The organism is Pseudomonas sp., from assembly GCF_030150285.1.
GTDB lineage: Bacteria > Pseudomonadota > Gammaproteobacteria > Pseudomonadales > Pseudomonadaceae > Aquipseudomonas.
Map to the genome: position 1 here is coordinate 57,672 of NZ_JASLGE010000041.1, position 41,354 is coordinate 99,025.

General features: G+C 55.0%; 43 protein-coding genes (1 of these 43 only partly in view). 35 read left to right on the forward strand and 8 right to left on the reverse strand.

Going from position 1 to position 41,354, the window contains the following annotated elements; all coding sequences use genetic code 11:
* Window positions 1-777: the 5' portion of a LysR family transcriptional regulator gene (locus tag Q1W15_RS09505; RefSeq protein ID WP_300726870.1), read on the reverse strand. It extends 123 nt beyond the left edge of the window; 777 of the gene's 900 nt are visible here — the first part of the coding sequence; it begins with the start codon at window positions 775-777; its stop codon lies off the left edge, out of view.
* A gap of 108 nt (window positions 778-885) precedes the next feature.
* On the opposite strand from Q1W15_RS09505, the gene Q1W15_RS09510 reads away from it, so the two are divergent.
* Genes Q1W15_RS09510 through Q1W15_RS09525 form a run of 4 tightly spaced genes read left to right on the forward strand, consistent with a single transcriptional unit; the run spans window position 886 to window position 4,046 of the window.
* Window positions 886-1,548, forward strand: coding sequence for an RraA family protein (locus tag Q1W15_RS09510; RefSeq protein ID WP_300726873.1), 663 nt, complete (start codon window positions 886-888; stop codon window positions 1,546-1,548).
* Between the two features lies 1 nt (window position 1,549).
* A complete protein-coding gene (locus tag Q1W15_RS09515; protein ID WP_300726875.1) occupies window positions 1,550-2,215 on the forward strand; it encodes an RraA family protein in 666 nt (221 codons plus the stop codon).
* Window positions 2,212-2,841 carry a dimethylmenaquinone methyltransferase gene (locus Q1W15_RS09520; protein WP_300726878.1) on the forward strand — a complete coding sequence of 210 codons (630 nt, stop codon included), beginning with the start codon at window positions 2,212-2,214 and terminating at the stop codon, window positions 2,839-2,841. Before Q1W15_RS09515 ends, Q1W15_RS09520 begins: the two co-directional genes overlap by 4 nt.
* On the forward strand, window positions 2,838-4,046 hold the full coding sequence (locus tag Q1W15_RS09525) for a pyridoxal phosphate-dependent aminotransferase (RefSeq protein ID WP_300726881.1): 1,209 nt from the start codon (window positions 2,838-2,840) through the stop codon (window positions 4,044-4,046). The genes Q1W15_RS09520 and Q1W15_RS09525 overlap by 4 nt, the downstream gene beginning before the upstream one ends.
* A gap of 80 nt (window positions 4,047-4,126) precedes the next feature.
* Here Q1W15_RS09525 and Q1W15_RS09530 read toward each other — a convergent pair whose 3' ends face one another.
* Complete coding sequence (locus tag Q1W15_RS09530; RefSeq protein ID WP_300726884.1) at window positions 4,127-5,350, reverse strand: anthrax toxin-like adenylyl cyclase domain-containing protein; 1,224 nt, start codon at window positions 5,348-5,350, stop codon at window positions 4,127-4,129.
* A 595-nt stretch (window positions 5,351-5,945) separates the two neighbouring features.
* On the opposite strand from Q1W15_RS09530, the gene Q1W15_RS09535 reads away from it, so the two are divergent.
* Window positions 5,946-6,983, forward strand: coding sequence for an ABC transporter substrate-binding protein (locus Q1W15_RS09535; protein WP_300726887.1), 1,038 nt, complete (start codon window positions 5,946-5,948; stop codon window positions 6,981-6,983).
* Window positions 6,984-7,159: 176 nt separating this feature from the next.
* A complete protein-coding gene (locus Q1W15_RS09540) occupies window positions 7,160-11,275 on the forward strand; it encodes a membrane-targeted effector domain-containing toxin (protein ID WP_300726890.1) in 4,116 nt (1,371 codons plus the stop codon).
* Between the two features lie 215 nt (window positions 11,276-11,490).
* Here the strand turns inward: Q1W15_RS09540 and Q1W15_RS09545 are convergent, their stop codons facing one another.
* The 6 genes from Q1W15_RS09545 to Q1W15_RS09570 all read right to left on the reverse strand — a co-directional run bounded on the left by Q1W15_RS09545 (window position 11,491) and on the right by Q1W15_RS09570 (window position 18,353).
* Window positions 11,491-12,105, reverse strand: a complete 615-nt coding sequence (locus Q1W15_RS09545; RefSeq protein ID WP_300726893.1) for a GntR family transcriptional regulator — start codon at window positions 12,103-12,105, stop codon at window positions 11,491-11,493.
* A gap of 275 nt (window positions 12,106-12,380) precedes the next feature.
* Entirely contained in the window at window positions 12,381-13,718 is a 1,338-nt protein-coding gene (locus Q1W15_RS09550; RefSeq protein ID WP_300726895.1) for an allantoin permease, read from the reverse strand.
* A gap of 100 nt (window positions 13,719-13,818) precedes the next feature.
* Window positions 13,819-14,376, reverse strand: coding sequence for an HD domain-containing protein (locus Q1W15_RS09555; protein ID WP_300726898.1), 558 nt, complete (start codon window positions 14,374-14,376; stop codon window positions 13,819-13,821).
* 52 nt (window positions 14,377-14,428) lie between these two features.
* A complete protein-coding gene (locus Q1W15_RS09560; protein ID WP_300726901.1) occupies window positions 14,429-14,605 on the reverse strand; it encodes a hypothetical protein in 177 nt (58 codons plus the stop codon).
* A gap of 2 nt (window positions 14,606-14,607) precedes the next feature.
* The gene (locus Q1W15_RS09565) at window positions 14,608-16,305 is read right to left on the reverse strand and encodes a hydantoinase B/oxoprolinase family protein (protein ID WP_300726904.1); all 1,698 of its coding nucleotides are present in this window, start codon (window positions 16,303-16,305) and stop codon (window positions 14,608-14,610) included.
* Entirely contained in the window at window positions 16,305-18,353 is a 2,049-nt protein-coding gene (locus Q1W15_RS09570; RefSeq protein WP_300726907.1) for a hydantoinase/oxoprolinase family protein, read from the reverse strand. The genes Q1W15_RS09565 and Q1W15_RS09570 overlap by 1 nt, the downstream gene beginning before the upstream one ends.
* 930 nt (window positions 18,354-19,283) lie before the next feature.
* Here Q1W15_RS09570 and Q1W15_RS09575 point away from each other — a divergent pair.
* The 29 genes from Q1W15_RS09575 (at window position 19,284) to Q1W15_RS09715 (ending at window position 41,067) form a co-directional block, all read left to right on the forward strand.
* Window positions 19,284-19,454, forward strand: a complete 171-nt coding sequence (locus Q1W15_RS09575; protein WP_300726910.1) for a hypothetical protein — start codon at window positions 19,284-19,286, stop codon at window positions 19,452-19,454.
* Window positions 19,455-19,478: 24 nt separating this feature from the next.
* Entirely contained in the window at window positions 19,479-19,685 is a 207-nt protein-coding gene (locus Q1W15_RS09580; RefSeq protein ID WP_300726913.1) for a CrpP family ICE-associated protein, read from the forward strand.
* A gap of 79 nt (window positions 19,686-19,764) precedes the next feature.
* Complete coding sequence (locus Q1W15_RS09585; RefSeq protein WP_300726916.1) at window positions 19,765-19,965, forward strand: stability determinant; 201 nt, start codon at window positions 19,765-19,767, stop codon at window positions 19,963-19,965.
* Window positions 19,892-20,218 carry a type II toxin-antitoxin system RelE/ParE family toxin gene (locus tag Q1W15_RS09590; RefSeq protein WP_367280633.1) on the forward strand — a complete coding sequence of 109 codons (327 nt, stop codon included), beginning with the start codon at window positions 19,892-19,894 and terminating at the stop codon, window positions 20,216-20,218. Before Q1W15_RS09585 ends, Q1W15_RS09590 begins: the two co-directional genes overlap by 74 nt.
* Before the next feature lie 161 nt (window positions 20,219-20,379).
* Complete coding sequence (locus Q1W15_RS09595) at window positions 20,380-20,529, forward strand: hypothetical protein (protein WP_300726921.1); 150 nt, start codon at window positions 20,380-20,382, stop codon at window positions 20,527-20,529.
* A 313-nt stretch (window positions 20,530-20,842) separates the two neighbouring features.
* A complete protein-coding gene (locus Q1W15_RS09600) occupies window positions 20,843-21,703 on the forward strand; it encodes a ParA family protein (RefSeq protein ID WP_300726924.1) in 861 nt (286 codons plus the stop codon).
* A gap of 1 nt (window position 21,704) precedes the next feature.
* A complete protein-coding gene (locus tag Q1W15_RS09605; protein WP_300726926.1) occupies window positions 21,705-22,445 on the forward strand; it encodes a hypothetical protein in 741 nt (246 codons plus the stop codon).
* Window positions 22,445-23,146, forward strand: coding sequence for a DUF2786 domain-containing protein (locus Q1W15_RS09610; RefSeq protein WP_300726929.1), 702 nt, complete (start codon window positions 22,445-22,447; stop codon window positions 23,144-23,146). Before Q1W15_RS09605 ends, Q1W15_RS09610 begins: the two co-directional genes overlap by 1 nt.
* A complete protein-coding gene (gene dnaB / locus Q1W15_RS09615) occupies window positions 23,143-24,492 on the forward strand; it encodes a replicative DNA helicase (protein ID WP_300726932.1) in 1,350 nt (449 codons plus the stop codon). Before Q1W15_RS09610 ends, dnaB begins: the two co-directional genes overlap by 4 nt.
* A complete protein-coding gene (locus Q1W15_RS09620) occupies window positions 24,489-24,968 on the forward strand; it encodes a hypothetical protein (protein ID WP_300726935.1) in 480 nt (159 codons plus the stop codon). Before dnaB ends, Q1W15_RS09620 begins: the two co-directional genes overlap by 4 nt.
* Window positions 24,965-25,141, forward strand: a complete 177-nt coding sequence (locus Q1W15_RS09625) for a hypothetical protein (RefSeq protein ID WP_300726938.1) — start codon at window positions 24,965-24,967, stop codon at window positions 25,139-25,141. Before Q1W15_RS09620 ends, Q1W15_RS09625 begins: the two co-directional genes overlap by 4 nt.
* Window positions 25,131-25,694, forward strand: a complete 564-nt coding sequence (locus Q1W15_RS09630; protein ID WP_300726941.1) for a hypothetical protein — start codon at window positions 25,131-25,133, stop codon at window positions 25,692-25,694. Before Q1W15_RS09625 ends, Q1W15_RS09630 begins: the two co-directional genes overlap by 11 nt.
* 14 nt (window positions 25,695-25,708) lie before the next feature.
* The gene (locus Q1W15_RS09635; protein WP_300726944.1) at window positions 25,709-25,945 is read left to right on the forward strand and encodes an Arc family DNA-binding protein; all 237 of its coding nucleotides are present in this window, start codon (window positions 25,709-25,711) and stop codon (window positions 25,943-25,945) included.
* A complete protein-coding gene (locus Q1W15_RS09640; RefSeq protein ID WP_300726946.1) occupies window positions 25,942-27,663 on the forward strand; it encodes a ParB family protein in 1,722 nt (573 codons plus the stop codon). The genes Q1W15_RS09635 and Q1W15_RS09640 overlap by 4 nt, the downstream gene beginning before the upstream one ends.
* A gap of 29 nt (window positions 27,664-27,692) precedes the next feature.
* Window positions 27,693-28,394 (forward strand): DUF2857 domain-containing protein, encoded by a 702-nt coding sequence (locus tag Q1W15_RS09645; RefSeq protein WP_300726949.1) that lies wholly within the window; start codon window positions 27,693-27,695, stop codon window positions 28,392-28,394.
* A complete protein-coding gene (locus Q1W15_RS09650; RefSeq protein WP_300726951.1) occupies window positions 28,391-29,713 on the forward strand; it encodes an STY4528 family pathogenicity island replication protein in 1,323 nt (440 codons plus the stop codon). Before Q1W15_RS09645 ends, Q1W15_RS09650 begins: the two co-directional genes overlap by 4 nt.
* A gap of 27 nt (window positions 29,714-29,740) precedes the next feature.
* Window positions 29,741-30,109 carry a hypothetical protein gene (locus Q1W15_RS09655; protein ID WP_300726953.1) on the forward strand — a complete coding sequence of 123 codons (369 nt, stop codon included), beginning with the start codon at window positions 29,741-29,743 and terminating at the stop codon, window positions 30,107-30,109.
* Entirely contained in the window at window positions 30,066-30,791 is a 726-nt protein-coding gene (locus Q1W15_RS09660; protein WP_300726956.1) for a PFL_4669 family integrating conjugative element protein, read from the forward strand. The genes Q1W15_RS09655 and Q1W15_RS09660 overlap by 44 nt, the downstream gene beginning before the upstream one ends.
* 5 nt (window positions 30,792-30,796) lie before the next feature.
* A complete protein-coding gene (locus Q1W15_RS09665) occupies window positions 30,797-31,351 on the forward strand; it encodes a DUF3158 family protein (protein ID WP_300726960.1) in 555 nt (184 codons plus the stop codon).
* Window positions 31,348-32,166, forward strand: a complete 819-nt coding sequence (locus Q1W15_RS09670) for a Rha family transcriptional regulator (RefSeq protein WP_300726963.1) — start codon at window positions 31,348-31,350, stop codon at window positions 32,164-32,166. The genes Q1W15_RS09665 and Q1W15_RS09670 overlap by 4 nt, the downstream gene beginning before the upstream one ends.
* Window positions 32,167-32,176: 10 nt before the next feature.
* Complete coding sequence (locus Q1W15_RS09675; protein ID WP_300726966.1) at window positions 32,177-32,638, forward strand: single-stranded DNA-binding protein; 462 nt, start codon at window positions 32,177-32,179, stop codon at window positions 32,636-32,638.
* Window positions 32,639-32,745: 107 nt separating this feature from the next.
* Window positions 32,746-33,216 (forward strand): hypothetical protein, encoded by a 471-nt coding sequence (locus Q1W15_RS09680; RefSeq protein ID WP_300726969.1) that lies wholly within the window; start codon window positions 32,746-32,748, stop codon window positions 33,214-33,216.
* 130 nt (window positions 33,217-33,346) lie between these two features.
* Window positions 33,347-33,544, forward strand: coding sequence for a CrpP family ICE-associated protein (locus Q1W15_RS09685; RefSeq protein ID WP_300726972.1), 198 nt, complete (start codon window positions 33,347-33,349; stop codon window positions 33,542-33,544).
* Window positions 33,545-33,939: 395 nt separating this feature from the next.
* A complete protein-coding gene (gene topA, locus Q1W15_RS09690; RefSeq protein WP_300726975.1) occupies window positions 33,940-35,844 on the forward strand; it encodes a type I DNA topoisomerase in 1,905 nt (634 codons plus the stop codon).
* Window positions 35,845-35,943: 99 nt separating this feature from the next.
* A complete protein-coding gene (locus Q1W15_RS09695) occupies window positions 35,944-36,348 on the forward strand; it encodes an antitoxin Xre-like helix-turn-helix domain-containing protein (RefSeq protein WP_300726978.1) in 405 nt (134 codons plus the stop codon).
* The gene (locus Q1W15_RS09700) at window positions 36,342-37,034 is read left to right on the forward strand and encodes an RES family NAD+ phosphorylase (RefSeq protein WP_300726981.1); all 693 of its coding nucleotides are present in this window, start codon (window positions 36,342-36,344) and stop codon (window positions 37,032-37,034) included. The genes Q1W15_RS09695 and Q1W15_RS09700 overlap by 7 nt, the downstream gene beginning before the upstream one ends.
* Before the next feature lie 895 nt (window positions 37,035-37,929).
* Window positions 37,930-39,054 (forward strand): hypothetical protein, encoded by a 1,125-nt coding sequence (locus Q1W15_RS09705; RefSeq protein WP_300726984.1) that lies wholly within the window; start codon window positions 37,930-37,932, stop codon window positions 39,052-39,054.
* Window positions 39,055-39,261: 207 nt separating this feature from the next.
* Complete coding sequence (locus tag Q1W15_RS09710) at window positions 39,262-39,999, forward strand: DUF2971 domain-containing protein (RefSeq protein WP_300726987.1); 738 nt, start codon at window positions 39,262-39,264, stop codon at window positions 39,997-39,999.
* 303 nt (window positions 40,000-40,302) lie between these two features.
* Window positions 40,303-41,067 (forward strand): hypothetical protein, encoded by a 765-nt coding sequence (locus tag Q1W15_RS09715; protein ID WP_300726990.1) that lies wholly within the window; start codon window positions 40,303-40,305, stop codon window positions 41,065-41,067.
* Window positions 41,068-41,354: the final 287 nt, after the last annotated feature.

A 41,354-nucleotide genomic window follows, 5' to 3' on the forward strand; every position in this document is an offset into this window, starting at 1 on the left:
CACGTTTTCCGGGGCCAGTTTTTCCATCGACTGGGGCACCAGCGCAATGCCTTGGCCGCAACTGACAAACGCGATTTGCGACGACACCGAACGCACCTGATGCAACACGCGGGGCGAGAACCCGCTGGCCTTGCACAGCCCGACCACGTAATCGAAGTAGACCGGGCTGACATCCCGCGACGCCATGACCAGGGTTTCATCAGCCAATGACGCCAGTGCCAGGGTCGGTTGGCACGCCTGAGGGTGGTCGCTGGGCAGCGCCACGGCCAGGTGATCCTCGGCAAGGGGCACCGACGCAACGCTACGCCCCAGGTTGCCCTCCAGACGCGCAAACGCCAGGTCGATATCGCCACTTTCCAGCAGAGGAATGGCCTGAGCGCTGTCGATTTCCCTGACCGAAACGGTGATCAGCGGATGATCCTGCTTGAAGCGCTCAATCAGCGGTGGCAGCACATCGATCATCGATGAAGTGATCGCCCCGACCGTCAATACACCGGCATGGCCGGCGACCGCTTCATGCACGGCCAGTTCCAGCCGTTCTAGTTGCTCGGCAAACTTGCGCACCGCCGGAAGGATGGCGGCCCCGGCGGGCGTGAGCTGTGCCCCCCGCCTGGAGCGAATGAACAATTGCATCCGCAAGGAGTGCTCCAGTGCCTGGATCTGTTCGGTCAAGGGCGGTTGCGACATGCCCAGACGCCGAGCGGCGCGGCTGAAACTCTGGTCTTCAGCCACGGCCAGGAACAGCCAGAGGTGGCGTATCAAGCGGAAGTTGATCATGACGGCTATCCATAGGTTTGGCGTATAGATAGCTTAGCTTCTTCGTAATATACCTATCAAATGACCTTGCACATACTCAAGCCTCACCTACACGAGGCCTGCCCCCACATGCGCTTGAAAACACCGCTTGACCGTCTTGCGGCTCTGGACACCAACACGGTCTCCGACGCCCTGGATTTCCTCAATCTGCCAGGGGCCACCCGCGGCCTGATGCCGTTGTGGAACGGCCCGAAAGTAGTCGGCCGGGCAAGCACGGTGCAACTGGGCCCGAGACAGGACGCCGCCTCGACCGCCCACCTCATCACCCCCGTGGTCGAGCGCATCACCACCGATGACCGGGTGCTGGTGATTGCTGGCGGCGTCGATGGCATCTCCAGTTGGGGTGACATTCTGGCCAACGCCGCCCGGCAAAAAGGCATTCGCGGCTCGGTGATCGACGGCTTCAGCCGCGACATTCGCGGCAGTGCCGATATCGGCTACCCGGTGTTTGGCCGGGGCGTGACGATGATCAGCGCACGCAACCGGCTCACTCAGCTAGCGAGCGCCGTGAAGGTGCGCATGGCCGGTGTCGAGGTGGATGAAGGCGACTATGTGATCGCTGACGAATGCGGATCGGTCTTCGTCGCGGCGGCGGTGATCGAGCCGGTGCTCGACCTGGCCGAGCGTATCGCCCACCGCCAAGGCGAGATGGTCGATGCCGTGCGGGCCGGGCGTTCCGTAGAAGACGTGATGCATGACCGCCATTTCGACGCCCTCCATGAGGAACACTGAGATGAACCTGTCCGACAACGATCTGGTAAACCTGTTCGAAGGCCTGGATACCCCGGGCGTGTCTGATGCCCTGGATAAACTGGGCCTGCCCGGGCAGGCCTTCGGGATCATGCCGCTGGCCGACTACGGCTCGGTAGTCGTGGGCCCGGCCTTTACCGTGCAGTACGTCAGCGCCAGCACCCCGCCGGGAACCGTGGGCGATTTTATGGACGACGTGGCTCCCGGTGATGTGGTCGTGATTGCCAATAACGGGCGCACCGACTGCACCGTCTGGGGTGACATCATGACCCAGTACGCCCTGGCCCAAGGCATCGCCGGCACAGTGATTGACGGCGTTTGCCGGGACGTGAGCAAGGCCTTGAACGAGGGTTACCCGCTGTTCAGCCAGGGGCGATTTATGCGCACCGGCAAAGACCGCGTTGAGGTCGTCGCCGTCAACCAACCAGTCTCGGTGGGCAACGCCCGGGTGTGCGCTCGCGACATTGTGGTGGCCGATGCCAACGGCGTGGTCATCGTGCCCCGTGAGCGGGCGCGGGAAGTGGCGCAAACCGCACGGCGCATCGAACACGCCGAAACGCACATCCGCGAACTGATCGCCGCGGGCAAAAGCCTCAAGGAGGCCCGCGCCGCCTTGGGTTATCACACCCTGCAGAGTCAGCAACCATGAGCCTCAGCCACGATTATCAACACCTCGCCAAAGCACTGGGCAGTTCCACCCTGTACGAAGCCTGCGGCTTGCCCTGCGCGGTCGACCGCCAGATCCGCGCCGTGTGGAAAGGCGCGTTCATCGCCGCACCGGCTTATCCGGTGCAATGCTCGCCCGGTGACAATCTGGGGTTGCACCTGGCCGTTGCCCGCGCGCCGCGTGGCAGCGTTTTAGTGTGCGACACCGCCGACTTTATCGCAGGTTACTGGGGCGAAGTGCTGACGGTGGCTGCCAAAGTAGCCGGCATCGCGGGTCTGGTCATCAACGGCGGTGTGCGCGATATCGCCGCACTTGAAGCCCATGGCTTTGCCGTTTTCGCCCGGGGTATCTCGGTGCAGGGGACTGTCAAAGCAACCGCCCCTTCGGTTGGCGAACCGTTCACGTTCAGCGGAGCGCCTGTCAGTGCCGGCGACCTGGTGGTGGCTGATGACGATGGCGTCATTATCATTCCCGCCCAGGCCGTGGACCGTACGCTGCGCGAAGGGCAACAACGCGCGGACAAAGAAGCCGTGTTTATGGCCCGGTTACGCGACGGGCAAACCACATTGGCGCTGATGGGCCTGGCCGTACCGGAAGAGCACGCATGAACCCTCAAACCCTGAACCATCGCCTGGAGGCCGCCAGGCCCTCAGCCACCTATACGATCATCGACCGTGTTACTGCACGCCGGGCCGAGGGTGCGACGATCATTTCACTGTGTGCCGGCGAGCCGGACTTCGACACCCCCGAGCACATTCGGGCGGCTGCCATCAACGCGATCCATCAAGGCCACACCCGCTATACCCAAGTAGCGGGGCTGCGCGCATTACGCGAAGCGATTGCGCGCAAGTACCAGCGCGAAAACGGTCTGGCGGTCGGCTGGCAGGACACACTGGTGTGCAGTGGCGGTAAACAGGTGATTTACAACGCCCTCGCGGCCACCCTGAACGAAGGTGATGAGGTCATCATTCCCGCCCCGTACTGGGTGAGCTACCCCGAAATGGTCCAGTTGTGCGGAGGTGAATCACGCATTGTCACCTGCGGTGCCGCGTCGGGCTTCAAGCTGACACCTTCGCAATTGGCCGAGGCCATTGGCCCGAAGGCCCGCTGGGTGATTCTCAACTCGCCGTCCAACCCGACGGGCGCGGTGTACACCCGTCAAGAACTCAAGGCGTTGGCCGACGTGCTGCTACTCCATCCGCACGTGATGATCCTGGCCGATGATATTTACGAGCACTTGATCTTCGATGGCCTCGCCTTCGTCACCCTCGCCCAGGTTGAGCCGCGCCTGGGCGCACGTACGCTGACCATGAACGGTGTGTCCAAGGCCTATGCCATGACGGGCTGGCGCATCGGTTTTGCCACGGGCCCGCGCTGGTTGCTCAACGCAATGGAAAAGCTGCAAGGCCAACAAACCTCCGGTGCCTGCTCAATTTCCCAACATGCCGCTATCGCCGCGCTGGACGGCCCGAAGGGCTTTATCACGAAGAGCCGGGCCGTGTTCGAGCGCCGCCGCGACTTTGTGGTTGAACAACTGAACAAGGCACCCGGCTTGCGTTGCGAGCGCCCGCAGGGGGCTTTTTACGCCTTCGTCGATTGCAGCGCTCTGCTCGGTAAACATTCGCCCGGCGGGCTTTCACTGGCCGACGACACGGCCGTGGCGCGGGCCTTGCTGGAGGAAGCCAACAGTGCCGTAGTACCTGGCAGCGCTTTCGGCCTGCCTGGCTACCTGCGCATGGCCTATGCGCTGGATGATCACTCGCTGCTCACTGCATGTGAGGCGATCCGCCAGTTCTGTGAAAACACCCGTTAGCGTGCAGATCATCACGCATCACTCAGCGAACGGACCGAACCTTACCGTTTGTTCGCTCAGTAGAGCGTCCTGATCTGTTCTCAGTGAAGATCCAGCAACCGCTGGGAGTTTGTGAAATCTGAGCGTCTGACATGGGTCACTTCAGACTCCCACAACGGGTTTAACGGCATGTGATATCCGCTGTTTTTCGCCTGTTGAAACAGCTCGGCCATTTGATGACGATTTTCGACGATACAAATCTCATCAAACGCTCCCAGCTTGGCAGGCAGGAAGAAGGTGGCGGGATAATTGGCCGCGGCTTCGCTGGCCGGGCTGCCGGAGTCTGCATTGTGATGAACCAACCGCTCTCCTTCACCCACCAAAGCTTTATTGATCACAGGAATCATCGAGGCAATACGGTCTGTAGCATTACCGATATCTGGATTTTCCTTCTGGTAAAAACTGTTGACACTCGCGTAATCCTGGCGCAACTCCAGAGCCAGATTTTTGGGGCCCGTATCGGTTGCCCGTTCGCAGTACCCATTGATACGTGCCTTGAACACACCGTGCGCGACATCCGGAACCGGAAGGTTGTCTTGCGGCCCCAGATCGCTGATATGAGGGCCGATCAAATGCAAATCATAGTCCGCCGTCAATGCCTTGCCCTCGGGTGTCTTCGCCAGCACCTGCAGAGGTTGCCCTTGCTGGCTGATCCGATACTCGCTATCCACAGCACTGGGGGTGGCCTCGAATGTGTAGAGCGCCCCGCTGGGAGCTTTCGCGCTGAACGTGATAACCCCTTCGGCGTTGGCAAGGTGCACGTTAGTGATGAGGTCGCTGGCCAACAGCGTCCCAAGGCGCGCATGAGTGATTTCCAGCGCAATAGCAACCGCATGGCCATCTTGGATGCATTGAAGCGTCTGCCCGTTGAATTTCTCGATTCGCGATGGATCTGATTTCCGGCAACCTTCGAGTTTGCTGAAGGCTTGATCGACACAAATCATCCCGGCCTGAGGTCCCCAGTTGGCGCTTTTACCTTTGATGTGAAAGTCCTTGGTGGGATGACCATCTTCAATCAGCCCGGTAGCCACGGCTTCAACCGGGCGCATACCAATAATGCAGTTGTATTCTTTCGCTACATTCAACAAGGGTATTAAGTGACTGGCCGCTATCCCTGTGCGCCCCCTAACACTTTCCATGAGCCGCGCTACGTCTGGTACGGCAGGCTTAGTGGCATCAGGAACCACTTTGCCCTGTACTGCATTGCTCTGCGCTTGGAGGCTCTCGGCACAGGGTTGAATACTGCGCAGTGAGAAAATATTCATTAATGACTCCTGAAATGAAATACGTCCCTGCATACGTGTTATTTGAGAACACATCGGTTCAGAAAAAAAAAGGACCCGTCTCGGGAACTGAACGTGCTTTCGTTGGTTGAGCATGGCCCTTGCGCGTCTGATCCTCAGGATTACGCACGGGGCGCGCCCAGGACCTCGCTCTACCAGCCCCAAAGGACCGAGTTAATACCCCTGGCCTTCGCAAGAGAGGTAGCGGTAGCGGCTTCAAACAGGAAACAACCACGCTTGGCTTGGAGTCGTTACCTGCGGTGTTGCGTCAGGCTTTAAACTGACATCCTCGGGCCTACCGTTACGCCCATTGTTTAGTACAAACCAATCCAAGAATCAGAAAAGTCATCTTTTACCGTCTTTACCCTCATGCCACCTTACACGGCGGCAAAAAGGACCATAGGAGCACACACCCCTTCACTGCGAGCACTGCACAGGGCACGTGCAGCGGCTCAGCGGCTCAGCGGCTCAGCGGCGAAGGGAGCGGGAACCGGAAGTCTCGCGCCTGGGAAGGCCTCGTTGATCCCGGTGTCTCGAGTGATTTGCAATCACCCTTGAACGGTAGGAGATAACAATAATGATCAAAACTCTGAAATTCGCAGTTCTGGCAACGGGGATAGTCACTGCCAGCCAGGCCCTCGCGGTCGACCTCACCATTGTTTCCTTCGGTGGAGCCAACAAGGAGGCGCAGGTCAAGGCCTTCTACAAACCTTGGCAAGCAGCCACCGGCAATAAAATCATCGCCGGTGAATACAACGGCGAAATGGCCAAGGTCAAAGCCATGGTCGACACCCGCAGCGTCTCCTGGGATGCCGTGGAGGTAGAGTCTGCCGAGCTTGCCCGGGGATGCGACGAGGGCATGTTCGAAACACTGGACCCTGCCCAGATCGGCCTCAACCCCAAAGATTTCGTCCCCGGTGCCATCCAGCCGTGCGGCATCGGTTTCCTCGTGTACTCGACAGTACTGGCCTATAACGCCAGCAAGCTGAAGGAAGCACCCACCGGCTGGAAAGACTTCTGGGATGTAGAAAAATTCCCGGGCAAACGCGGCCTGCGCAAACTGGCCAAGTCGACCCTGGAATTCGCCCTGATCGCTGACGGCGTCGAGCCAACAGAGGTTTATACGCTGCTGGCCACCAAGGCCGGTCAGGACCGCGCCTTCGCCAAGCTGGATCAGCTCAAGCCGCACATTCAGTGGTGGGAGGCCGGGGCTCAGCCACCTCAGTACCTCGCTGCGGGCGATGTGGTCATGAGCTCGGTCTACAACGGCCGCCTCTCGGGCGAACAGCGCAAGAAGTATGACTTGGGCATCGTGTGGGCCGGGGGGCTTTACGAGTTCGATTCCTGGGCCATTCCACGCGGCGCTTCGCGCCAGGACAAAACTCGCGAGTTCATTGCCTTCACCCTTGAACCCGTGCCACAGAAGCACTTCGCGGAATACATCGACTACGGGGCTGCAAACATGCGCGCCATGGACCTGCTCGATAAAGCCCGCATCAACGAACTGCCGACCGCTCCCGCGAACCTTGCCCAGCAGGTCCCCGTTGACGCCCTCTTCTGGGCCGACCATGGCGAACAACTGGAGCAGCGCTTCAACGCCTGGGCCTCGCGCTAACCGCACGGTTGCCAGCCATGGGGCTCACCCCATGGCTCGCCCACCTCAACTTCACGCCGCCGGCCACTGAATACTGCAGTGGCCGCCTTTTATCTGCGCGCGGTATCGGGGTATATCAAGTCCCTTCCCAAGACGGCGTAGCCTCCTCTTCTGGCTAATCACGGACAGAAGAAACCATGCCCCACCCCACTGAATCCCCCGTTTCGACCGAGGCTCTGCAACAGCATCATCTGGCGCAATTGCTGGACTATCAGAAGGCCTTGAAAGTACTGCTCGATGATATGCCCGAAGCACGCGAGACGCTCACGGGCCTGCTCTACGCCCACGTCCAGCGCTCGTTTCGCAACCACCCACTGCCGATCGCTCTGGATGCCGTGAACTATGTCGAGTACATCCGGCTTACCCTTCAATCCGGTTCAACATTGGAGGAACTCCCTCAGGTTACGCCTCAGCGGCTGACCGCGCTGTTCAATAACAAACCCTGGGGTGGGCAAGACTTCGACGCGCCCAACCGGTTGTACCGCTACGCCACCCAAACCCTCTACCGTGAACAGAACCCGGCCACGCCCACGAAAAAACAGCGCATCGTTCACCTGACGACGGCCGGCTCTCCGGCGTTCGAGCAGTTCATTGATGGGTTTATCCGTCGACCCGACAGCTGTTATCAGCAGCAACTGGACCGTTTTTGGCGCGCGCCTTTTGCCCCGGGCAACCCGCTCAGGCGTGACCAGTGGTTGGCCGAGCAATTAACCAAGGCCCTTGGTGCCGAGGCCGCCTTGCGCGTTGCCGACCAAACGCTTGATGAACACGACAAAACGCTGATTGACCTGATCATTCGTTTCCCCTGCGCAGCGGCTCGGGCTCATCTGCCGCAACAACAACGGCCCGCCGCCTGGGCTGTGCACCTTAAAGGCCAGCCCCCGGAGGCTGATATCGCGCTAGCTGGCGTCTTTGTCGTTTCAAGCAAAACTCCGACCACCGATATCGAGACCACCGCCGATATCGGGACTGTCGTGCTGTTCACCCCGGACCACGGCATTGATTCGTTTACTTCATTGCAAGCGCTGGACATGGCCCTACGCACCCGCTTTGCCCAGGCCACCGAGGTAGAAGGCCTGCTGTGCACGATGCCCTGGCAAGACCAGGCACGGGCCCAGAGCTATCAAACGGCAGCCCCGACTTTTGGCTACACGCAAATCCAGACAGCGCTTTTCGAGCACAGCGTGCAGTCACTGATGACCCTGCAAAAACAAGACATCGCCCATGGCTGGCGGCAGTTACCCCGCCATGAAGCCGATGCTGGGCAGGTGTACGAACTGTTCAACCGCGTGGCCCACATAGGCTCACTCCTGGATATCCGCAACAGACTGACGGAGCGCAGCAGACGTTATATCGAAGCCCATCTGCCCGCCTGGCATCGAGCGGCGAGTACCGAAGACCAACACACTTTAAGCCAGTTGCTGGACGCCGAACTGGCCGCCAGCAAGGCCTTGATCGCACACCTCCAGAATATTGACATCCCCGCCCTGCCGGTGTTTGCCCGCACTGAATTGATCCGGCAACTGGCCGTCGATTATCCAGGCAAAGTCATCGACCCGGACCACATCCGCGTCAGTATCACTGAAAGCTTCAACCCTGCCAGCCTTGGCGGCGGTATTGGACCGGACCATGTCACTAGCACCGACGGCCCGCGAACCGGGCCGAGCCACACCACAACCTTATCGCTGACAGCCTTGGCGCTACGAAACATCGCGCCTTGGGATTTCAGTTTTTACAACGTATTTACCGGCAAAAAAATCGTGATGTCGGCGTCCGGCAACGAGCCTTCCGGCACACCGATCGAATTCGACGAACCCTACCTGACATCGCTCATACACTCACTGGACATCAGCAACGCTTACGACCAGTTGCTGAGAACACGCTTGATCGATGAAGGCGCAACGGTGCGTGAAGCCTGGATTGACGCGCACCGGGCCAGCATGGCGAGCGCGGCCCTGGCCGCGCAACTGGAGGGCACGAGCTTACTCAAAGATCGGGAGCAGCGCGGCTATCAGTGGCTCCAGGCGCTTATCAAGGGCGACACCCCGGCCCGCCGCAATACCGTCGACGGGCACACCATCATTGCCAGCGGGCTATTGATTGCCAACTCGGATAACAGCACCCGCAACGGTTATGCGCTTAATGACGTGTTGATGATCGGCGTTGAACAGCGCCAGGCGGTAGCCTCTGTCATTCTTTATACCCCTGCAGCGCCCGATGGCCAGACCTTCAAGGCGTTCAACGACCAACAGGCCCTGCAGCATTTCCTCCAGCAGCGATGGGCCTCATCACCGGACTGGCAGCGTTATGTCCTGCAACGCCTGCCCAAACCCGGGCAGGCCGCGCTGACGGAAAACCCGCAAAGTGGTACTTGGTCGCTCAGCGAACGAATACTCAATCCTCGCCGCAGGGTCCGTAACCCCTTCGACACCCTTTTTACCTTTGTGATAAATACCCCCCTTCACGATACGTTGTATGAGCAAAGAGTCTTTACCTTACGCCGCAACGCCGACCATGAGTCGACCTCCAACGCCGAGGTCGAAGAACAGTCACGCTGGAACAAGATCACCTTTGGCATAGATGTGGCGCTGAACCTGATGGCGTTTGTGCCGGTCGCCTCCACATTCAGGGCTGCGCGCAGCGTGGCCACCCTTTTTTTATTGCTCAAGCAGGCACGCGCCTCAAAATCTGCAGCCAGGGCGCTGTGGTCAATCACCGGGGCCAACACCCGCCCCCGTCTAGCCCCCACCTTCGGCGCACTGCCCGCGCTTCAACCGCCCCCCGATCTTTCAGGCCTTGACGTTCATGTGAACTCCGCCGACCTGAGCCCGGTGCAAGGCAACCTTTTCCAAAACAAGGTCTCGCAGCAGCGATATGCGCTCATCGGCGGCAAGTACTACTTATGCGACGTGGCTCAAGGGCATCACTACATCTACTCGCCCAGCGCGGTCGGCAGGTCCCTGCGCTATACGCTGGTGGAAAATGAGACTCAGGCGCTCTGGAACGCCGAACCCATGCACAGGTTACCAGGGGGCATGGACCCGATTGAAAAAGGCCCCCACGAAACCACCTATCAGGATTACGAACTGCCCGTCACCGATGTTGCAGCGCTCCCGGCACTCAACCTGGCCCCCTCGGGCTCTTTGGGCCTGGGCATTCTGACACCCACCCTGCCGCAAGAACTCGCGGCGGGCGTGTTTCATCTTTTTGCCATTCAGTCTCGGCTGCACCGTCACGCCAGAAGCTTCTTCAGAACCTTCAGCGCCTCGGCCGGGCCGCTCACGATACCGCCAAGAGATCTGCTGCCCGAGCCGCTGTTCAGCGACCTATTCAACCAGCGTAATGGCCTTGTGATCGGCGAAACCCACGGTCACACCCTGTCTCGACGGTTTTTGACCGAGAACATGCCGGCCCTTAAAAGACAGGGCCTCAAAAGCCTTTACTTCGAACCTTTGAATACAGATCTTCATCAACGCCTGCTGGATACCTTCAACGCCTCACCGGCTACCCCATTGCCCCCCGCTCTGAGAGCACGCCTGCAATGGATGGACAGCCATTACTCCTCGACCCAGCCCCACACTTACGTTCGGCTGGTGGAGGAGGCGCATGCTCAAGGGGTCCAGGTAATGGCCCTTGATACAACGGCCTGTGCGCAGATCACACCCGGAGCGCTCTCCGCACCCGGAGCAGCCCGCACGTTGTCCGACCAGCTTAATCGCGTCACCGTGTTCAATTTTTTTGCCTACAAAAAAATTGCTTTCGACCAACAGGCTCAAGGTCCACACCGTTGGGTGGCACTGGTTGGCCATGGCCATTGCAGCACGCTTCAAGGCATTCCGGGGCTGGCCGAACTGACCGGCGCTGTCAGCATGCGCCTGGCCAGCAGGGTTCCCACACTCCCCTTGCGCACGACCCGTGATCCAGGTTGCCTGCTGCCATCCCCTTTAAACACTCACTCGTTGGGCCTCAGGTGTGATGTGTTAATGCACATGGCCGACCCCATCAGCAATTTGTCCGTGACAACGCGCGTTCACAGCCCGAACCTGTTCATGATCACCAGCGCGCCTCACGGAGCTATCGTCGTGCACTACCTGAACGCGCAGTATCTACGCCTCGATGTACCGATTCAGGTAGAGGGCACCCAACTCTACGTCGACCACAACGGGTTTGGCGCGATCAGCCGTCGTCGCTTTAGCACCCTGACCGCACTGGCCGACGCCCTGACCGATGAACTTCATATGATCGAGGTATGAGCGGTATTGATGCACTAAATGGCCCTGGACCTGCGCGGCTGCGTTGAATGGGTACAACACCCATCGGCGATAGGCCTACCCTGAAGGTCTGCGACCGGTGAGTGTGTTTGAGCCTAACCACCGCGGTGTGCACAAGCAGGTCAACATGAAATACACAATCGGAAAAGAAACCCAGCAATGTCACTTGGGTTCTCTAAGGAGGGCTACACATCACGTTAGTAATTGTAGGCTTCCTTGATTCTCTTCCATGAGTCGCCTATATGAAACTTGAGCGCCTCAATGACTTTCTGTTCGTCTTTAGTGCGAAACGCCTCGACAATAGGCCAGTGATCGACTGCCGCATCCTCAAGGCTTGCAAATCGATGCTCAACCAGACTGATCGAGATCTGAATTTCGGCGTAAATATTAGAAAAAGCACGAATGGTCTGAGTATTTCTCGACAATTCACATATACGCTGATGGAAGGCGATATCACGTTCGACAAGCTCCATTTCTCGCCCTGTTTTCGCGGCCGCCTCCATTTGATCGACGATGGCAGCCAGGCCTTCGATGTCCTCATCCGTCAGGTAAGGAAATGCCTGACGAACTGCAAACTCCTCCAAAGCCAAACGGAATGAAAAAATATCCTGGATGTCCGACTCCGAAAAGGTGCGGACAAAGGTCCCTCGCCGCGGGCTGGAAATAAGCAAACCTCGCTCTTCCAGCTTGCGGATCGCTTCCCGTATCGGGTTGCGACTGATCTTCAATGTCCGTGACAATTCGGCTTCATTGACGCGCTGCCCTGCCTTCAACTGACCACTCACGAGCAGCTTGTACAGGTACTCGGTCACTTGCTCCGACAAGCTTTTACTGTCGACAAGGGGGGTTGTGAAAGACCCTGATTCGCTCGTAGACATGCTTGAAACAGGGGATGGAAACTGAATCATCTGAAGTTAACCCGCTATGTCTTCGATGTGGATCACTATCGTAGTCGAACGGAATCGCTTCACCGGTTGGGCATTTTCGACTGTGAACAGTCAGCTTGCCTTTTTATCCACCCCCTGTCAATTCAACTAGTCGCTCTTGCATGGGCGGCTTAGATATCAAGAAACCCATGCAAGAAGCATCAATTTACTTCACTTATAGTTGGATTATTCGCCACTTTTACTTTCGGTCTTAGACGCATTATTGAATAAGCAACCAGTGCAGTGGCGGGGGCGGAAAATGTCGCCAACAGACCGGTGCAATTCATAAGAATCACGCCGACGATCGAAGCCACCCACCACGCTGTCAGGCCTGCGTAGTTGACCGCTTTATAAGGGGTACTCGATACGCCACCGTCCGCAAGCTTTCGAACTTCGATAATCCTCGACAGGGCAACGCCTACCCAAGCGACAACGATAATTCCTTGGTAAGCGAGAGCTTCCATCAGGTATTTGAAAACATCAGCAAGCATAAGCACAAACACTAATATTCCGACAACAAGAGCCCACCACCCCCATTTCCAACCCAAGCCAAAGAATTGCCCTATCATTTTCAAATTTGTGGTAGCGACAAAGTAGTTGGCTGAATTTATTCGCGTCTGCGTGGCCCAAACAAACACCAGCCCCCAAAAGCCTAGCAAGCTCAGGATTGCCAGCACCACAGAAATTTCACTGATCTTTTCAATGCTGGGAACGGAACTGACCAGATAAATACCGCAGGCACCATTAACGACAATAGTGACAAAATAAAACAGATAACTAAAATTCCACTTATTATGAAACGCCGCATCCGAAGGTTTGCCAAACTTGGCATACTCATAGGCAAAGAGCATAAGCACCCAAATACCCATGTAATACACAAAACAATTCCACCACCCGTACGGCGATGGGTTAGAAGGTCCGAAAGTCATCCACTGAGTGGAATACCCATATTCGGATATAGAGATACAAACAGCAGCCAGTAAGCCTATGACGTAGATTGGCAACAGTACGCCATTGAGCTTGTCGAGCCAGACCTGGATTCTCCCCAATACCAGCGGTACGCTATACGCCACAACAATCAGCGCCGCGACCGTATGGTTGATCGAGGGAAAGAGATGGTTAATCGCCAGTGCGATAACGGAGCCTTCGAATACGGCGTAATAAATGGCCGTGGCCCCCAGAATGATCGCAGCAAGCACGGCCCCTTTCGAACCAAAAAGCTCTACCGAAAAGGAGGTCACCGAATGACCTGTCTTAATGGCGTGCCGGGTCATCAGAGAGGTAATGGCTCCATAGGAAATCACCGAAAGGAGCATTCCCGTAATCGCATTGAATGTCCCGTATTCTAACGCGAGTGCGCCGCCCACAATAATGTAGAACATTGCACTGCATACCGCCCACCACGCCATGGACAGCGATATTTTATTAATACGTTCGTCAAAACCCACCACGGCGGCAGGTTGCCCTGCGCCGTCATTACTTTTTATTGGGCCCGCCATTTTTTATTACTCCACTTAGAAAAGGAGGTGTTTTAAACACGTTTTTTGGGCAGAACAACCACAGGAAGTGCTTTTAAAGCAACGCAAGTCAGTTCGTTTATTATTTGTACGAATAGGGCTTTCGAGAGAAAACGGTTTCAATCAACGGAATGAAGCTTTCAAGACTTAAGGTATCGTAATCCGGATCAAACGAAGGGCAATCCCACTCACGACAGAACGTGTCACACTCATCAAACCAAGGGTGCCCAAGAAACTTATCGCGTGTATTTTTATTCAACCCAAGATTTTCCCAATAATAAAACCCTTGAAAAACATCGTGATTAAGTACAATCCAGTGCGTTTTTTCGGACACATAGGGCTTGATCAATGCGCCCGCCAATTCGGCATGGTTATATAAGGCCAGTGTGTCACCAATATCATGAACCAATGCCGCCAGCACCATTTCATCGTCGGCACCGTCACGCATGGCGCGAGTCGCTGTCTGTAGTGAATGTTGAAGCCGGTCAATCTGATAAGGCTGTTCACCATGCCCCAACAACTGCAGGTGTTTGATCACCAGCCCAGGCATGCCTTTATGTTCTTCGGTTTCGAAAGCGGAAATTAACTTCCAGTCTTCGGGCTTCATTTGGTCGATACGTTTAAATGTAACCTTTTCCATCATTATTTCCTGTCTTTCGGATCGGGGCCGACCCGGCCCCGCCGAATATTTATTACTTCGAATCGCGCCGCTGCTGACGCTCAGCGCTCCATTTCACACACCAGTCGGAGCAAAATTCCTTACCGTCGACTTTCACCTTCGTAGGCGCGTCCTGCTCATAGATCAGAACACCGCAGTTGCAGCATTTAACGTAACGTTCGATGTAGAGCCCGTTTTCTGAGAATTTCATCTTCAGTTCCCCGTGTACCCGTAATTCGACCTTGCCGACTCGAGTGAAATGTATCCATCGCGCAAATCACGCTCGACCGCTTCCGGCGCTCGTTTTTTTGGGCTGCCAAAGCCGCCACCTCCAGGTGTAACCAACTTGACCCGGTCACCTTCCAGGATGTCGACGTTGGAGTAACGGCTCGTAGAAATTTTGCCGTAGGCTTCGCACATTGTTTCCCACGTACTCGAGTCTTTTTTCTGAACAAGAGTGGCACCACAGCCGCCTTCCAGACCGCCGTCCAAGCCCCATGGCTTGGTGAAATGGCGGTCGGTCATTTGCGAAACGGTTATCGTCTTATTCAGGCAGAGCATTTGTTTGGTGTAACCCAACCCCCCTCGGAATTCGCCAGCACCGCCCGAGTCCGCATCCAGGGCGAGGCACTCGACACGCCACGGGAATCGGGTTTCGAAAACCTCCACTGGAGTGGTGCGGCAATTGCCATTAATCGAGTCAACGGCGTCATTCCCATCTGCGAATGCACGCCCTCCCCAACCGACGGCCTCCAGGTCATAACAGGCGAAGTATTCGCCGCTGACAGCATCCACACCGCCGAACACGAAGTTGCAATGTGTCGCGCCCTCCGCGGCCATGACTCGGTTAGGAACGGCAGATGCCATTGCCCCCAGAATCGCCCCGGTGATGCGAGGATGTGTCTCGGTATTTCCCCCGACTGAAGGTGCCGGAAAATCCACGTTTACAATTGTGCCGGGCGGCGACAGCACTTTGATCGGACGGAAACATCCACTGTTGCGTGGTATGGAAGGGTCTGTCATATGCAGTACGGCGTTATAGGCAGCTGACGTCGACACCCCCAGTGTTGCATTGATCGGGCCACGGGCCTGAGGTGAAGAGCCCGTGTAGTCAACGATGATCTGATCGCCACGGACGTGAACCTCCACAGCGATGCGGTAGGTTTTATCTGGAGTGACGCCATCACTTTCAACGAAATCTTCGAAAGAATAGATACCATCGGGAATGGCTTCTATTTCGGCCTTCATACGCCGCTCAGCGTAATCAAGCAGGTCACCCAAAATCTGCTGAACAACGTTGACGCCGTACTTCTCAAGCACACCACGCATCTCGCGCTCGCCCAGATCTACAGCAGCAATCAAAGCACGCAGATCACCATAGTTGGTCCGAGGTGTTCGTACGTTAGCCAGTAACAGCTTCCAGATATCGTTGTTGTCGACACCAGCAGATTTAATTTTCACCGGCGGAACACGCAAACCCTCATGGAAAATCTCCGTGGCCTCGCCAGCAAAACCGCCGGGCACCATGCCACCGACTTCAGCGATATGACCAATCGCAACAGCCCAGCCTTGTAGCTCACCCTGAAAGAAGATCGGCTTGAAGAATGAATGCTCCGGCGTGTGCAGGCCGCCACGATAGGGGTCGTTGTGAAGAATGATGTCTCCTTCTCTGAGAGACGCCACATCGATTTCCTTCAAACACGACTTAACCAGCAGCGGTATTCCGCCGATCATGGCAGGGCAGAAATCGGCGACCGCAATCAGATTGCCCTGTATGTCGGCCAGACCGCAGGTAAAGTCCAGTGCTTCATTGAAAATCGTGGAGTAAGAAGTCTTCTGGAGGGTGATTCCCATTTCTCGACAGATCGACACCATCGTCGAGTCGAGCACACTCATCGCGACCATATCCATTACTTGCCCTCCTTCGATTTTGCCGTTACGAGCATGTAGCCGTATTCGTTTACTCGAATGCGCTGGTCGGGTCGCAAGATCGTGACCGAGGCGCTTTCCTCGATAATTGCTGGCCCTTCAATCACATGGTTCTGGAGCAACGTTTCACGCTCATAGACAGGCGTATCGATCCAGCCCTCCTCAAACCGTACCTTGCGACTTGCATTGGCTTTGGCGGGCTGTTGCGCAGGCGCAAGCGATGGAATGTTCGGCTTCTCGGATGATGCGATTGCCACGGCCTTGATGGTCACAAGCTCGATGGTTTCACCTGGAATGGAGAAGCCGAACCGAGCCTTGTGAATCTCATGAAATTTCTGCCACAACTGGACAGCAGACTCGGCCGTAATCGATGCCACGTTAACCGGTAGTTCAAGCCCATGATTCTGCCCGAGGTAGCGCGCCTCGATGGAACGTTGCACCTGAATGTTGTCAACATAACCCTGCTCAGTCAGCTCGCCGAGTGCAGTACTCACAAGACTGGTCATTGCTTCATCAACCGCGCAAGCGTCAAACCGTGTGGAGACCTGCTGAATCGTTCGCTGCTTGTCGACACGGGCATTGGTCATGATGAAGCCGAATGCCGAAAACTGACCGGGGTAGTTGGGTACCAAACCTTGAGGGATACCACTGATGTCCAACAAGTCGCAGATGTGAACCGGACCGGCCCCTCCAGATGACAGGAGCGTGAAGTCGCGAGGATCCAGCCCGCGCTGCAACAACACCGTGCGCAGCGCGCCCAGCATGTTGTTGTTCGCAATCTGGAGCATGGCAAGAGCCGCGTCATCAACAGCCATTTGGAGTGCGTCTGCAATACGAGCAACTGCACTGTGAGCAGCACTGGCATCAAGTTTCATCCGCCCGCCGAGGAAGAAATCAGGATTGATTCGACCCAGCACAACGTTCGCATCGGTTACGGTTGCTTCAAGACCGCCGCGACCATAGCAGGCAGGACCTGGAACGGATGTCGCAGATTGCGGCCCCATTCGTAACAGGCCACCTTTATCAATCCACGCCAGGGATCCGCCGCCCGCACCGATGGTATGAACGTCGATCATCGGAACCTGAATCGGAATCCCCCATTCAATTTCAAAGTCGGTGGTGATGTTTTCCTGACCATTGACGACGGTTGCACAGTCGGTTGAAGTGCCCCCCATATCAAATACAACCAGGTTTTTAATTCCGGTAAGTTCAGCCACTGTACGCGTTGCAACGACTGCGCCCGTCGGCCCGGACAGTGCCATCTGAACAGGTGTAGCCGCCGCCCCCCAAATACTGGATTCGCCACCATTGGACTTGATGACACCGACTTTATCGCCGATACCCAAATCATCGAGGCAGGCTTTGATACGGGCGAAGCTTTCTTGAACAATTGGCTTGAGAAAAGCGTCAGCGATCGTTGTGGATGCCCTGTCGTACTCTTTCCATTTCGGAAGTACGTGAAATGAAGAAGAAATCGGTATATCTGGCAGTTCTTCAGCCAGAATTTTTGCAATACGATCCTCATGCGCTGGGTTGACGTAAGAGAACAAGGTACAGACGGCAATGGCTTCTATGGTGCCATCGTCACGAATAGCCTGAGCCACTTTGCGTACCGAGGCCTCATCCAGAGCAAGAACTTCCTCACCCAAGGCACTCATACGCTCAGCCACTTCATAGCAATTGGCCCGACTCACGAATGCTTTCGTCTTGATCCACGTAATATCGTAATGACTACGGCGGTCGCCACGCTGAATAAACGGTACATCTTTAAAACCGTTAGTTGTAACGTAAGCAACTTTCGCGCCTTTTCGCGTCAACAGTGCATTCGTAGCAATAGTAGTTCCAAGACGCACCTTATTAACGGTTGCCATCGACTCGATTTTGGACAAACCCTCCAAAACGCCTTCGATAGGGTTTTCTGGAGTCGTTAGGTTTTTCCAGTTTTCAATTATTCCAGTGGTAGCATCATATGATACGAAGTCGGTAAAAGTACCGCCAATATCGACACCTACAATGTTGTCCTCACGCATAAGGCGCTCCGCTTTTTTATAGAATTAAAATTTTCGGGGGCAGTTCTTAAATTACTTTATGCGGCGATTACCGTGTGGCCACGATTGACGTGGACATTCAATTAATCACAGTTAATACCTATTTTTTTGCAAAGAAACCTACCCCAGTTCGCACCTAGAAGGTCTGTTCCTTAGAGCAGCTTAACGTCCGTTTATGATCTTCACTCTACACAAAATGAAGACTGTGGACTGAAGACTGTGGACAGTTTGCCTTTGGCATCATTTCTTGTCAACTGACCACGCGCTCAAGCACGCCACCGAACGCTGGCGAATGCCCAGGGGGGGGATCTGGTAGATGATTTTATGATTGGCACCCTCAGTTCAGAGGGTCTGGAAAGGAGCGAACCATTCGTCGCTAGAAAAAAATCTAAGTACAGGGAGCGCCTTATCCAAGGACCGGAACCCACCAAATACTCAAGCCTTTCAAGTACTCTCAGGCTGGCAAAACGCGTAGTAGATGAAGGTATTGCCCCTTCGCGAAAACGCAGACACAAAAAAGCCGGTAACCCTTTGGGGTATTTGTTGACCTTGATCGACAAAGCGATTTGGGGTGACTTCAACAGCACTTGGGCCCCCAGTGACAGTGACGCGTCACATGGCCACCCTCCCAACCCATCCGCTAACCGAAACGTGACCGGCTCTTCCCCGGAGCGCCGAGGCGATGCAAACCGCGAAACAGCAAATGAGCCAGATGAAACATTTGCTCAGACCACGCTAGGGCATACAAACCTGACAGCACTGAGTTACTGGCAGTGATCGGGTGTTGCGGCCCGCAACACTCAATCAGAGGCCGGCAACCGTACCGGCAGTGAAGCCTAGGGAGGTTACAACTGCAAAGCGGGCAAACGACCAAGGGCTTTATCCGCTGGATAAGGACAACCGAGTGATCGGATGAACCCGCGACAAATTCAAGAGACTAAAAGCCTTTTTGCTGCCAAAAACCGCACCGCTCGTGAAGTTTCTGATGCTGCAAACCTATTACACGGCAGACTTCAGCAATGGGACTCAAATTCTGGCTTCAATGGCAAAAATCGCCCAATCGTGGTGCTACTGTTTAGTTGATCACTTCTTCGAGAAGTACAGCCAATGGTGCAGGCATCAACACCGCTGAAGCTGGTGGACAGGCGTAAACTCAATAACCCACACGAGGCAGTGCAGGCGGCAGGTGCTGAAGCCGCCCGAAAAGGGCTTGCGGTGTGTACCTGCCCCTATCGCCACCCTGCCATGCGTGCGTCGTGCCTAAAGGGCTTTGCCCAGGAACAGCAACTGCCTCTGGCTCTTTTGGATAGATGAGCTCTCGTCGGGTTTGATTCGTCAAAATCACTCTCTAGAGCTAGACTGTTGCCAATATCACCTCTCAACGGAGACTGACATGAGCGCCCGGCTTTCCCCCATCGTGTCCGAGTTCGAAACCGACGAGCAGGCAGCCAGCTATGACCAATGGTTCCGAGCAAAAGTGCTCGAAGCCATGAACAGCGATAAACCACGTCTACCTCACGATGAGGCCATGGCGAAGGTTCAAGCTGCACTGGAAGAGCGTAGGAAGTTGCGTGCAAATCATTCGGTGGACTGAAGAAGCAACCACCGATCTGGTGGAAATCATCGACTATATCGACCAACGTAATTCGTTGGCAGCAGATGCTCTGCACAGCATGATATTGAGAGCCGTCGAAGGACTTTCTTCGGCTCCCTACTTGTTCCGACCTGGTCGAGTTTCCGGATCTCGAGAATGCGTTGTACATCCAAACTACTTAGTGATTTACCAAATCGGTGAAGAACACATAGACGTGTTACGTATTTTGCACTCCCGCCAGAAATACCCCTGATCAACAGCCTGCCGCTCTTCAATCCTGCACTGATGTAATTCAGGCACATGCCCGGAACTACTTCACTGTGGCGAAAATAGCGCCCAGCACCCTACTCCCATTGATACCCACCCTACCCTCCCGCGACAGTCCCTCTCTGCATAAACGAGAAGGGCCACCCCATGAAGTTGCTGATCATCGAGGCACCCGGCAAGCTGAAAAAGCTCCAGCCAATGATGAAAAAACTACGCCCAGGCGAAGACTGGCAGGTTGTTGCCAGTGGTGGCCATATCCGTGATCTGCTTGAGGATGACCATGATTTGACTGTCTGAAAAACGCGATGTCTTCACGCAAAACTTCCTTGATCCGGTCTGGAGAAAATTCTACTTCTGATGCGTACTTTTTTCAGGGGGGATTACCAAGGCGCTTCTCACCGAATTTCAGACGCAAAAAAGCCGGTAAACCCTGAGGATTTGACCGGCTGTTTTGGTGTTGCATATGGTGGGTCGTGTGGGATTCGAACCTACGACCAATTGGTTAAAAGACTGTTGACGCAAGCCTTACCAAGGCCGCGAAGGATAAGGCTCACCACGCTACACGCTGGCTTCGCAGCCTCTAATGACCCCACATTAGAGGCTACAACCCATGAAAATCGCATCGGTCGTTTCGACCAAAGGCGGTACAGGTAAAACCACCACTTCAGCGAATATAGGCGCGTTCTGTGCAGATGCCGGTCTGCGTACGCTTCTCATCGATCTGGATCCCGTCCAGCCTTCCCTGTCTTCGTATTACCCATTGGCCGAAGAAGCACAAGGCGGTATCTACGACTTACTCGCGTTCAATGAGACGGATTTTTCACGCATAGTGTCCCTGACGGCGATTGCGAATCTGTCGCTGATCATTTCTAACGACATCAATAACCAGCTCATCAATTTACTGCTCCAGGCACCAGACGGCCGCTTGCGCCTAGCCAATCTCATGCCGGCATTCAACGATCATTTCGACCTGATCTTGATTGATACACAGGGGGCACGCTCGGCCATGCTGGAGATGGTCATTCTGGCTTCGGACTTGGTCATTTCGCCTCTGCCACCCAACATGCTCGCCGCGCGCGAGTTTAGTCGTGGAACCCTGCAAATGCTCGACGGCCTTCGTGCTTACGGGCGTCTTGGCTTGAAAATTCCGCCTGTGCATATCGTGATCAACAATTTCGATTTAACGGCCGACGCCCAAATAATCAACCATTCGGTGCGCGAGATCTTCCAGGGCAACACTGAAATCGATGTTCTGGAATGCACCATTCCTGCAGCGGTGGTGTTTCGAGATGCCGCGTCATTGGGCACGCCTGCACACCGCCTGGAATATCGGCAACCCTCAAACCGAAAATCCCCCAGTGCACTCGCTGTCGTTCGCCAACTGGCTATTGAGGTGTTTCCTGAATGGCAGAATCGCTTTGAAGCAATGACAGATAGCGCCGTCAAAGCCCTTGTAAAAAAGGGGTGCTGAGATGCCAAAGCCATCGATCACAGAAGCCACCGACATCACCGCCGAGGTCGTACTCGCGCTAGGCAAATACCATAGCGCCCAAGAATTACGGAACCTGCAAGCAAAACTCACCAGTACGTCCCGGGAGCTCCGTGGATTGACAAAGGGTAATTCCCTGCTCGGTCGGATCGGGGAAAAGCTGAGCCTTGAGCAACTCCACCTTTTGCAAGATGCCGCCAAGCTAATCGAGTCGGTAAACGCCAATTTAGAGCACGCCAAGGAAAAGCGTCAGCGGCGTGAAATTGCAACCCAAGCACTTCAGAAAGACCGCGATAGCACCGCAAAAAAGATGGTTACAGCAGCATATCCTCTGCCCTGCTACACGACTGAGCAGAAACTGGGGGTAATCCGACTGGCTTTGGCCCTGAATCGCATTGGATGCTTTCAATCGTTCAGAACGCCAATGGAACTGTCGCTCAGATTTCAAAACTACATCATCGACACCTCCAAATTCGCTCGCTGGAAAACCCCCAAAGAATTTTGGGAGTACAAGATCTCATCAATTCGCGATGAGTTGCGAAATGGCATTGAACATCACATAGCCGACAATAATGGTGAAAGTGTCCGTACACGGTTTGACGCATTGCGCGCGAAGGCCCAAACGATAATCTCAGCCGCTGCAAACGACCCATATGAGATCGAAACCCTGCGTCTCTGGTCGCAAGCCCTCTCCCCGGCAACAACACAGGAGGGCAACCACTAGTGGACCGCCAAAAAGTTCTCGATCGCGTTGCAAAATGCTTTGCCCTGGCAAACGCCAACGGTGCTTTACCCAACGAAATAGAAACTGCACTGCGTCAGGCCCGAAACCTGATGAAGCAGTACAACCTCGAAGCAATAGCTGTAGCCGCGCACTCGATTGACGAAGCGAGCGTGCCCACGGGGACCCGGCGTGCCCCGCAAGACTGGCTTCAATTATTGGCCATGATCTGCGCTCGGGCCTTTGATTGTCAGCATCTTGCCTACCGCAGTCAGGTGCAGGGATGGTCATTCAAGTTCTTGGGCAAAGGTATTTCACCCGAGCTTGCCGCTCACGCCTATTCGGCTCTTCATCATCAATTGGTGGCAGCCCGTAAAGTCCATGTCGCTCAGCAAAAACGCTGCCAGCTCAAGACCAAGCGACGTCGCGGCTTTCTGTTCTCCGAAGGCTGGCTGAACGCTGTGCAGTGCCGGGTCGCTGAATTTGCAGGCTGTATGGACGATGAAACTCGTCACGCGATCGACGCGTACCTGAATGTTCAACACCCGACGATGACAACGTCAACCATCAAACCCCGCGAGGCTAAAGGCCATGATGTTGGCTCTCTGACAGCAGGCTGGAAACAGGGGCAAAACGTTCAGCTTCATCGAGGTGTGGGTAAGAGCCAGCGCGTCGCGCTACCTGCCAAGGAGTCGGTGAAATGAATCATCTCGATCTTTCGCCGCCCTACTCTGTCGAGGCCGAGCAAGGTGTTTTGGGTGGACTCTTACTCGATAACAGCACTTGGGATCTGATTGCCGACACCCTTGAGGCCTCAGACTTTTTCCGTCAGGAGCATCGGCTATTATTTCAGACAATGACTGGCCTGGCTGCCAAATCCATTCCGTTTGACGTGGTGACGGTGCACAACGCACTGGAAGTGCCCGCCGAGACAGGCGGTCTGGCTTACTTGGGGGAACTGGCCAAGAACACCCCTTCAGTCGCCAATATCGAGCATTACGCCTATATCGTGCGTAACCGCTCCCAACTCAGGCAACTCATGAGTCTGGGTTTTCATTGCTCTCGCGAAGCCACAGACCCGCAAGCCAGTGCCGTGGATGTGCAAGAGTCGATTGAACAGCAATTGTTCGCCCTTGGCCAAAACAAGAACACCTCTGAATTCATCAATATCAACCAGTGTTTGATGACAGTCGTTGAGCAAATTGACCAACACTTCAACAGCGACGCTTGCGTAACCGGCGTGGCTTCAGGTCTTGATGACCTGGACGAGATGACATCGGGGTTTCAGGAAGCAGACCTGATTATTCTTGGTGCTCGCCCGTCGATGGGCAAAACGTCACTGGCCCTCAACTTCGTGGATGCTGCTCTGCAGTCCAGGCTGGACCGCACCGTTCAGGTGTTCAGCGTGGAAATGCCTGCAAAAGCCCTGCTCTATCGCCTCATGGCCATCCTCGGCCACCTTGATCTTGGCAAACTGTTGAAAGGCAGGCTTGAAGAAGACGACTGGCCAAAACTGACCGCCGCCGTGGCGCGCATCGACAATTATGGCGAACGGTTGGTGATCGACGATTCTTCCGGCCTGACACCGACCGCTCTGCGAGCAAAATCCCGGCGTGCTGCCCGACGCTTCGGGCACCCATCATTGATCATGATTGACTACCTGCAACTCATGCGCTGTCCAGGCCAAGAGAACAGGGCCAATGAAATCAGCTCCATCACCCAGTCCCTGAAAGCGTTGGCCAAGGAAATGAACTGCCCAGTCATTGCTTTATCCCAGCTCAACAGAGAACTGGAGCGCCGCCCGAACAAACGCCCGATCAATGCGGACCTGCGTGATAGCGGCGCAATTGAACAGGACGCCGATGTCATCCTTTTCGTTTACCGCGATGAGGTCTATCACCCGCAAACAGAGTTCAAGGGCATTGCCGAACTAATCATTGGCAAACACCGAAACGGTCCTACAGGGACTGTCCGCACTGCATTCATTCCTCACCAGACTCGGTTCGCCAATCTCAGTGCCAATGCCAGTTGGAAAGGGGCGCATCTATGAAAAACCCTACCGTGCGTACGATGGACCCAACGCTTGAAAGCGAATATGCCGAGCCGACCAGCGACACAGGAACGTCGTTGAGCGCCGAACAAGTCAGGATCCGCAACATCATCGGCTCCAGAGAAAACTCTGCTTTTTTGAAACACCTCTTCAGCCCAGGCGTTCAAAAAGCGCTGTATTCACGCTCGGTTATCGACTTTGTCATCGCCTATGGCAAAGCAACACACGCTCACCTGCCCATTGCTGAAGCCACCCGACAACAGTGCTATGAGCAAAAAATCACCGAGGGATTCAGCGTTGAACACGCTAATCAAGCAGCGCAAATCGCCTGGCTCAATGAGTACTTGACTGTCCCTTTCCCAGCTCTCGGGCATGCAGCGCCTGCTTCAGATACCGAAGAGGTTCTTTGTACCCCTACAGCCCCAAAGTCCATATCTCATCGTTTCACTAACAGTCCTGAAGGAGGCCAGTCATGACAGGCCCACTCACCCATTGGTGCCGCCAGTGCGACGCTCACTATCGGCTCAATCAAGTACGTCACTGCATTGCGGCACCGAACTCATTGGACGGTGAGGTCGAGGTCAACATCTGCCCGAAGTGCAGCAGCTATGAGATCGAGGAACTCCAGGAGGTCACCCATGAACAGTAACGCCGCCCTCTTCCCAGCCATTCACGCCACTGCCGACTTTGAAGATTCGGCAGTGGTTCATGCTTACAACGCCGGTATCAATCCCGTAGAGATGGACGCCCTCGCCCAGGTGATTGGCCGCCTGGCGCGTGACCACAGCACCGTGGTACCGGCGAGCATGAAGAAGGAGTTGCAGGCATTTGAACAGCTCGGCTACCTCGCGCTGGCCAACACCACCGGCGCAACGCTGACCGTTGAGCTGCTTTGCAATGGGGCGTTGCTATCCAGTTATTTCTGGTCGATTTGGGTGCCCCGCCACTTGCACAACTGTTCGTTGCAAGTCGTCGTGATGTCCCACCTTCCGTACTCGGAAGAGGCCCAACACTGCAGCGTGGTGTTTCGCGTCCCAGGCTCCCGCGATGCTCGACGGCAATTCCTGCATGACCTCATCACCCGGTTCTCAGGCGAGCAGGCAGAAATCATCGCGGTTCAGGCAGGCAATGCGCTCGCACCTCAAGAGCCTGCGCAGCACATCACAGGCCTGCAACCCAATAAACCAGCTGCCACCCCTTGAAATTGGAGATAACCATGAGCAGTCACGCCCGACGTATCCCTGATGAGAAGTTCGTTATTCGCATGCCGAGTGGGATGCGCCAACAGATCGCGCTGGAGGCGCGCATTAACTCACGGTCGATGAACGCAGAAATCGTCCACCGACTTGAGACGACCTCTGAGCTTGAAGCCGCTCTTGAGCGTGCGCACAGAGTCATCGACCAACTATTGGCCGTTGGCCAGGGTGCCGAACAACCGGGAGCCGGAACATGAAGCCAACGCTGGTTCAGACGATGAAAGAAAAACTGTTGTTGCCCGGCTTCGAGCCTAAAGCCCCTACCGCGCAACGCATGAGTGATCCGATTGTCGATACGCCCATGTTGCTGACGCTGGATGAAGTTTTGCCCTATGACACCAATCCCCGGACCACACGCAATCCTAAATACGACGAGATAAAACAATCCATTCGCCAGCGCGGGCTTGATACCCCGCCGCCTGTTACGCGAAAACCTGGTGAGGATAAATACCGCATCAGAAACGGGGGTAACACGCGCCTGTCGATTCTCAAAGAGTTACACCGTGAAACTGGAGACGAACAGTTCTTCAAGTTTCATTGCCTGTTTCGGCCATGGGATGCGGTTCGCGGAGAGATCATCTCGTTGACGGGGCACTTGGCAGAGAATGATTTGCAGGGTCAGCTTAAATTTATCGAACGGGCTGTTGGGGTCGATAAAGCGCGAGTGTTATATGAGGAAGAGTCGGGTGAAAAGATTTCACTGCGTGAACTCTCTCGACGTTTGGGAAGTGATGGATACCCAATCTCAGCCTCTCATTTGAGTCGAATGCAGGACACCATACGCTACCTGCTGCCCGCTGTTCCGGGAGTGCTGTATTCAGGCCTCGGTATTGATCGAGTAACCAGGCTTTTAGGATTAAGAAAATGCGCACTCACTAGCTGGGAGCGCAATTATGAAGAGAATGGGCAGAACCTAAAGTTCGACTCAATTTTTCAAGAAGTGCTTGCTCAATTCGAAGGTGATGCAGAGGAGTTTCAGCTATCACGTTTCCAGGACGAATTGGTTGATCAACTTAAAAAACCATTAGGCCTCACCTACGAAAATGTCCTGCTGGCTATCACTCAGAGCCAGGATGAACTTCGGCGTTCGACACCTGTGATCGAGCTACCCAACGCCCCCCTGAACAACCCGATCAGCGAACGACAATTAGTACCTGAAACGCTTTCCAGTACAGATGACACGCCCACTGCCCCCGCAAATCTCAACGCGATTGAACAGACTCAACCTGATATAGAGCCGCCTCAGGCATTACCGCCCCTGAGCCCAGAAGCTCAACAAACCCGGCTGGAGGGGCACATTGTCAGCCCCGTCTCGACCTCTGCCAGAGTCCTTAAGGTTAAGCAGCAACTCGCAGCCATCGAAGGCGAAGAACTCCCGGACTTCAACGCCAACGCGTTGGTGGCCATTCCCGTGCAAGCCGGTGGTCTACACCCCATTTCCGATCTTTGGTACATCGAACGTGAAATCGATACGCCCGATCAACTCCGTGGACATATCGCGCAACTGGCCCAGGAAATCGTCAGCTCAGTCAATGCGCCGGGTGACATCCAGGTCATCCAAGGGGGCATTGGGTTCAGTTACCGACATCCCGAACAAGAAACTGACCTTACGCCCACCGCGCAACGCACGTTGTTGTTGCTCCAGTCCTTGAGTGGCTCGATGGCCCTTGTCCTCAACCTGATCCAGCAAAAGCCTGAATTGCAGCTTGATGCATTAGCCGATTTCGAGTTCGCCGCAGGGCTTGGCCAACTGCTATTGGGGCAGCCCACCACCCAAGACCAACACCCCAATGACACAGGCCGACTGAGCGACGGCGCACTGGTAAAACTGTTTCGTATCGTTCGTTTAGCCAGACACCTGATAGACCTGGAAATCAGATCATCGACAGATCCTGCACTGCCCACTGAGTGTTGATTGCGGGCGCTTATCTGAAGGAGTCCTAAATGTCCAAGACACCTATCAACGAAGCCATTCTGTCTCAGATTCTGCATAACATGCGTAATGGCCAGCTTCGACGCTGCATTGATATGGGACTAGAGCCGGAAATACTGGCCCAACTCCAGCAGCCTTCGGTATTGAGCTTGTTGCTCAATACAACCGTGTCCTGGTGCACCGTAACCATTAATGGCGAGTTAGTGAAAAGGCTGCTGACCGGAGCCCAGCGCTCAGATGAGGAAGTTCGCATGATTGAGCGGGCGCTTCGTCTGGGTGCCACGACTCAGATGCTGCAACAGTTCTTCGGGCTGTCGCCTCAGGATGTTGCTCTGCAACGCCTGATGATGGGCGTAACACCACGTCGGGGGCGGTGGCGCGAGTTCAGTGAAGAGATGGACACTCATCTCTGGTACCGCTGGGTTCACTTGATGAATGAACATCAGGTCGACCTAGAAGACAGCATCTCCTTGCTCGACATTGCCATGCTAGTGGCCGAAGAACTGAATGCACCACAAGAGGCTGACGACCCCAGCGAAAGCCTCAGCCTGGCCGTTATCTGGAGCCGTATCCGAAGCTGGATCAAGGACGGCCTCTATCCTCCACCCCCCGGCGATATCTGCACCTTACGAACACGCTCATTGCTCACCGCTCAAACTGAACGGCAGCCAAGGCCTGTCGCGACATCCGAGGACAGTGAGTCAGAACCATGAAGTATGCCCAGCTATCCCTGACAACACTTTTAGACTCGGTGACTGGCCACCTTGAGGCCCATCTGCATCAAAAAAAGCAGCATTCCAGCCCCGACACAACGATCTCTCAACCCTATGCAGGCATCATTTTCAGTGGCAACCCTCATGAGACCGTACCTCGTCGCCTGCTTCTGGATGATCGACTAACACCGCTGGAAAGAAACACCTGGCAGGTATTCCGGCTGCTGATTAACGATGATGGCTTAACGGCGTTCCCCACGTATGACCAACTCCGGCCATACCTGGGCATGCAACCCGGCAAACTGGCATCGAGAGAAACCATCTCCAAGGCATTAGTGACGTTACGTCTCACCCGCTGGCTCAGTTTGGGCCGACGCGTACGCAATGATCTCACTGGCCAAGTACAAGGCAACGTCTACCTCCTGCACGACGAACCCGTCACACCTGCTGAGGCCATGGAACTCGACAAGGACTACTTGCAGCTACTTGCCCAATCCATGGAGCACCCGACGAAAGTGATCCGTGAAGTCGCGGCGATCACCTGGAAAGAATTTGCAGCCGACCCCGATGTGGGTCAGCGTCTGCCTAGCCGGCTCGATATTGTCGAGAGCCGTCTGAACGAACACGCGTGGGTCAAGACCCAGACCGAAACTGCTTTGTCGGGCCCTGAGTTCGGCATCCGAACTCAGCAAAATCCCCCTCACTTTTCACCGAGTTCGGATACCGAACTCAGCGATTTAGCCCCTCGGGAAGATACTTCTACCCTCAGTTCGGTATCCGAACTCAGTGGAGAAACGCGGAGTACAGACTTAGTTCGGATTCCGAACTCATATAGTACGTATACAAATACAAACAATGATGTTTGTAAAAGCTTTGTACATACGCCGTCGGCCTGCGATGAAACCTCGGCTCAATTTCTTGAAACCCTGCACCGCCTGCCAGCGGACCAAAAAATGAGCGCTCTGCAGGCAATGCAAAAAATTCCGCCTGAGTCGAGACCAGGACTCATCGCGCAATGGGTTCACCGCTGCGACTCGGGGGGCGTTCGAAACCCTTTGGGGTATTTGTTGACCCTGATCGACAAAGCGATTCGGGGTGACTTCAACAGCACTTGGGCCCCCGGTGACAGTGACGCGTCACATGGCCACCCTCCCAACCCATCCGCTAACCGAAACGTGACCGACTTGGCGAAAGTCAGGCCTGATCTGCCTGCCAAGGAACCGGCTCTTCCTCGGAGCGCCGAGGCGATGCAAACCGCGAAACAGCAAATGAGCCAGATGAAACATTTGCTCAGGCCACGCCAGAGCATACAAACCTGACAGCACTGAGTTACGGGAAGTGATCGGGTGTTGCGGCCCGCAACACTCGATCAGGACCCGGCAACTGTACCGGCAATGAGCCGGGTGTTGCGGCCCGCAACACTCAATCAGGGTCCGGCAACTGTACCGGCAGTGAACCAGGTGTTGCGGCCCGCAACACTCGATCAGGACCCGGCAACCGTACCGGCAGTGAACCGGGTGTTGCGGCCCGCAACACTCAATCAAGGTCCTGACACTGGCGAAAAAGAAACAATAAATACCCTGCTGTCCAAATATCTATTTCTTGCTGCGCCTCCTGAAACCTGGTTGCAGCATGGCCATGTCACTCCTCACTTTAAGGAAAACATGAACCATGGCAGACAATTATCGGCTCAACATCGGTTCACTGCGCAGTGATGTGAAGCTCACGCTTCACACCCACCACGCAGCCCGGATCTGGATGGGACGCCCCAAGAACGACCTCAAACCGGGCATTATCGGGTTGTCCGGTTTTTGCTCCGTCATTAACCGCATGTCACGCGGAGCCCAACAGGACGACCCGTACTCCGATTGGTGGATGATCCTGCTGGAAGACAAGATCAGTGAATCGAAGGAGGCGTTACGAGCCATCGAAGAACGACTTGATACCGCAATGGCCTCACTGCCTCCGGCCATCAGCATCAGCGAAAACCTCTCCATTCAACCCGTCAGCCTTCCGCTCTACATCTCCAACCCCATTGGCTTTCAGGCCGTGTACCTGCTGACGGGCTACGACGAGATTGTTCGACGCATCTTGCTGGCCCAGCACGTCGGCCTGGTCGGACGCCGTGACATGGAGACCTGGATTGATGAAGGCGCAGCGGTGCTGCGCAGGCTGTTTGGGCTGGCTCAGGTCTACAAGTACTCCGGCGCAGCGCGTGACGACTTCGCCGCCAACAATGCCAAGGCCGAAGCCGCACGCAACCTGTACGGACGATACGGTGAATTGCCGCAGGACATCCTGGAAGGCACCCGCCGGTCAAACTTCGCACCGCCCATCATTCGCGGACAAGAGCCCGCCGAGACGGATGAACCGTTTGACGACGCCGTCGAGGAGTAATGGACATGGGACAGATAACCGCCAACGACCAATCGCTGAAACACACACACTTTCAGCCACTGCAATCAGAAGCCTTTCAGCGCCTACAACAGGCAGCCTCACTAAAAGGCCTTTTAAAGCCTTTTAAAGGTAAGGGGGAGCTGGACCAATTTGCCCAGTTATGCCGGGCTCAAGAGTCGGGACTAAAAGCACTTGCCCAGGACGTACTGAACCAGGCCCGTCGATATCCGTTCACCCTCGTGCCCGTCCGGCTGACCGAGCAGAACACCCAGTGCGGCACCCAGTTTCTTAGATGGCAACGAGTGACTGATCGCAGGATGGGCGTGGGTGTCTGGGCCGAGATGATCGCTTCCCCAAGAACACCGGAAAGCCTGTTGCAGGACCTGTACACCATGGAACTGCAGCGCATCAGCCTGAACATGCAGATGAGCCTGATCCACTCGATGGTGAAGCAGGCCACCGAGTGCTTCGAAAAGATGCACCACGCAGAGGCCGTCTACGTCCATCGCCTGCAACAGTTTGTAACCCACAGACAACAACAAGCGGAGAAGCCAGCATGACGATCAAAACCCCCAGTACTCGGACCAGCACCCACGACGTCAGCGTCACATTCGTCGACGGTAAAGCGACCACCACAAGCCTGGATGTGGCGGCTCACTTTGGTAAGCGACATGACGATGTTCTAAAGCGTATTCGCACCTTGGAATGTTCCTCTGAATTCACACTCCGCAATTTTGCGGAGTGTTCGCGCGCAGGAGCAAACAACAAACCCGAACCTTTCTATCGCATGACTCGCGATGGATTCACTTTTCTGTGCATGGGGTTCACTGGCAGAGAGGCCGCAGTGTGGAAAGAGTCATACATCAATGCCTTCAACAAGATGGAGCAAGTCCTGATTGAGCAGCCAGAAATTCTGGCCCAACAGCATCTACTCAAATTCGCGCTCAAGACGCTCGAACTGATGCGCGACAAGTCTTATGGCATACCGCCCCGGCCAAGCACAGAACAAGTGCTACAAAACTACCTGGCCGTGGAATCACTGGATCAGATCTCGCCCGAACAACATCAACAGGCACTCAACTTTCTGCAAGGTCAGATCATCGGTGAAGGTGCGGCGGCCATCACCCTGCCAGGGGTCGCCGGTAGCTCCCAGGCAAAAGACCTGCTCTATGGCTTGCTGCGATCGGCACACGATACCGAACTGTTCTTCAACTCGTTGTATGACAGCAGCCTCGAAAAGCTGGCCAGCGAGGCCTACAAAAATCATATGGCCGGCAAACTGGCCGAAACATCCCGGCATGCCCGAGACCTGCTCGCTTACATCTCCAGCCATGCCATCCGCGATCCTTACCAATACAAAAAATCAACTCACTGAGGGCTACACCATGGGCACGCCCGTTCAAGGCTGGGAAGGCAATATCGGCTCAACACCGGAGTTCAAGGAATTCCCCAATGGCAACAAAGACCCGCGCCGGCTCGTGCGGATCAACGTCTACTTCGACAACTCGATTCCGGATGGCAAAGGCGGTTATGAAGACCGAGGCGGGTTCTGGGCAAACGTGGAGTGGTGGCACAAGGATGCCGAGCACTACTCCCATTTGTTTCAGAAAGGCATGCGTGTGCTGGTGTCCGGTCGGGCTGTGATGGACCGCTGGAAAAACGACGACGGTGAGTTTGAGGCGTTGAAAATCCAGGCCAGCCGCATCGCAATACTGCCGCACCGCGTCACCCTGGTGAACCTTGCACCTTCCCAAAACCAAACCGCGCAACAAAACAACAAAACTCAATCGGCATCACAACCAGCTCCAGGCCCGGATAGCTATCCAGATCCTGACGAGCCGTTCTGACAGCGGTCTTAATTTTCGCGCCATGCATGAAACTGTCGGTGTTGGGGGAGACGATTCATCGTCTACCCCAACCCTTATTTGAGATCGCTCAATGGTCGGAGTCACTGATGGATGATCATCAACATGATCCAACCGGGTACGTCGTAGTTGTCGCAAAGCATCCCGTTTTAGGCAGAGTTTTCTGGACGTACGTCAATGAAAGCAACGTGAACGCACCTGACTACTACGGACTCACACTGCACCTGGAACATGCATCGTGGATTCCTGCTGGATGGCGCCAAGACCAAAACCTTTCAGGCAAATGCGGTGTGAGAGATTTGCACGCTTGGCAAGCTCAAGGGTTCTTGGAGAGTGTGCTTGATGAAAAACGTTTGGGGAGCGAGTACAGGATCAGCTTTAGCGCCGCTCACCTGGTTGAACTGCATCTATCTGGAAGCCTGGGGAGGTTACGACTGCAAAGCGGGCAAACGACCAAGGGCTTTATCCGCTGGATAAGGACAACCGAGTGGTCAGATGAACCAGCAAAAAGCTCAGAGACTGAAAGCTTTTTTGCTGCCAAAAAATCGCGCCGCTCGTGAAGTTTCTGATGCTGCAAACCTATTACACGGCAGACTTCAGCAATGGGACTCAAATTCTGGCTTCAATGGCAAAAATCGCCCAATCGTGGTGCTACTGTTTAGTTGATCATTTCTTCGAGAAGCACAGCCAATGGTGCAGGCATCAACACCGCTGAAGCCGGTGGACAGGCGTAAACTCAATAACCCACACGAGGCAGTGCAGGCGGCAGGTGCTGAAGCCGCCCGAAAAGGGCTTGCGGTGTACACCTGCCCCTATCGCCACCCTGCCATGCGCGCATCGTGGCTAAAGGGGTTTGCCCAGGAACAGCAGATAGACCTTTTTTTCTAGCTGTGGCCGCTTACCATTGGCACCGCAAAAGCTCAAACGATCCGTTTGGGTCAACTTGAGCAGCCTACTGATTGACACGCAGACCCCAATAGCCGAAAGTCCGCCTTAATAGCGCCCGATCCTCTGGAGCTGGCTTGTCCAGCTCTATGTTTGGGCCTTCTTGTTTATGGGAAATGGAAATTGCAGCAGCTTTCGCCACCGAAGCCATTCCAGACCTACACCGATCTAGTTGCGTTTCCACGGCAACTGTTCGGTATCTAACAAATTCTCTGCAAAATCTAGCTTTCTATTTGCTCGTCATGAATAGCCCCGTGCACCACGCACCCATTTCCCATTGATACCCACCCTGCCCTCCCGCGACAGTCCCTCTCTGCATAAACGAGAAGGGCCACCCCATGAAGTTGCTGATCATCGAGGCACCCGGCAAGCTGAAAAAGCTCCAGCCAATGATGAAAAAACTACGCCCAGGCGAAGACTGGCAGGTCGTTGCCAGTGGTGGCCATATCCGCGATCTTCCGGTCAAAGGTCAGGACGACAGCATGATCACCACCGGGGTACGCAAAAACTACACACCGGTTTACGAGATCCTGGATAAAAGCGCCAAGGCTGTGCGCACCCTCAAAGCGGCGGCAAAACAGGCGAGTGAAATTTACCTGGCAACCGACCCTGACCGTGAAGGGGAAAGCATCAGTTGGCATATCCAGCAGGTGCTGGGGGTCAAGGACTACAAACGCATCACCTTCAATGAAATCACCCTGAAACGGGTTGAAGAGGCCCTGGCCACCCCTCGTCAAATAGACCTGAACCGAGTCGCCTCACAAGAATGCCGTCGTGTACTGGACCGTTTGGTGGGCTACCTGGTAACTCAGGAACTACGTCGCCTCATGGGCAAACCCACTTCAGCCGGTCGCGTGCAATCACCTGCCGTTTTCCTCGTGGTGTTGCGCGAACGCGAAATTCGCACCTTCCAGGTGGTCAATCACTTTGGCGTGCGCCTCAACTTCGAGGATCCCGCTCAGGGGATCACCTGGTACGCGCAATGGCAGCCTGTCCCGGATTTTGCGACTAAGGACTTTCCCTATGTTCAAGATACCCACCTCGCCCAACTCGCCGCCGGCACTCGCAACGTGGTGGTCGAAACCTGCGAAGACCACCAAGCCGAGCGCTACCCGCCCGCGCCGTTCATTTCCTCCTCGCTGCAACAAGCTGCCAGCAACGCCTTGAAGTGGGATCCGGACAAAACCATGCAAGTGGCCCAGCGGCTGTATGAGCAAGGTGTCATCAGTTACCACCGGACAGACAACCCCAATGTTCCAGACGAAGCCATGGCGGATATTCGGGCGACGGCCGGTACTTTAGGCGTAAACGTAGTCGCTGCTCGACGCACGTTCAAGGCGGCTGAAGGGGCCCAGGAAGGCCACCCGGCAATCACCCCGACCTACTGGTCAAATGCCTCTGCCGGTGAAAACGACGAGGAAATGGCACTGTACCAACTGATTTGGACCCGGGCGTTGGCCAGCCAACTCGAAGCCGCTGTCTACGACGTGCGTACTGCAAAGCTACTTGCCGTAGGTCCCGGCGGTAAACCGCTGCGCTTTACTGCGACAGGTAAAACACTCTCCCATCCCGGCTGGCTGAAATTACTCAAGGGTGATGACACCGACGACGAAAGTGACGCAGAAACCAACAACCCGGTTCCCGCGCTTACTCCAAAACAGATCCTCCCGGTGCACCACGGCGAATGGCTGCAGAAGAAAACCCAACCGCCCTCACGCTACACCAAGGCCAGCCTGATCAAGGAAATGGAACGGCGCGGCATTGGTCGCCCTAGTACCTTCGCCTCCATCCTGAAAAACATCACCGGCAAAGGAATGATCGAAGAGAAAAGCCGCAAGCTCGTACCCGCCCCTTTGGGCGAAGAAACCATCAGCAAGCTCGAAGGGTTCTTCAGCTTCGTCGAGCTGGACTTTACGCGGGAGCTAGAGCGCGACCTGGACAAAATCGCCCAGGGTCAGGCCACCTATGGTGCTGTCGTCGAACGGCTGCATAAACGCCTGGAAGAAGAACTCTTACAGCAGCGTGGGCAACCAAGCGTGCCCATGGCGTCAGCCACTCGGCCTGCTCAAACAGGTGCCACTTACACCTGCGTCAAATGTAATCAGCCCCTCGCCCGGCGGCAGAAAAAAGGCGACGGTGGCTATGATTTCTGGGGCTGTACAGGCTACAAGACGAATGGCTGCAAGGTTAGTTATCCCACTTTGAATGGCAAACCGAACTTCGAAAAGCCAAGGGGGTTTTAGCGGACAGACGACAAAACAAGGGGATAACGCATCGATACTATTGCTCTGCAGACTCAAATTATCTACATTAGGATCTACGGACATAACAAGGTGAGCGCAATGACAGTAGCCCTTAAAGCACAGGCCTTCACCAAAGATCAGTGCGTGACCGGTCTTCGCGTGGCTGTAGGTATTCTCGAAAAATGGCATGCATCGAGTGAACAAGCCTGCCGTATCCTGCGTATCTCTCGCAGCACCTATACCCGCGCCAAACAGCGTGATGCCGATTGGTCTGTGGGTCTGGACTCCGATCAGATGCAGCGGATCAGTTTTGTATTGAACATTCATGCCGCCCTTCGTCTTGTTTTCGATAATCCCGAAAACGTCTACGGGTTCCCGACAATGGCGAACGACAACACGTTCTTCAATGGCCGCACGCCACTGGAGATCATGTCGCAGGGGGATATGATTTCCCTGTACGAAACCTTTCGCAGGATTGATGCGCTGCGTGGGGCGCAATGGTGATTTTGAATGATTTGGCCGAGTTGACTGGCGAGCTGGTATCGGCTTATCGGCTAGTCAACTCAAAGTTTCCGCCCATTGGCCTGTTTGACGATGTTGCCGATGCCGATGAGTTTGAAGCCCTTTATCAGATTCAAGCATTGACCAATCCCAGACTGCAAAATGAAGTCGGTCGCATTGAGTTAATACCGCGCACAGAGATCCCGTTTGGTATCACCGGCTGCTCTTATGCGACCGCCCCGTTCACTCACGTCAACCCACAGGGTTCGCGCTTCAGTGACGGTAGCTTCGGCGTGTTGTACCTCGCCGCCACGATGGAAACGGCCTTGGCGGAGGTACACCATCATCAGCAAACGTATTGGGCCAAAGTCCAGGGCCTTAGCTACGAGCGCTTTGTTTTTCGAGGGCTGTCCTGCTCGTTCATTGATCACTCCATGAAGGACACAACAGCAATCCCCATGAGCGATTCAATCTACGACCCCGACGATTACACGCACTCTCACGCCCTGGGAAAGGCCGTGAAAGATGCCGGATACTCCGGACTTCGGTACAACTCAGTACGCTTGCTAGGCAACCACTGCTGGGCGCTCATGACCCCCAAAAACGTCTTGTCCATTGTGCAATCTGCCCATTACGAAATGATCTGGAACGGGCACATCACCGGCGTGAATAAAATCAGCGAAGCCTGAGCACGGCAGTTTCCCCCAAGCCCCCTCTGATTCAAACACTTTGGGCATAACCTAAATCACTCCCCCAGGCGTTATGCATTAACGCTGGAATACCATCACCTGCCAATCAGACATTCACCCGATAACCACAGAGGACATCAGGGTGAATACACTGAAAAGGCGACCCGCATCAGAACTGGTCCTGCTTGAGCCCAAGTTGCAGAAGTACTCAGAGCGTCAGATTGCGGTCGCACAGACATGGGCCCTGCATTTCAAGCTGGCCCCCACAACGTTGATTCCATTCATAGCCCACTATCTGGGTGCAACGTCCCATACCCGCTGTTGGTGTGTTCGGCTCGAAGGCACAGATCAGCATCCACAGCCCGTACTGGCCAGAATGGGTAATCGCCTCCAATACTTCGATGGCCAAACGATCAGGGCTCGCCAAATTTACCCACGGGATCGCGTACACAAGAAAAAACCTTCTGCCCAATCTGCACGGCGGCTAATACTTAAATTTGAACAGCGCTGGTTTGAAGCCCCGCTGCTGACCTCATTCTGCAAATCAGCGAGAGAAGTCGCAAAGTCTCTGGCAACTGATGATTTGGGAACATTTGGCCGCAGTAGCTTCAGTTCGATGCTCAGCAATAACCGTTACTTCAACCCTCGCACCCGGTTTTACCTCACACAAATAGGCAGCACCCTGAAGCACTTTTGCCAGTGCCTCGACCAAGAGCTGTTGTTCGCCATTCGGTCAGTCCAGTGCCCTTCCCCAGCACTCTATAACTGGCTCGCTCAGGGCGATCGCCAACGTCGCTTACAAGCGCTGAAAGCCCAACCTGTGTTGGTCCCACTATTGATCGTGGGAAACCAAAGCCCATGGCCCTGGCCTTGGGACACTCATCGACAAACGTACATGAATAGCCCTTGGGACACGCTCCAACGCTGGAAGCCGGTAAATATCAACGACGATTACATATGCCCCATTAATGACTGCCTCATCGGTCATATTACGGACACCGGCCTTTCCCTCATCGACACCTTGGCGTGGCTACTGCAAGTTCCACCCATGTCCGTACGCTACCTGGGCCAGCAACGCGTATTTGATACGGGAAGTGCGTTGAACCGTATCAGCCGCGAAGGCCCCGACAGCGGCTGGAACGCTCTATTGGTGGGCGCGTCACTGGGCAATCGTCGTCCCAGAACCAAAGCACATTGGAAAACCTTTTTTGCGACACTGAGCAAAATTCCACAACACCTACGGGAACAGACAGCGGATTTGAACACGCTGTTCTCAGGATGCCCTACCGACTGGTCAGACCCTGGCTGGCCCAAGATTGCAGCGAATCTCCAGGATCTGAATGAAGTATTTAATAACCTTGCTCCCGACAATGACCCCACGGTTCACGAAGCCCTGCAACGCATTAAACAGTTCATCAGCAACGCCTCGTACCACCAGATCGCCAACCTGGTGGAGGGCTTTCATCAGGCACTGATAGACATCCGCATCACACTGGATGAATCAGATCCTCATGCACAAACGGATTCATTGACGTGCTGGTCACCGTTACTTTCGACCGACACACCCATCGTGTGCCCAAACGGGCTGCACATCATTGAACTGAAATGCCCTGCCGATCTTGATGCTGAACACCGGGCGCTGGGCCATTGCATTCAAAGCTATGACTACAGTGCCTATCGCGGTAATTGCCGCTTAATATCGGTCCGACTGGACGGCCAATCATTGGCCTCGGCCGAGCTTCAATTGACCGCCGATGAAGAGATGCCTGCCAAGTGGAACACCAGGCATCTTGAAACCACGCAACTGAGGGGACGGGGCAATCAACTACCCCGATCCGGCTCACGCGTAGAGCGGGCTTATCAATGGTTTTGGTCACAGGTCCAAACGGGGGCAATCCCCGTGAACCTCGAATGGCCTGACATGACGCACGCCATGCCCCGCTATGCCCGTCGAAACCGAAAGTCACTGCACGCCCGGGCTTGCGCCGAATGGATCAACGAGCGTTTGGGGCGGAGATGAATCTGTTAAATACTGTCGCTGATGCTGTTGGCGCTTTTAATGTGATCGGTCTTAGCTCAGTGAGGCAAATGAGTTCTTTGCCAAATGAAAGTCTGAACCACAACAGACGGAAATAGGGGCTGCTTTCGGCCAAAAGCGGGCATTGAGGAGCGTTCTATTTCCTACACTCCCAGGGTCTGTAGCCGAATCAGCCACAAAGGAGCTGCGATGCTTGTTTACAAATATATGACCTTGCAAGGGTTAGATGCATGCCTGAACAATAAAACGATCAGGTTCACGAAACCGGTCAACTTTAACGACCCCTTCGACTGCGCAGCTGCGGCAGCAGATGTGGCTGTGGAAGGGTTGAACATACACACCGCTGGCTCGACCAATGCCGACAAGCTTTTCAGTATCAGAAATGGAATAGGCATCCTTTCCCTGACTCGAAACCCGCTCAACCCCTTGATGTGGGCACACTATGGTGAGAATCACAGGGGAGGCGTGATTGCTATCGACACCGAGGAGGCGGGCCTCGAATGCACAGAGACAAACATCATTCCTGCCAGCGCCGGCAACGTGATCTACACGACCGTCAGGCCTAGCATGGATGGCGACCATATTCCTCGCCACGGCGAAATCACGGCACAGCATGACAGGCTGATGCTTGAAAAGCTGTTCCTCTACAAATCCTTACATTGGTCATATGAAGAGGAAATCAGGGTGGCACGTCACGTTGACCCCACGCGACAAGTACAATATCAAGAGTTCAAGATTCCTAGCTCCGCCATTAAAGCTGTCTACCTAGGAGCCAAATATTTTCATGCCCTGGTAGATGATGGGGACCGCCAGTTACCGCGAGTTTACTTAAAACACCGAAAATACGATATCTACCGTTGTCGTCTAGATCGCAAGACCTGGGACCTACATGCAGAGCGATATGATCCCGAATTGCCTATCGCTTAATGCAGCCGGTCGCCAAGGGCCTGCATCGCTGCAAGCCCTTGAGCCGCTTCTCGCCTGTCGCGACCGGCAGCAAAGGGTCGACTTCTGCCAATCAGGGCCACCCAGTGTGCTGGTCAAATCCGATGCAAACGACTGGTCAAGTCGAATGCAAATGAGTGGGCAAGTACAATGCAAATGGGTGGTCAGGTGGAGTGCAATTACCCACAATATCCGCGATGCAGATTCAAAATCTCACTAGCCAACAATGAGTACCCTCAGTTGTCCTCTACCAGACGATGCAATCTTTGCCTTAAACGAGCGCTCATGACGGAGGACCACCTTTTCCCTCGCGGACTGGTTCGACCAGGTCAGCGACGCGTCACCAGAATTCTGCAGAAAATTGATCCCAACTTTCGCGGCCATAGAGCAACATTCCTTGCCCAAAATGGGGTCGTAAAGGCGACGCTGTGTTCGGACTGCAACAATCGCGTCCTGGGCGCGGAACTTGATCCGGCATTGATCGATGCCTACAGGGCAGCATCGGCAGTTCTGGATAAGGGTCGATTCCCGGTGGTGGAGCCGATTCAACTCTCTGGCATCAACGTCAACAAGGTTGCTCGGGCCGTTGCCGGGCACTTGATCGCACTGGACGATAAAGCACATCCACGGCACCGGATGATTCGGCGTCTTAGACGGTTCGTGCTGCAGGAGAGTGCTGGTCTACATCCGGATTTACGCTTCCACATGTGGCTATATCCATTCAGCCGCCAGGGGATGCTTAGTGACCTGCATCATGCTGAATTTGGCACGCCTTACGACACGCTCTGGATATCAGCCTTTAAAACGTACCCTCTCGCTTTTGCCTTCAGCACCGAGGTTCAGAATCCAAACTATCGCTTGCGTGGGGTTATAGATCTCACGCAGGCCATAACCCTGAACACAAGTGCTCTCTATACGGTGCGGATAGAAGCGAAGCCTATCGTTCATAGTAACTGGCCATTCGTCCCCCACAAAAATGGTGCAATCCTCACCGGGGAGAACGGAAGCGTTACTACAACTCCGTATCAGAACCAGAGGCTGCAACGGTAGATCTATCGGGTGATAGATGAAGGTGAATCCCGCTCCGTTTTGTAGAAAACGCGAATCCGCTTTTGGCCCAGAGTGTGTACAAACGTTTTTCAACGCGATTGAAGTCCAAAGTAGAACTGAAAATCGCGTCTCTACGCAAAATCCAGGTAAGGGCACGGTAAACCCATCTGTTCATCCCCGCTAAGCCCCGACATGGTGGACACCTTTTTAAGTGGACACCTTTTCTGGCCTTTTAAAGCGGATCCCCCATGCAGCCAAAACGACGCTCTTACACCAAGATTTTCAAA

Bases quoted from the DNA above. Each gene is read 5' to 3' on its own strand.
- Q1W15_RS09510 (WP_300726873.1), top strand. From the start codon at position 886: ATGCGCTTGAAAACACCGCTTGACCGTCTTGCGGCTCTGGACACCAAC.
- Q1W15_RS09515 (WP_300726875.1), top strand. From the start codon at position 1,550: ATGAACCTGTCCGACAACGATCTGGTAAACCTGTTCGAAGGCCTGGAT.
- Q1W15_RS09520 (WP_300726878.1), top strand. From the start codon at position 2,212: ATGAGCCTCAGCCACGATTATCAACACCTCGCCAAAGCACTGGGCAGT.
- Q1W15_RS09525 (WP_300726881.1), top strand. From the start codon at position 2,838: ATGAACCCTCAAACCCTGAACCATCGCCTGGAGGCCGCCAGGCCCTCA.
- Q1W15_RS09530 (WP_300726884.1), bottom strand. From the start codon at position 5,350: ATGAATATTTTCTCACTGCGCAGTATTCAACCCTGTGCCGAGAGCCTC.
- Q1W15_RS09535 (WP_300726887.1), top strand. From the start codon at position 5,946: ATGATCAAAACTCTGAAATTCGCAGTTCTGGCAACGGGGATAGTCACT.
- Q1W15_RS09540 (WP_300726890.1), top strand. From the start codon at position 7,160: ATGCCCCACCCCACTGAATCCCCCGTTTCGACCGAGGCTCTGCAACAG.
- Q1W15_RS09550 (WP_300726895.1), bottom strand. From the start codon at position 13,718: ATGGCGGGCCCAATAAAAAGTAATGACGGCGCAGGGCAACCTGCCGCC.
- Q1W15_RS09555 (WP_300726898.1), bottom strand. From the start codon at position 14,376: ATGGAAAAGGTTACATTTAAACGTATCGACCAAATGAAGCCCGAAGAC.
- Q1W15_RS09560 (WP_300726901.1), bottom strand. From the start codon at position 14,605: ATGAAATTCTCAGAAAACGGGCTCTACATCGAACGTTACGTTAAATGC.
- Q1W15_RS09565 (WP_300726904.1), bottom strand. From the start codon at position 16,305: ATGGATATGGTCGCGATGAGTGTGCTCGACTCGACGATGGTGTCGATC.
- Q1W15_RS09570 (WP_300726907.1), bottom strand. From the start codon at position 18,353: ATGCGTGAGGACAACATTGTAGGTGTCGATATTGGCGGTACTTTTACC.
- Q1W15_RS09575 (WP_300726910.1), top strand. From the start codon at position 19,284: ATGAACCCGCGACAAATTCAAGAGACTAAAAGCCTTTTTGCTGCCAAA.
- Q1W15_RS09580 (WP_300726913.1), top strand. From the start codon at position 19,479: ATGGTGCAGGCATCAACACCGCTGAAGCTGGTGGACAGGCGTAAACTC.
- Q1W15_RS09585 (WP_300726916.1), top strand. From the start codon at position 19,765: ATGAGCGCCCGGCTTTCCCCCATCGTGTCCGAGTTCGAAACCGACGAG.
- Q1W15_RS09590 (WP_367280633.1), top strand. From the start codon at position 19,892: ATGAGGCCATGGCGAAGGTTCAAGCTGCACTGGAAGAGCGTAGGAAGT.
- Q1W15_RS09595 (WP_300726921.1), top strand. From the start codon at position 20,380: ATGAAGTTGCTGATCATCGAGGCACCCGGCAAGCTGAAAAAGCTCCAG.
- Q1W15_RS09600 (WP_300726924.1), top strand. From the start codon at position 20,843: ATGAAAATCGCATCGGTCGTTTCGACCAAAGGCGGTACAGGTAAAACC.
- Q1W15_RS09605 (WP_300726926.1), top strand. From the start codon at position 21,705: ATGCCAAAGCCATCGATCACAGAAGCCACCGACATCACCGCCGAGGTC.
- dnaB (WP_300726932.1), top strand. From the start codon at position 23,143: ATGAATCATCTCGATCTTTCGCCGCCCTACTCTGTCGAGGCCGAGCAA.
- Q1W15_RS09620 (WP_300726935.1), top strand. From the start codon at position 24,489: ATGAAAAACCCTACCGTGCGTACGATGGACCCAACGCTTGAAAGCGAA.
- Q1W15_RS09625 (WP_300726938.1), top strand. From the start codon at position 24,965: ATGACAGGCCCACTCACCCATTGGTGCCGCCAGTGCGACGCTCACTAT.
- Q1W15_RS09630 (WP_300726941.1), top strand. From the start codon at position 25,131: ATGAACAGTAACGCCGCCCTCTTCCCAGCCATTCACGCCACTGCCGAC.
- Q1W15_RS09635 (WP_300726944.1), top strand. From the start codon at position 25,709: ATGAGCAGTCACGCCCGACGTATCCCTGATGAGAAGTTCGTTATTCGC.
- Q1W15_RS09640 (WP_300726946.1), top strand. From the start codon at position 25,942: ATGAAGCCAACGCTGGTTCAGACGATGAAAGAAAAACTGTTGTTGCCC.
- Q1W15_RS09645 (WP_300726949.1), top strand. From the start codon at position 27,693: ATGTCCAAGACACCTATCAACGAAGCCATTCTGTCTCAGATTCTGCAT.
- Q1W15_RS09650 (WP_300726951.1), top strand. From the start codon at position 28,391: ATGAAGTATGCCCAGCTATCCCTGACAACACTTTTAGACTCGGTGACT.
- Q1W15_RS09660 (WP_300726956.1), top strand. From the start codon at position 30,066: ATGGCAGACAATTATCGGCTCAACATCGGTTCACTGCGCAGTGATGTG.
- Q1W15_RS09665 (WP_300726960.1), top strand. From the start codon at position 30,797: ATGGGACAGATAACCGCCAACGACCAATCGCTGAAACACACACACTTT.
- Q1W15_RS09670 (WP_300726963.1), top strand. From the start codon at position 31,348: ATGACGATCAAAACCCCCAGTACTCGGACCAGCACCCACGACGTCAGC.
- Q1W15_RS09675 (WP_300726966.1), top strand. From the start codon at position 32,177: ATGGGCACGCCCGTTCAAGGCTGGGAAGGCAATATCGGCTCAACACCG.
- Q1W15_RS09680 (WP_300726969.1), top strand. From the start codon at position 32,746: ATGGATGATCATCAACATGATCCAACCGGGTACGTCGTAGTTGTCGCA.
- Q1W15_RS09685 (WP_300726972.1), top strand. From the start codon at position 33,347: ATGGTGCAGGCATCAACACCGCTGAAGCCGGTGGACAGGCGTAAACTC.
- topA (WP_300726975.1), top strand. From the start codon at position 33,940: ATGAAGTTGCTGATCATCGAGGCACCCGGCAAGCTGAAAAAGCTCCAG.
- Q1W15_RS09695 (WP_300726978.1), top strand. From the start codon at position 35,944: ATGACAGTAGCCCTTAAAGCACAGGCCTTCACCAAAGATCAGTGCGTG.
- Q1W15_RS09700 (WP_300726981.1), top strand. From the start codon at position 36,342: ATGGTGATTTTGAATGATTTGGCCGAGTTGACTGGCGAGCTGGTATCG.
- Q1W15_RS09705 (WP_300726984.1), top strand. From the start codon at position 37,930: ATGAATAGCCCTTGGGACACGCTCCAACGCTGGAAGCCGGTAAATATC.
- Q1W15_RS09710 (WP_300726987.1), top strand. From the start codon at position 39,262: ATGCTTGTTTACAAATATATGACCTTGCAAGGGTTAGATGCATGCCTG.
- Q1W15_RS09715 (WP_300726990.1), top strand. From the start codon at position 40,303: ATGACGGAGGACCACCTTTTCCCTCGCGGACTGGTTCGACCAGGTCAG.